The sequence below is a fragment of the Glycomyces tenuis DSM 44171 genome (assembly GCF_000427885.1).
Taxonomy (GTDB): Bacteria; Actinomycetota; Actinomycetes; order Mycobacteriales; family Micromonosporaceae; genus Glycomyces; species Glycomyces tenuis.
The window spans coordinates 114,384-170,614 of sequence record NZ_ATYW01000014.1; the positions used below are offsets into that span (position 1 = coordinate 114,384).

Here is a 56,231-nt window from a genome sequence, read left to right on the forward strand (position 1 = left end):
GGCACGGCGGCATCGCCGCCGCCCGGCACCTGCTCGAGCTCGGCCATCGGCGGATCGCGGTGGTCACCGGGCCGCTGGAGCGGCTGTGCGCGAGGCAGCGGCTGGAAGGCGCGCGGAGCGCGATGCGGGCCGAGGGGGCGCCGCTGGACGAGCGCCTGGTCCGCACCGGGAGCTTCTCCTTCGAGGACGGCTTCAGCCACGGCCTGAACCTCCTGCGGCTCCCCGCCCCTCCCACTGCCGTGCTGTGCGGCAACGACCTCCAGGCGCTCGGCGTCTACGAGGCGGCCAGGCAGGCGGGCGTCCGCATCCCCGAGGACCTGAGCGTGGTCGGCTTCGACGACATCTCGCACGCCCGGTGGTGCGGGCCGTCCTTGACGACGGTGCGGCAGCCCTTCGCCGACCTGGGGGCCACCGCCGCGGCCATGGTCCTGGCCCTGGCCGAGGGCGAGACGATCGCTCAGACGCACATCGAACTGGCGACCGCGCTGGTGGTCCGCGCCAGCACCGCGCCGCCCCCGGACTGATCTTCGAAACAATCCTTGTATTCGCCGATCGTTTCTGCGACACTGCTCATATCGATCTATGTCGATGTAAACGAATCGAGGCGACGCGGATCGGCGCCGTCGCGCAGAGGAGGAGAGCAATGACGCTACGGCGGAACGAGTCCAGGGTCACGAAGCCGGCATCGCTGAGCCGGAGGTCGTTCCTGGCGATGAGCGCACTGCCCGCGGTGGGCGCCCTGCCGGCGCTCGCGGTCGCGACGCCCGCGGCAGCACAGTCCGAAGTGGTCATCGACCCCTCCGCGGTACGGCAGACGATCCAGGGCTTCGGCGGCATGAACCACACCGCCTGGATCGACGACCTGACCGCCGCGCAGCGGGAGACGGCCTTCGGCAACGGCCAGGGGCAGCTGGGCTTCACGGTGCTGCGCGTCCCCGTCCACGAGAACCCGGCGAACTGGAGCGGCGAGGTGGCGACGGCGCAGCGCGCGAGCGAGCTCGGCGCCAAGGTCATCGCCTCGCCGTGGAATCCGCCCGCGAACATGGTCGAGAGCTTCTCCGGCGGCCAGCGCCTGCGCTACGACATGTACGGCGCCTATGCGCAGCACCTGAACGACTTCACCGACTTCATGAGCGACAACGGGGTCAACCTGTACGGCATCTCGGTGCAGAACGAACCGGACTACGCGCACGACTGGACGGCGTGGACCTCGGCCGAGATCGTGCGGTTCCTGCGCGAGAACGCCGGCTCGCTGGGCACCAGGGTCATCGCACCGGAGTCCTTCCAGTACCGCAAGAACCTCTCCGACCCGATCCTCAACGACCCCCAGGCGCTCGCCAACCTGGACATCCTCGGCACCCACCTCTACGGCACGCAGTTCGGCGACTTCCCCTACCCCCTGTTCGAGGAGAAGGGCTCGGGCAAGGAGCTGTGGATGACCGAGGTCTACCACCCCAACTCGAGCGACTCGGCCGACCTGTGGCCCCAGGCGCTCGATGTCGGCGAGCACATCCACCGCGCCCTGGTGGACGGCCAGTTCCAGGCGTACGTGTGGTGGTACATCCGCCGCTCCTACGGCCCCATGCGCGAAGACGGGCAGATCAGCAAGCGCGGCGCCAACATGGCGCACTTCGCGAGGTTCGTCCGCCCCGGATACTCGCGGGTCGAGGCGACCGCGAACCCCCGGTCGAACGTGTACACCTCGGCGTACCAGGGCGAGGGCTCCGAGATCGTCGTCGTCGCCGTCAACAAGGGGACCTCCGCGGTGAGCCAGCCGTTCACGATGCGGGGCTCCACCGCCTCCAGCGTCTCGTCCTGGGTGACCGACGCGAGCAGGAACCTCGCGCCCCAGAGCGCGATCACGGTGTCGAACGGCTCCTTCACCGCCGAACTGCCCGCCCAGAGCGTGACGACGTTCGTGACCGGCGAGGGAGACGGCGACGGCGGCGATGCGCAGTGCCAGGGCCGCGTCGAGGTGGCGGGCGACTGGGGCTCGGGCTGGCAGGGCACCGTCACGCTGACCGCGGGCGCCCAGGCCGTTGACGGCTGGAACGTGAGCTGGAGCTGGCCCGGCGGCCAGCAGATCAGCAGCCTCTGGAACGCCGACTGGTCGCAGTCCGGTTCGACCGTGTCCGCTTCGGACGCGGGCTGGAACGCCCGGATCGAGGCGGGCCAGAGCCGCGAGGTCTTCGGCTTCATCGCCTCGGGCCCGGCGGTGAGCTTCGACTTCGCCTGCTGAACGGCCGAGGAGGACCGCCGCGGGAACGTCCGAACCGGCGACCGGGGCGAAGGCGGCGTCGGCCCTGCCGGATAAGACGGCGGTCAGGGCGGCGCTCGTCTCCCAGAGGTCCGCGGCCTTCGCCTCGTCGTAGGACTCGACCGAGGATCGGCTCTCGCGCCCACCGGAGAAGTACTTGCCCGTGACACCGGCGAAGCCCGGCTCGCACACGAGCCGGGCCAGCACGGCCGCGGACCGCTTCGGCGTGTGGCGGTTGATCCCCGGCACGGCCGCCAGCGCGGGCATCACGCGCCGCCACATGAAGTTGAAGAACCCCGGGAAGTCCCGGGCCAGACCGGTGCCCGGCATCTGGCCGGGGTCGACGGCGTTGAACGTCGCCGCCTCGGGCGGAATCCGGCGGGCGAACTCGTAGGCGGCCAGCACAGCGCACAGCTTCGAGGCCGTGTAGCGGCGGCGGCCCGCCCGCATCGGCGACTCGCCCTCCTCGCCGTCCGGGTGGGCCAGTTCGCGCGCGGTCTCGAAGCGCGGCGGCGGGAAGCCGGTCCGCTGGGCCGGGTCGTGGGTGGCGCTGGAGACGAACACGACCCGCGCGCCGGGCGGCATGGCCGGCAGCACCTCGCGCACCAGCAGGAAGTGTGCCAGGTGGTTCACGCCGAAGGTCTCCTCGACGCCGTCTCCGGTGAACCGCGTGCCGGAGACGGTCATCAGCCCGGCGTTGCAGACGACCGCGTCCAGCGGAGGAAGGTCGCGGGCGAACGCGCGGACCTCACCGAGGGACCCCAGATCGAGGCGGCGCCCCGAGGCGGACTCGCCCAGGAGCTCGGCGGCTTCGGACACGCCGCTGCGGCCGGTGATGACGACCTCCCAGCCGCCGTGGGACAGGATCGACTGCGCCGTATGGAACCCCAGGCTGCCGGTTCCGCCGGTGATCAGTGCCGTACGCCGAGCGCCCATGAGCGACCATCCATGTCAATGCGAGCCGGCCGAGTCCGCTCTCAGTGTAGGCGCGGAGCGGGCGTGACGCGGGGCCGCCGCAAGTGAACTTCGGGTGCTCCCGACGGTCGGCGCGCCCTGCGCCCGGACGGCGGTGACGGGCGTGGACGCCGACCGGTTGTCCTCCTGGACCGCCCGGCGCCTCGAACCCGTGCCCGGGTGCCGCAGCGCGGCCGGCACGGCCCCGGTCGAGGCAGGTCGCCTTCGCCGAGCCGTCCGGGCGCCGACCGGCCGATGATCCGGTCGCGCCGCGGCTCGCTGGGCACTGCCGTCGCCTCCACTCCCTCCTGCCAATCCCGCTGACAAATATGTCCATAAGCGCTAGACCGCAACATGTAGGGTTTATGTCATTTTTCGTTCTCAAAGCAATTTAAAAATACTTCTTGACCTAATCCATACTTATCGCTATATATAGATATATGGATTGAGCAATCTGGACTACCGTCCGATGAACCGGTCCACTCGCACGCATCGCTCGGAGCGCCGCCCGGTACCCCCATTCCCCGCTCCCGCGTTGCACTCCCTCCGATCCCTATGCCGCCGTTCAACGGCCGGCATCGATTGTCCGCAACCTGAAAGGGATCAAAAATGAAAATCCTTCGGAAATCATCGCTGCTCGCCGGGGCGTTCGCCCTGGCGGCGGCGCTGGTGCTCAGCGTGGGCCAGCCCGCGCTCGCCGAACCCCACTTCTCCAACCCGCCCGACGACCAGATCGTCATCGACGTCGCCACGGTCAACGGCTCCGGCTGTCCCCAGGACACCACGGCCGTCGCGGTCAACGAGGGCAACACCTCGTTCACCGTGACCTACAGTGATTACCTGGCGCAGGCCGGCGGCAACGCCGACCCCACCGATTTCCGCAAGAACTGCCAGCTCAACCTGATCGTGAACGTCCCGTCGGGCTTCACCTACGCGATCGCGAAGACCGACTACCGCGGCTTCGGTCACCTCGAGGCCGGCGCCACCGGCGTGCAGAAGGCGAGCTACTACTTCTCGGGCGAGTCCCAGACCTCCAGCATCACCCACACGCTCGAGGGTCCGTACAGCGACAACTGGCAGTTCACCGACGAAGTCGATGCACCCCAGCTCGTGTACAAACCCTGCGGAGAGGAGCGCAACTTCAACATCAACACCGAGCTGCGAGTGAGGGCCGGAGACGACCCCGAGCTGAAGAGCTTCATGGCGATGGACTCCACGGACGGCGACATCGAGACCGTCTACCACTTCGCATGGAAGACCTGCCCCACTGATGGATAAGGACAGAGCCGCGGAGTGACACCGCGGTCCGGCGTCCGCGGCCCGGCGCACCATGCCGCCGAGCCGCGGACGCTCATCCCAGAGGTGGACGCGTCCGCCGCGCCGGCCCTCGTGCGTCATCCCGCACGCGGCCCCTCACACCGTGGTCGGACGCGCCCGCCCCCCTGCTCCGCAGGGCACCGCCTAGTCGCAATGCCGTTCGGTTAGGGCTGGGGTTCGGGTGTCGGGCTGGGTCCTGACCGTTGGAAACGAGGAAGGGGCTTCTTGATAGAACGGTTGTGCTGCAACCATGTTCGAAATCAAGGAGCCCCTTGTCGTCCGATCTTGTCATATCCCGTGTCGTCCGTGCCGCTGGTGGGGTGTTCGCCCCGGGCCATCTGGGCGAGTTGACCCGTATCGTGCCGTTCGAGATGGTCGACGCGGTCCTTGACCAGTGTCGCGCTCACCAGCGGCGTCTGCGATCGCTCCCTTCACGGGTCGTGGTCTATCTGCTGCTCGCGGCCGGACTGTTCGCGAGTATCGGCTGGCCCGGTGTCTGGCAGAAGCTGTGCGGGGGCATCGGTGTGGTGACCGCTCCGGCGGCCTCGGCGCTGTGGGAGGCGCGGACCAGGGTCGGCCCCGCGCCGCTCAAGGCGCTGTTCGGATTGCTGGCAGGTCCGACCGCGGGGACCGCGCGGTGGCGGGGCCTGGAGGTGTGCGCTATCGACGGGACGCTGCTGGATATCCCCGCCGCCGAGGACAACCGGTCCCTACACCGCTCCTCGGGTGCGACGAAGTGGGCCGGGGCCGGATACCCGCAGGTGAGGCTGGTCGCTCTGGTTGCGGCGGGGTCCCGCGCCATGCTGGCAGCCGCGTTCGGCCCCGTTGACCGGGGCGAGACGAAGTACGCCGCCCATCTGCTGGCCGCAATGCGCACCGGGCGTCTGATCCTGGCCGATCGCGGCTTCGACGCGGCCTGGCTCATCGCGGCCATCCACGACACCGGCGCCGAGATGCTGGTCAGGATGAACACCAAGACCAAACCGGCAGGAGATCTGGTCGCTCCTGGTCCTCTACCAAGTCATCCGCATCGCCATAGCCGATGCCGTGCTCGGCGAGAGCGTCACCGAGCTTCAGGCCAGTTTCACCATCGCCCTGGAGACCGCCCGCGACCAGCTCATCCGCGCCGAAGGCATCGTCGACGACGAACAGATCGATCTCAAAGGCGTGATCGGGCAGCAGGTCCTGGCACGCCCGCTGCCCGACCGCCGACTCAGAAAAGCGCCACGCGTGGTCAAACGCGCGATCTCGAAATACCACGCCCGCAAGAACCACATCGACCGCAGAACCTACAAGGCCACCCTCGACATCATCGTCTTCGCAGACCCTCAACCGAACGGCATTGCGCCTAGACCCGCGCGCGGGCCGCCCGGCGGAGCAGGTGGTCGCGTTCGGCGATGTTCGTGGCCCGGCGGGCCGCCTCGGCGTATGCCGAGGCGGCGGCCGAGCGGTCGCCGGCGAGTTCGTGCAGGTGGCCGCGGACCGCGTGCCACCGGTGCCGCTCGCCGAGCACCTCGCGCAGCCGGTCGGTCTCGCGCAGGCCCGCGGCGGCCCCGAGGACGTGGCCGACCGCGACCGCGCGGCCCAGCACGGCGGCCGGGTCCCGGCGTATCGGATCGCCGGTGAGGGCGACCAGGTCGTCGTACCAGGCGAGGATCTGCGACCAGTCGGTCTCCTCGGCGCTCGCCGCGTCGTCGTGCAGGGCGGCGATCGCCGCCTCGATCTGATAGCGGCCGGGACGCTCCAGAGCCAGCGCCGATTGCAGGACGCGCACCCCTTCGGCGATCTCGCGGGTGTCCCACAGGCCGCGGTCCTGCCGGTCGAGCGTGACGATGCGGCCCTCCGCGTCGAACCGCGCCGGGAGGCGGGCGTGGTTGAGGAGCATCAGTGCGAGCAGTCCGCGCGCCTCCGGTTCGGCGGTGGCGAGGGTGAGCTGGCGGGTGAGCCGGATCGCCTCTCCGGCCAGGTCCACCCGGCCCGCGTGGCCGGCCGTGTAGACGAGGTAGAGCACCCGCAGCACGACGGCGAGGTCGCCCGGCCGGTCCAGGCGCCGCCCCCGCAGCGTGCGCTTGGCCCGGCTGATCCGCTGCGCCATCGTCGCCTCCGGCACATAGAAGGCCTCGGCGATCTCCCTGGTGGTGAGGCCGCCGACGGCGCGCAGGGTCAACGCCACCTGAGAGGCCGGTGCCAGGTCCGGGTGGCAGCAGCAGAACAGCAGGAAGAGGGTGTCGTCGCCCTCCTCGGCGGCGGCGTCCGGCGGCTCGTCGGGGCGGTGCTCCTCCCGGCGCCGCCGGGCCGCCTCCGCGCGGCGGGCGTCGACGAGCCGCCTGGTGGCGACCGCCGCCAGCCACGCGCGCGCATCGCGCGGCGGGTGCTCGGGCCACACCCGCAGCGCGTCGATGAGCGCCTCCTGCAGGGCGTCCTCGGCGGCGTCGAAGTCCTCGCCCCGGCGGACCAGGGCCGCGAGCACCCGGGGGACGAGGGCGCGCAGCGCGCCCTCGTCCACCCCTCGCGTCGGCTCCTCGGTCACGCCGGCTCGGCCTCGGCGGGAGCCCCGGACATGACCTCCCGGACGTCGATCCACTCGTACAGCGGCTCCCCGCCGGGGCCCGGCTCGGAGGAGATGTAGGCCGCGAGTTCGACCGCGCGCTCGCGGGAGTCGACGTCGACCATGAACCAGCCCGCCACGAGATCGCTGGTCTCGGGCAGCGGGCCGTCGCTGGTGACCGGCGCGGCGTCCGGGCCGCCGTAGCGCACCCAGGTCTGCGAGGGCGTGAGCGCCCGCACGTCGACGTACTCGCCGTTCTCCTCGAGCAGCTCGGTGACGTGCCGCTGGAAGGCCATGTGCGCCTCCACGTCCTCGGGCGCCCACTGGTCCATCGGAGGGACGGGACGGTGCGGCTCCGGGCCGCCGCGGTAGTGCTTGAGAAGCAGGTACTTCGGCATGATGACCTCCTGGTGTCGCGGGCCGCGCCTGTCGCGGCCCTTCACCTGGTGAGCGGAGCCGGTCGGCGTTTCTCGACACGGTCGCGCCGAGAAATTCGATTCGGGTTCGGTCCCGCACGGGAAACCGCCGGGGGACGCTCCCGATCATGGTGCCATGTCCGCTCGGCGGCGCCGCTCAACCGGGATCGTCGGGGGCGATCGCCGCGGCGGGCTCGTCGACCGTCACGGTGCCCGCGGCGCCGTCGACGGTGATCATCTGTCCTGTCCGGATCCGCTCGGTGGCCCCCGGCACGCAGATCACGGCCGGGATGCCGTATTCGCGGGCCACGGTCGGCCCGTGCGCCATCACCGCACCGGTCTCGGTGACCAGCCCGCCCGCCGTGAGGAACAGCGGCGTCCAGCCCGGATCGGTCGTCGGCGCGACGAGGATCTCGCCCGGTTCGAGGCGGGCGTCCGCCGGGGTGCGGACCACGCGGGCGCGGCCGGCGGCCCGGCCGGCCGCCGCGCCCATGCCGATGAGCGTGCGGCCGTCGGAGCCGTGGGCCGGGAGCAGCGTCTCCGCGTCGGTCCCGTCCGAGAGCAGCGCGACGGGGACGGTGCGGCGCCGCATCTCCCTCGCGTACTCCGAGCGGCGCTCGGCGACCGTCGCACGCGGGTCGCGGCCGCGGTCCACCACGGCGCGAAGCTCGGGCAGCGTGAGGAAGGCGACGTCCTCGGCGCGTTCGAGCAGCCCCTCCGCCCGCAGTTCGGCGCCGAGGAGCAGGAGGCGCCGGCGGCGGTCGAGCAGGGCGTACAGGCCGGCGAACTTCCCGGCCTCGCGCAGCCCGGCCAGCTCGCGGGCGCGGCGCAGGAAGAAGCCCGCGAGCAGCCCGCGCACGGACCGCATGCGCCTCGCCCGCCGCGCGAGCTCCGCGAGCATCGCCTCCGCCCCGGCCGCGGCGCGCTCGAACCGCCGGTCCGGGGCCTGCTCGGGATCGGTGACCAGCAGGTAGCCCCCGAGCATCGCGAAGACCGGCGCCGGGTCCTCGGACCAGCGCGGCACCCCGATGTCGACCTCGGCGGCGCAGCGGTGGCCGTAGGCCTCAAGGAAGTCGGCCAGGCCGAAGTCGGGCAGCTCGCCGGCGAGGTGGGCCGCGGCGAGCTCGTCCGGCGATGTCCCCAGCAAGAGCTCGCGGTGCGGCTCCGCCCGCCGGGCCACCTCCCACAGGGCCAGGTCCATCTCGATCGTGACGTTGTGCGGCATGCCGCCGAGCACGGTCCTGATCTCGTCCTCGTCCGCGACGCCTTTGAGGAGCGGCGGCAGCGCCGCGGTCACCAGCAGCCCGGTGACGACCGGCCACGTGACGTCCCCGATCTCGTCGTCCCGCCGTTCGGTCGTCTCGATCGCGGCCAGCAGCTCCCGAGCCGTCGACGGGTCCTCGACCGGTCGCCTTCGGCGGCGTTCGATCGCGTCGAACACGCGGGCCCGCGCGGCCGCCGGTCGCGCCAGCGCGCGGAGGATCCCGGCCGCGGCCCTCGGCCCCATCGCCAGCGCGGCCGCGCCGCCCCGGCGGCGGCCCGCCACGGGGGCGAAGCGCGGGTCGTCCAAGAGGTGCTCGACCACGGCCTGCGCCCTCGGTCCGAAGTCGACCGCCAGGAACTTCACCAGCCGCCGCCTCGTCGAAGGGTCGCGCATCGCGTCGGTCAGGTCGCCGTACAGCCGCCCGCCGATGTCCACGATCTCGACCCCCAGGCCGAACGAGGCGAGCATCCCGGCCAGCAGCTCCTTGAGCGCCGACATGCCCGCCGGCGTCACCGGCTGGAGCATCCCCTGGACGTGGCCGAACTCGACGTACAGGCGCGTCCCGGGCCGCTCCGTCGCGGGAGGCGCGGGGAACAGCGTGGTGATCGGCCGCGACTGCAACAGCCACAGCGTTCCACTGCGGTCATAGGCCCACTCGACGTCCTGCGGCGCGCCGAGCTCCCGCTGGAGCCGCTCCCCGGTCTCGCGGAGCTCCTCCAGTTCGGCCGGAGCGAGGCAGCCCCGCTCCTCGGGGCCGGTGCCGTCCAGGACATAGTGGTCGGCCGCGGCCGTCCCGTCGACCACTCCGGTGCCCGGCCCGGGGGCGGCGTCGACCACGCAGGCGCTCCGTGAACCGGTGAGCGGGTCGGCGGTGAACAGCACGCCGGCGACCGCGGCGTCGACCATGCGCTGGACGACGACGGCCATCTGGACGGCGTCGTGGGCGATGCCCGCGGTCTCGCGGTAGGCCCTCGCGCGCTCGGCGTGCAGCGAGTCCCGGCAGCCGCGGATCGCCGCGAGCAGCTGCTCGGGGCCCTCGACCGCGAGGAAGGTGTCCTGCTGGCCGGCGAAGCTCGCGTCCGGCAGGTCCTCGGCGGTGGCGCTCGAACGGACGGCGACCGGACCGCCGCCGAGCCGCTCGTAGGCGGCGAGGACGTCGGCCTCGGGCACCTCGCCGCGGCCGTGCGACTCGGTCGTGACGCAGAACCCCTCGGGCACCAGCTCGCCCAGCCGGATCAGCGCGGCGAGCCCGGCGGCCTTGCCGCCCACCAGTTCCCGCTGCCCCGGCTCGATCGCGGCCAGTTCGATGACGTCCATGGCGACCCTCCTTTTTTCCAATACACTCGCAATGTATACGCCTATGCAATACGAGTGCAATGTAAAGTGGGTCACGTGCCTCGCAGAGTCGATCATCGAGAACGCCGCGAACTGCTCGCCGACGCCCTGATGCGCCTTGCCGCCACGCGCGGCCTGGAAGGGGTGAGCCTGCGGCACGTCGCCGCCGAGGCCGGGGTCTCGACCGGGATGGTGCAGCACTACTTCCGGACCAAGGACGAGATGATGACCTTCGCCTTCGGCATGGTCATGGACCGGGTCGGCGAGCGGTCGCGGGCCGCGGCCGAGCCCGCTTCGCCCCGAGCGCTCGTCCGCGGCCTGCTGCTGGAGATCCTGCCGCTCGACCAGACGCGCCGACTGGAGAACCACGTCGTGCTCGCCTTCCTCGCCTACGCCGCGGTGAAGCCGTCGATCGCCTCCGAGCTGCGCGAGGTCGCCGCGCGGACGCGGGACTTCCTCGCCGAGCAGATCCGGACCGGCGGCGCCGCGGATCCCGAACGGGCGGCGGCCGGGCTGCTCGCGCTGGTCGACGGCCTCGGCCTGCAACTGCTGTCGCGGCAGTGCGAAGAGGACGACGCCGTCGCGGCGCTCGACGCCCAGCTCGCCCTGCTCTTCGGTGCGGAGCCGCGCTGACTCGCGGACCTTCGGACGCCCCTGCCACCCGCGCCGCGCGAGCACCGGCCCGCCGCACCGCTCTACGGCTGTGCCAGCGTGGCGCGAGTCCCTAGCCGTTCCACCGCACCGGCGGAGCGAGAGGCGAGGGGAGCCGCCGCAGCGGCTCGAAGGCCGCCGGAGGGAAGTCCGTCCATGCCCCGCTGGGGAACCGCCCGGCGTGCAGATGCCGGTCGATGAACCGCTGCCAGCGCCGGAGCCCGCTCACGGCCTGTTCGAGCGAGATGAGGCCGTCCTCGATCGCGTCGGCGAACTCGTCGAGGTCCAGCATCCGGTAGTGGCGCCCGTCCGTCGGCACCCTGACGTCGATGAAGAGGTCGCGGAACACGTACTGCTCGCCGCGGCGGTCGACGGTGATGAGATCGACGTACCACGAGTGCGCTTCGCTCGCGGGGTTGTCGACGACCGTGCCGTCGGGGTTGTTCGCTCGCCGCCAGCACGGGTTCGACATGCTGACACCGAGATCGAGCAGCACGAAGACCCGTTCGAGGCGGGTGCGGCCCGGCCACGGCTCGATCCGCTCGGGCAGCTCGAACTCGTAGGCGACCACGTCTCCGATGCGGACGCCGGGCAAGGGGCCGAACAGGCCGGGGTCGTCGGCCTTGTGGCCGCCGCGCAGCACCTCGACCCGCTCGATCGAGTCCGCCCGCTCCGTCTCGGGTTCGTCCATCCGCCTCACCGCTCCAGATAGGACGCGAGATTCGCCAGCGAGGACGCCAGCCCGGCGGCGTGGTCCTCGGCGGAGACGCCCGTCGGCACGTCGGCGGCGCTGATCTCGACCCGCGACCCCGCGCCGCTGGGGGCGACGGTCCACGTCATGGTCATGGTCCCCGCGAAGGCCGGGTCCTCGGAGACGAAGTCGACCGCCTGCACGAGCCGTTCGCCGGGGACGAGTTCGATGAAGCGCGCGTCGGCGATGTCGGTGTCGGCGCTCGCCTTCCCCGGCGAACCGGTGCCGTCGGCATAGGTCAGCACGAGGCGGTACGAGCCTCCGGGCCGGGCGTCGAACCATTCGAAGCGGCCGCTCATGCCCTCCGGCGGCAGCCACTCGGCGAGCGCCTCCGGGTCGACCAGCGCCGCATAGGTTCGCTCGGTCGACGCCGCTATGTCCCTGGATGCCTTGTCGATTCGCCCCATCGGCGTACCGTAGCACCCGCCCCCGACGGGACCGGCCGCTCGCGACCGGCCCCGACCTCCGGGAGCGGGACCCGCTCAGCGTGCGGTGAAGGCGTCCCGCTCGGCCTCGGCCCACGCCCGGAAGGACCGGGCCGGGTGGCCGGTGAGGCGCTCGACGTTGTTGTTGATCGTCGCGGGCGTGTCGCCCGCGGCCTCGGCGACGTCGAGCAGGGAGGCGAACACGGGCTCGGGGAACCATTCGGGCAGCCGTGCGGTGGCCTCCTCGCGGCTGAGCTCGTCGACGGCGATCGGCCTGCCGATCGCCTCGGCGAGCCGCGCGACGACCTCGCGCTGCGGCATCGACTCGGGGCCGGTGAGGACCAGCGTCCGGCCGCGGTGCTCGTCGCGGGTCAGCAGGCGCGCGGCGACCTCGGCGATGTCGTCGATGTGGATCGGGTTGACCTGCCACCGGGGGTGGGCGATCCCGACCCTGCCGGTGGCGCGGATCGCCTCGGCCCAGTCGCGGATCGCGTTGGTGGCGAGCCAGCTGGGGTACAGGACCGTGTGGCTCAGGCCGGACTCGCGCAGGGACGCCTCGACGGCCTGGTGCGCCCGCCCGATGGGGCCGGCGTGCTCGACCGGCTCGTACGAGGCGGGGGAGGACAGCAGCACGAGGTGCTCGACCCCGGCCTCGTCCGCGGCCTTGAGGAAGTCGTCGACCGGGCCGAAGACGGGGTAGAGGAAGACGGTGCGGACCCCTCGCAGGACGGCGGGATCGGGCGCGGTGACGTCGAGTTCGACGGCCTCGACGCCGCCCGGCGCCTCGAGGGCCGCCGCGTCGCGGGCCGAGGCGCGCACGCGGTGCCCGCCCGCGGCCAGGCGGGCGACGAGGCGGCCGCCGATGTTGCCGCGGGCGCCGGTCACTAGGACGGTCATGGATCACTCCTTGCCGATGGCATGCGACGCCAGGGCGCCGCGGGCGCCCTTCGGTAGCATGGTGGTTGAGATCTGTTTGCTTTGCAAACAAAGAATATTTGCTACCAAAGATATATTGGAGGCGTCGGGATGTCAACCGCGGACGGCCCGGACATCGACGACGCGGTCCGGGAGATGATCCTGCTGACGCCGCGCATCGTCGGGCGCGCCAAGCGCCTGCCGGTCCCCGAGGCGCTCGCCTCGCTCGAACTGAGCCCCCGGCACCTCTCGCTGCTGGCCTATCTGCTGTTCGACGGGCCGATGACGGTCAACGAACTGGCCGCGCGCCTGGAGGTCGCGTCGACGACCGCGAGCCTGATGGTCGGCGACCTGAGCCGCAAGGGCGTGCTGGAGCGGCGCGAGGACGAGGCCGACCGGAGGCGCCGCATCATCAGCGTCCACCCGGAGGCGAGGCCCCGGATCGAGGCGTGGCTCGCGAGCGGCGCCTCGGCCTGGCGCCGGGCGCTCGCGCCGCTGACGCCCGAGCAGCGACGCCTGGTCATCGACACGCTCCTCGCCTACGAGCGCGCCGTCACCGCCGCCGCCGAACAGTGACCGGCGCCTATGCGGCGGAGCCGCGCTCCGCTCGCGCCGTCTCGGGCGCGGCCCGCTCGCGGGCCGCCGCGAGCGCCGAGGCGACGAGCAGCGCCGCCGCCAGCGGCAGCACCAGCGCCCCGGCCAGGCCCGCGTATCCGGCGAGGGCCAGTCCCGCGCCGCCGAGCGCCGCGCCGCCGAACACGCCCAGGCTCATGCCCGCGGCGTTGAGGCTCAAGGCCGGGGCCGTGACCTCGCCGCCTCGGCGGACGATGAGGGAGGTGATCGCGGCGGCGGCCAAGGCGTGCCCGAACGACTGGACCGCGGCGCCCGCCAAGGCCACCGGCAGCGTCGGCGCCCAGAACAGCCCGGCGAGTCCCGCCAGCGCCGCCGCGAGGCCGCCGAGCAGGACCGCGTGCGCCCGCCCCGAGTGCCGCGAGCTCCCGATCCATCGCCCCGCCCCGTAGTTGCCCAGGAAGAACGACAGGCCGCTGAGCGTCCACACCAGCGTGAACACGGTGGCCTCCAAGGAGAAGCGGTGCTCGAACCACGCCGCCAGGTAGGCCAGGCACCCCATGAGGGCCACGGTGCGCAGCGCGGCGGCGGCGATGAGCCCGAGCAGGGACGGCCGGGCGGCGATCCGCCGGAACGCGTGCAGATAGGACGGCGGCGGCCCGCCGTCCCGATCCGGCGCCGCGCCGCCCCCGCGGGCGAAGCCGACGGCGAGCGCGCCCGCCACGGCGGCGGTGACGATCAGGCAGCCGCGCCAGCCGCCCTGCCAGGCGATGAGCCCGATGACCGGCCCGGCGGCGACCGCCGCGAGCGACTGGGCGGCGGTGACCAGCGTGGCGGCCCGCCCCGAGACGGCCTCGTCGTCATACCGCCCGGCCGCGGCGGACAGCAGCGCGGGCGTCAGCACCGCGGTGGCGGTGCCGACTCCGGCGCAGAAGACCACCAGGGCGGCATAGCTCCCGTGGAGGGCGGCGAGCGAGCTGGCGGCGAGCAGCGCCAGCGCGAGGGCGCCGAGCCGCCGCTCGGCGAAGCGCCCCATCAGCGGCGCGACCGCGACGCCGACGCCGAGCGCGCACACACCGCCGAGGCCGCGCAGCGCCCCGACCGCGGCCACGTCGCCGCCCGCGGCGCCGGCGATCGGCACCAGGAAGGTCGAGTAGACGGTGAAGGGGAACAGGCCCACGGCCGAGGCGAGCAGCAGCGGCCACAGCTCGCCCCACAGCCGGGCCTCTCCTCTGCTCATCCTCATCGGATGGTCTGGAGGTACTCGGAGAAGGCCTCCATGCCGTCGATGATCCGCGGGCCGCTGATGGCCTCGTTGTAGTCGAGGACGAAGAACCGGTCGTTCACGACCGCCGGGAGGTCGCGGGTGTTCGGATTGGACTTGAGGAACGCGATCTTCTCCTCGGCCGGCTGGTCCTGGTAGTCGAGGATCGCGATGACGTCGGGCTGCGCGTCCACCACGGACTCCCAGCCGACCTGCGTCCACCGCTCGTCGAGGTCGGCGAAGACGTTCACCGCTCCGGCCTTCGCGAAGATGTCGTTGGGCGGCACCTGGTTCCCGGCGGTGTAGGGCTGGTCGGTGCCCGAGTCGTAGAGGAAGACCTTGAGCGGCTCCCCTTCGGGCGCCGCCGCCTCGACGGCCGCGACCCGCTCCTTGAAGCCCGCGACGACCTCGGCGGCCTCGTCTTCGACGCCGAAGATCGCCCCGAGGCGCTCGAGGTCGGTGTAGAGCCCTTCGAGCGGCGTGGTCTCCTCGGGGAACTCGGGGTAGTTGAAGCACGATTCGGTGTGCATGAAGCTCTGGATGCCGAGCTCGTCGAGGATCTCGGGGGTGATGCCGCGCTCCTCGCTGAAGCCGGAGTTCCAGCCGGCCACGACGAAGTCGGCGCCCGCGTCCACGACGAGTTCGCGGTTGAGCAGGTCGTCCGAGAGGAATTCGACGCCGGCGTAGTCGTCGGCGAACGGGGACTCCTCGACCGGCGGGTTGGCCGGCGGCATGACGTAGCCGTGGACGTGGTCGGCGAGGCCGAGCGCGAAGAGCTTGTCGGCGCTGCCGGCCTCGTACACCACGGCGCGTTGCGGCGTGGTGTACTCGACGGCCTCGCCGCACCGGTCGACGGTGACGGTCTGGGCGCCGTCGGCGGATTCGACCTCGGCTCCGCAGGCGGTCGTCGCGAGCAGGGCGGCGGCGAGTCCGGATCCGAGCGCCTGGGCGCGGCGGGTGGCGTTCATGGGCGGTTTCCTTCCATTTCGGACTGTTCGGGGATCGCGAACAGGATCTGCGGGCGGCCGGTGCGCGGATGGGGCATGACCTCGGCGTCCACGCCGAACACGGTCCGCAGCATCGCGGCGGTGAGCACCTCTTCGGGGCGGCCGACGGCGACGATCGCCCCTTCGGCGAGGACGGCGATCCGGTCGCACGCGGCCGCTGCGAGGTTGAGGTCGTGCAGGACCGTCAGGACGGTGAGGTCCGAGGCGGTGATGAGCGACAGCAGCCCGAGCTGGTGGCGCAGGTCGAGGTGGTTGGTGGGCTCGTCGAGCACGAGGATCCGCGGCTGCTGGACGAGCGCGCGGGCGACCAGGACCCGCTGGAGCTCGCCGCCGGAGAGGGTGAGCACTCCCTGGCCCGCGAGATGGGCGATGTCGACCCGCTCCATCGCCTCGCGGCACAGCCGGTGCTCGGCCTCGCTGAGCCGCCCGCCGTGCCGGTGGTGCGGGTGGCGTCCCATCGCGACGAGTTCGGCGACGGTGAAGTCGAGGTGGGCGCGGTGCTGCTGGGGGACCGCGGCGACGGTGCGAGCGGCCTCGCTCCTCGGCAGCCGCCACAGGTCCCGGTCGCCGGCCCAGACCACGCCGCCGTCCGGCTCCAGCGCACGGTAGACGCTGCGCAGCGCGGTGGTCTTGCCCGAGCCGTTGGGGCCGATGAGCCCCAGCACCGAACCCGAAGGGGCGCTGAGGGTCAGCTCGCGGACGATCGGCGTCCCGCCGATGGCCACGTCGAGCCGGTCGAGGCGCAGCTCCATGTCAGCTCCCTCCGAACAGGTAGCCGCGGCGGCGCAGCAGGTAGACGAAGACGGGGACGCCGATGAGCGCGGTGACCGCCCCGACCGGCAGCTCCCGCGGGGCGACCAGGGTCCGCGAGAGGAGGTCGATCCAGACCATGAGGACCGCCCCGGCGAGCGGCGCGACCGCCAGGACGCGGCCGTGGTCGGCGCCGACGACGATGCGCACCACGTGCGGCACGATGAGCCCGACGAAGCCGATGGCCCCGGCCGCGGCCACCATCACGCCGGTGACCAGCGAGGTCAGCACGAGCAGCCGGGCGAGCTGCCGTCCGGTGTCGACGCCGAGGCCGGCGGCGGTCTCCTCGCCGAGCGACAGGACGTCCAGGATCCGCGACCCGCGCGCCAGCAGGGCGATCCCGGCCAGCACCGCGACGGCGACGACCGGCAGCGTCGCCCAGCTCGCCGCGCCGAACCCGCCCATGGTCCAGAACAGGATCGTGCCGGCGGCCTCGGCGTTGGGCGCGAAGTAGACGATGACGCTCATCGCGGCCTGGAGCGCGAACGACATGGCGACGCCGACGAGGACCAGCCGCAGTGGACTGAGCCCGGTGGACTGGACGGCGGCGAGGTAGACGACGAGGGCGGCGGCCAGCGCGCCGAGGAAGGCGCCGCCGGAGACCGCGTAGACGCCGAGCGCGCCGAGACCGCCCCACACGCCGACGGCGACCGCGCCCGTCGAGGCGCCGGCCGAGATGCCGAGGAGGTAGGGCTCGGCGAGCGGGTTGCGCACCATCGCCTGGACCGCGATGCCCATCGCTCCGAGGCCGGCGCCGACGAGCGCGGCGAGCAGCACGCGGGGCGTGCGGATCTGCCACACGATCTGGTAGCGGCCGGCCTCCTCGATCGGGACGTGGCCGCCGGTGAGCGCCGCCCAGAGGTGGGCCGCGGTGTCCGCCGGCGGGATCGAGGCCGAGCCGGCCCCGATCGCCACCAGCGCGGAGACGGCGAGCAGCGCCGCGAGCGCCGCGGCGGTGAGCGGGACGTTTGCGCGGCGGCCCGAGGCGGCGGCGACGCGCGGCGGCGGTGAGGTGGTGTCGGCGGGGGCTGGCATGCGGGCTGGTCCTTCACGGTCACGGGTCAACAGAAATGATAATGACATTCAATTCTGATAACTGTGAGGAGGCGCGAGCCGTTGTGATCCTCGCCGTAGTCGCCGGTGCCGAAACCGGCCGGGGCCCGTCGTCCGCTCGGCCCCGGCCGGCCCCTCACCCCGCTCGCCGGAGGCGAGCGGGGCGGAGGACCGTCAGCTCGCCCGTCCGGCGGCGCGGCGGCGGCCGACCGCGGCGGCGAGATCGCCGAGGAGCTCCTCGGTCCGGTCCCAGCCGATGCAGGCGTCGGTGACGCTCTGCCCGTACTCGAGCGTCTCCAGCGGCCCGGGCTCCTGGCGGCCCTCGGCGAGGAAGCTCTCCACCATCAGGCCCGCGATGCCAGGCTCTCCGGCGGCGATCCTGTCGGCGAGCTCGCGGACGACGCCCGTCTGGCGGACGTGGTCCTTGCCGCTGTTGGCATGGCTGGCGTCGATGACCAGGCGCTGCTCCATCTCGGCCTTGTCCAGCAGCGCGAGCGCGTCGCGGACGGATTCGGGGTCGTAGTTGGGGCCGCCGCGCCCGCCGCGCAGGATGATGTGGCAGTCGGGGTTGCCGCTGGTCGACACGATGGAGCCGCGGCCCTCCTCGTCGATGCCGAAGAACACGTGGCTGCCCGCGGCGGCGCGGCAGCCGTCTATGGCCGCCGTCGCGTCCCCGTCCGAGGAGTTCTTGAACCCGACCGGCATCGACAGGCCCGAGACGAGCTGGCGGTGCACCTGGCTCTCGGGCGTGCGCGCGCCGATGGCGCCCCAGGAGACCGCGTCGGCGATGTACTGCGGGCTCGTCGGCTCCAGGAACTCGCAGGCGACCGGCAGGCCCGCGTCGAGCACGTCCAGCAGGACCCGGCGGGCCAGCCGCAGCCCCAGCTCCACGTCGTGGGTGCCGTCCAGGTGCGGGTCGTTGATCAGGCCCTTCCATCCGAGGGTCGTGCGGGGCTTCTCGAAGTACACCCGCATGACGACGCACAGCCGGTCGGCGAGCGGCGCGGCCGCCGCGGCCAGTCGGCGCGCGTAGTCCGCGGCGGCGGCCGGGTCGTGGACCGAGCAGGGGCCGACGATGAGGAGCAGCCGGTCGTCATCGCCGGCCATGATGTTCGTGACGGCCTCGCGGCCGCTGCGCACCAGGGCGGCCCGCTCGGGGCCCAGCGGAAGCTCGCCGCGGAGGACGGCCGGGGGGATCAGCGGCTGGAAGCCGAGGACGCGCAGGTCGTTGGTGTGCGGTGCGTTGGACGTTGCCATCGGGCGGGAATCCCATCTCCTTCAGGTGGCGGGCCCGCCTCCGCTCGTGGACGTCCACCCGGTGCCGGCCCGCCAAAACGACGAAAGGCAGAGACGGTCGTCTCTGCCTTGCTGGCTCCGGGTGTTCGGCTGGTCAGCGCATGCGACCACCGGCTCCACCCGGAGCCGGCGTAAAGCGCTGATACCAGCGAACTGCCGTAGACATGCGGGAAACCATAGCACGGACGGTTCCCGAGGGCCGCCCGTGCGAGGCCGAGGTCTCAGCGGGCGTCGAGTTCGACGGACTCGGAGGCCTTGGACAGCTTCGTGCCGAACCTGCTCAGGACGGACAGGAGCGGACCGGCCTTGAGCGTGAGGTTGCGCGCGGCGATGCCCAGGCCGCTCTGCGGCGCGATGAACGCCAGCCCCGGGTCGGCGATCGCCTGGTTGGCCGCGACGTAGGGGCGCATGCGCCCCTCGTAGGCGGCGAGCGCGGGGCCCGGTTCGGTGTGCCGGGCCAGCTCGTCGGCGAGCACGTAGGCGCCGACCATGGCCAGCGTGGTGCCCTGGCCGGACATCGGCGAGGGGCAGTACCCGGCGTCGCCGAGCAGGGCGATCCGGCCGCTCGACCAGCGGTCCATGGCGATCTGGGTGACCGAGTCGAAGTAGAAGTCCGGCGCCTGGTCCATGTCGGACAGGATGCGGTCGGTCTCCCAGCCCATGCCGCCGAACATCGCCCGCAGGTGCCGCCGCTGCTCCTCGGCGGGACGGCGGTCGATGTCGGTCTCCTCGGGGGAGCGGTGGAGCAGGAGCGCCTTGGCGTCCGCGGCCCGGGGCGTCTGGTAGAGCACGAGCACCTTGCCGGGCGTGTTGAACAGGCGCACTTCACGGTCCAGGCCCCGGTGGTTCGGCACGGTGAAGATGCTGACGTAGCTCTCCAGGAAGCGGCGGTACGGCTGCTCGGGGCCGAAGGCGAGGCCGCGGACGTTGGAGTGCAGGCCGTCGGCACCGACGACGAGGTCGAAGGTCGCCGGCTCGGCGCGGTCGAACGAGACGCGGACGCCGTCGTCGCGCCGCTCCAGGGCGGTGATCGTGTCGCCGTAGCGGTACTCGGCCCCGCCGGCGGCGCCGAGGAGCAGGCTGACGAGGTCGCCGCGCAGGATCTCCAGGGAGCGGTCGCCCGGGGCCAGGAGCGAGGAGTCGAGTTCGGCCTTGGTCCGGCCGCGGGCGTCGACCATCGCGATCCGCGTGATGTCGGTGATCGCGGCGCGGATCTCGTCGAGGACGCCCATCCGCTCGGCGACGTCGATCGCCGCGCCTCGGAGGTCGATGGAGTAGCCGCCGGTCCGCGGCGCCGGGGCCTTCTCGACCAGCGTGGCGCGGATGCCGTGCTGGCCCAGCCAGTAGGCGAGCGCCGGTCCGGCGATGCTCGCTCCTGAGATGAGGACGTTCTGTACCGCTGTCATGGTGTGCTCGCTTTCGTGTGCGGTGTCATCGCTCTGGGGGACTGAAGCCGTGTTCGAGCACGGTCAGCGCCCGGTCCACGAGCTCGGAAAGGGGTGTGGCGAATCCGGAGAGATACCAGTGGCGCATGGCGCCGATGAGGCCGCTGATGAGGGCGTGGACGAAGACCTGGGCCTCGAAGTCGTCGCCGCGGGCGCTCGCCACGGCCGCCGCGATGCTGTGCGACTTCTCGGAGGCGTTGAGGAGGAGCGCGGTCTCGAGCGAGGGGCTGGAGTAGATGAGCCGCACCCGCCGCCGCATCAGCCGGAGCTCGTCCTCGCCGAGGGCGGCGAAGCCACCGCGCATGGCCCGCCGGAGGGCGCCGATCGGGTCGTCGCCGATGAGCTGTTCCACGATCGGACTGACCGCGGGCTCGTCCTCCTCGTCCCAGATGACGAGCATCTCCTTGGTGCCGAAGTAGCGGTAGACCGTCCGGGGGGAGGCCTCCGCGGCCTCGGCCACCGCCTCGACGGTGACCGCGTCGAAGCCGTGCTCGTCGAACAGGTCCAGCGCGGCGTTCTGGATGCGGTGCATCGCCGCGAGCTTCTTGCGCGCTTGCAGCCCGGCGGGTTCAGCCATGGCCGCCGCCTCGGGCTGCGGGAGGCTCGATTGCGGAAAGGTCCATGCGAACAGTATAGGCAGTGACTGCCAATTGGCAGTCACTGCCTATACTGTGTGCTTCGCGACCGGTGAAGACGCGGGCGGTCCGGCGCCGGTGTCGATCCGGCGGACGCGGGCGGCCCGGTCACGGCGACACGGTCGCTTCGACGCCGTTGAGGATGATCTCGACGGCGTCGAGGAACTCGTCGTCGCCGGACGCGGGCGGTTCCCGCCGGTCGGCTTCGAGCGCGCGCAGCACGCGGGCGAAGTCCTCGCCCGCGCCGAGCCCGCGGAGCCGCTCGGCGAAGAAGCGGTCGGCCTCGGCCGGGGGGCGCCCTTCGGCGGCGCTCGCGAGCTCGGCGTCCTGCTCCACGTCGCCGCGGGTGTAGGTCCACAGCAGGGTGAGCACAGTGACCGCGCGTCCGCTCGGCAGGCCGAGCTCCTCGACGCACGCCAGCCCGGCCTCGAGCCGGCGCACGTACGAGGGCAGCAGCGGCTCGGTGCCCACCGGCACCGCCGTCAGCCACGGGTGCTCCTTGTAGGTGCGGCGCAGATCGAGCACCCACGCGCGCAGCCGCTCGCGCCACGTCCCGCCCTCGGGGACGGCGGGCGTGCCGAGCGCGCGGTCGGAGGCCAGGACGACGAGGTCCTCTCTCGACTCGACGTAGCGGTACAGCGACATCGTGCCGCTGCCGAGGGCCTTGGCCAGGCCGCTCATGGTGATCGCCTCGATCCCGCCGCGGTCGCCGAGGTCCACCGCCGCCTCCAGGAGCCGCTCGAGCGTCCACCTCGGCTTCGGGCCCTTCGTCGTCGCCGGAGCGCGGTTCCACGCCAGCAGGACGGCGTTCGGAACGCCGAGGACCTCGGCGCCCGCCGGTTCGCTGTCAGTGCCGCTTCGCATGCGGCCATGGTACTGCGTACCCCTTGCGCAGCTGTACTGCGTAAGTGTTACGCTGTATCCATGACGGTACGACTCACGAGAAACGAGCCACGACCCGGCTACGCCGACCGCCCCGCCGAAGCGGCGATATCGGTCTCCGGCGTCCGCAAGCGCTACGGCGACCGCGAGGTCCTGCGCGACGTCGGCTTCGACGTCCCCACCGGACAGGTCTTCGCCCTGCTGGGGCCCAACGGCGCGGGCAAGACCACGCTCATCCGCGTCCTCACCACGCTGATCCGGCCCGACGCGGGAACGGCCCGCGTCCTCGGGCACGACCTCCGCCGCGAAGCGCCGCGCGTCCGCGAGCTCATCAGCGTGACCGGCCAGTACGCCTCCGTCGACGAGGAGCTGACCGGCCTGGAGAACCTGGTGATGATCGGCCGCCTGCTGGGTCTGCGCAAGCGCGCGGCGACCGAGCGGGCCGGGGAACTGCTCGCCGAGTTCGACCTGGCCGACGCCGCCTCGAAGCGCGTGGCCCTCTACTCGGGAGGCATGCGCAGGCGGCTCGACCTGGCCGCCGGCCTCATCGGCTCGCCGCCGGTGATCTTCCTCGACGAGCCCACGACCGGGATGGACACCCGCAGCCGGGGAGCGCTCTGGAAGGTCGTGACCCGGCTCGCCGAGCAGGGGAGGACGATCTTCCTCACCACCCAGTACCTCGAAGAGGCCGACGCCCTGGCCGACCGCATCGCGGTCCTCGACGGCGGGCGGATCGTCGCCTCCGGCACCGCGGACGAGCTCAAGCGGACCGTGGGCGGCGAGGCGATCGAACTGGTCCTGGAGGACGGGACCGTCACCCGCGAGACCACCGACGGCGACCCCGAGCTCCTCCGGGAGATCCTCAACCGCCACCACCGCGACGGCCGGGCCGTCCGGTCCTGCACCGTCCGCAAGCCCACGCTCGACGACGCGTTCCTGGCCCTGACCGGCCACGGCGCCACGACCCGGGAGGATGCGCGATGACCGCCGCCCCAGCCGAACTCGTCTTCACCAAGCGCAGCGTCACCCACTCGCTGCGCAATATCGACAGCCTCGTCACCGCGATCGTCGCCCCCGTGGCGATCATGCTGCTGTTCGTCACCGTCTTCGGCGCCGCGCTCGACACCACCGTCGGCGGCGCGTACGCCGACTACGTCACGCCCGGCGTCATGCTGCTGTGCGCGGGCTTCGGCGCCGCGCTCACCGCGACCTCGATCCACACCGACGTCTCCAAGGGCTTCATCGAGCGCCTGCGCACCATGCCGGTCCGGGCGTCCGGAGTGATCTTCGGCCACGTCTTTGCCAGCGTCCTGCGCAATCTCGCCTCCACGGCGGTCGTCATGCTCGTCGCGGTCGCGCTCGGCTTCCGCCCCACGGCCTCACCGGCCCAGTGGGCGGGCATCGCCGCGCTCCTCGCCGCGTACATCCTGGTCTTCACCCTCATCGCGGCGGCGTGGGGACTGGCGGCCGCGTCCGTGGACTCGGCCGGGATGTTCAGCTTCATCGCGCTCTTCCTGCCGTATCTGTCCACCGCGTTCATCCCCGTCGAGAACCTCCCCGACTTCCTCGAGGGCTTCGCGGCGCACCAGCCCGTCACGCTCGTCATCGAGTCCCTGCGCGGGCTGGCCACCGGGGACCCCGACGCCGGGACGACGCTGCGGGCGGCCCTGTGGCTCGCGGCCCTCGGGGCCGCCGCCACCGTCCTCACCGTCGCGCTGTTCCGGCGCGCGGCGAGGAGATAACGGGCCGGCTCCCGTGCGGCGGCCACCACCGGCGGTGGCCGCCGCACGGGCATGGCCGCCCGGAACTCGAGGCGGTGGTCGGCCCGGCAGTCGGTGGCGCCCGCGCTGCCGCCGCAAGACCGACGAATACGAGGGATTGACATGATTCAATGCGAAATGGTAAAAAGGAAACACAGTTAAGAGAGAGCGCTCTCTCGAATGGCGGGCAGAGCCGGATCCGCCGCCGGGGAGCGCCCTCGACTCACCGCTACGTTAGGGACTCGACCGTGAGGCCACTTCGAAGACCACTCCGCCTTCTGGCCCTGGGCTGCGCGGCGATCGCCGTCGCGGCGACGGGCCTGACCTCGTTCACCGCGGCCAGCGCCGAATCGGAGGCCACCGTGCAGCAGCTCGTCTGGAGCGATGAATTCGACGCCCCGGCGGGCACGCCGCCCGACCCGTCCAAGTGGCGCTACGACATCGGCGGAGGCGGCTGGGGCAACGCCGAGCACCAGTACTACACCGACAGCACCGCCAACTCCGCCCACGACGGCAACGGCAACCTGGTCATCACCGCCCGCCAGGAGGGCGGTCACGACTGCTGGTACGGGGCGTGCCAGTACACCTCGGCCCGCCTGCTCACCGCAGAGACCTTCACCCAGCAGTACGGCCGCTTCGAGGCCCGCATGCAGATCCCGCGCGGGCAGGGCATCTGGCCCGCCTTCTGGATGCTGGGCGACGACCTCGGCCAGGTCGGCTGGCCGCAGAGCGGCGAGATCGACATCATGGAGAACATCGGCAGCGAGCCGGGCACCGTCCACGGCACCGTCCACGGCCCCGGCTACTCCGGCGGCGCGAGCATCGGCAACGCCTACACCCTCCCCGGTGGACGGCAGTTCGCCGACGGCTTCCACACCTTCGCGGTCGACTGGGCGCCCGGATCCATCACCTGGTCGGTCGACGGCCACGTCTACTCGCAGCTGACGCCAGCCGACGTCGGCGGCAACCAGTGGGTCTTCGACCACCCGTTCTTCATGATCATGAACGTCGCCGTCGGCGGCCACTGGCCCGGCTACCCCGACCAGACCACCCAGTTCCCGCAGCAGCTCAGGGTCGATTACATCCGCGTCTACGCGGGCTAGGCAGGACCGGCATCACTCCGCGCGGTCGGCCTTTCCGGTGCTGAGCACGTCCAGGTAGCCGCTGAGCCGAGCGGCCGCCTCGAGCATGGCCAGGCCCCGCTCGCTCAGCCTGCGCCGCCAGTCCTCCAGGGCACTGGACAGCGCCTCGGTGCCGCCCGCCGTCCGGATCTGCCGGACCACGGCGGCTATGTGGTCCAGCGGGTAACCGCCGCGCCGCAGGAGGTGGGCGAGCTCGGCGTCGCGGACGTCGTCGGCCGCGAAGCGCCGGTATCCGGTGGCCCGGTCCCGTTCGGGGGAGAGGATCCCGGCCTCCTCCCAGTTCCGCAGGGTCGCCGGGGTGAGGCGGAGCCGGTGCGCGAGTTCGCCGATGCCGTAGGGGACGGGGTCCGCCGGGCGGGCCGGGGCGGCCTCGGGCCCGCCCGTCAGGCGGTCGACCGCCGCCCGCACCGCCTCGAGCGTGCCCCGGTCGCGCAGCAGCTGCTCGTGGCCGCGGTCGACGATCATCAGTGCGCCGTCGAGATCGCCGTCGCCGAGCGCGTGCATGATCTCGCCGCCGGTCGCGTGCCCGTGGGCCCGGGCGAGCGCCAGGAAGGCGCGGAGCGCCGCGGCGTGCACCTCGGTGTAGACCCGGTAGCCGCTGCGGGTGCGCTCGGCGGGCGGGATGAAGCCGTCGCGCTCGTAGTTGCGCACCGCCTGGGTCGACAGGCCGTGCTCCCGCGCCAGATCCGAAGGCCGCAAGTTCACCATCGATTGAGACTTTACCGCGCAGGCTCAAGGCCAGATCCGATGCAAGTCTCAACTGAAGTTTCAACGATATGTTCAAGGCCATGACTCAGGACATTCGAGACTTCGTCGACGGCTCGCACGAGCTCGTCGGACTCGGCGAGCCCACGCACCGGGAACCGGCCTTCGGGCGGGTCCGCAACGAGCTGTTCGCCCAGTTGGTCGACCGCGGCTTCCGGTCCTTCGCGCTCGAGAGCGACCGAGTGGCCGCGTTCGCCGTGGACGACTTCGTCCGCGAAGGGGCCGGCACCCTCGACGCGGCGATGAGCGAAGGCTTCTCGCACGGCTTCGGCGCCTTCGACGCCAACCGGGAGCTGGTCGCCTGGATGCGCGAGTACAACGACGGCCGACCCGCCGAGGAGCGGCTGGCCTTCCACGGCATCGACGCTCCCCTGGAGTTCACCGCGGCCAGTCCCCGCCCCGACCTCGAACACGCTCGCGACCACCTGGGGCTCGATCTCGACTTCGCGCCGCTGATCGGCGACGACGAGCGGTGGAGCCGCACCGAGGCGGTCACGGACCCGGCCGCCTCGCCCGGCGACACGCCCGAGGCCCACCGGCTGCGGGCGATCGCCGACGACATGCTCACCCTGCTCCACGCCCGCGCTCCCGAACTGATCGCCTCGACCTCCCTCGCCGCCTGGCACCGGGCCAAGGCCCACCTCACCTCCGCGCTCGGCCTGCTGCGCTACCACCGGCAGGCGGCGCAGCCCATCGAGGACCGGGAGCGGTGGACCCGCCTGTGCGCCGTCCGAGACGCGCTCATGGCCCAGAACCTCCTCGACATCCGCGGCATCGAGGCCCGCCGAGGCCCGACCATGGTCTTCGCCAACAACGTCCACCTCCAGCGGAACCCGAGCCGCATGACCATCTGGCAGGGGGAGATCACCTGGCACGGCACGGGCGCCGTCATCGCGTCCCTGCTGGGGGAGCGGTACACCGTCGTCGCAGGCAGCCTGGGCCGCAGCGATGGCATGGAGCTCGCCGAGCCCGAACCCGGCACCCTCGAGCATTCGCTGCAACGCCGCTTCCCCTCCTGGGGCCTGGTGGCGGCCGACGCGGTCGACCCGGCCGCGGCGCGCGCCGACGCCGCTCCCGAGCAGGGGTACTTCCCCCTCGATCAGGAGACGCTGGGCGGAGTCGACGCGGTCCTGCACATCAGCGCGGGCGTCGCGCCGAGTCTCAGAGGCTGATGTTGATGTCGAGCAGACCCAGCTTCCACGCCGCGTCGCGGGCGAGCAGGAAGCCGACGATGCCGAGGACCCAGCCGGTGGTGCTCGCGGCGTGCTTGGTCATCCAGTTGTTCATCTTGACCAGCAGCGGCTCGACCGCCTTGCGGGCGAACAGCCTCGCGGCGAGCAGGGCGAGCGCGGGCAGCACCATCACGGCGCAGTAGGCGGCCATCGTCAGCGTGATGCCGGCGGCGCCGATCCCGGCGGTGGTGATCAGGCCGATCGCCGCCAGGTAGGGGAGCATCGTCGCGACCTCGACGGTGGCCGCCGCGAGGGCGAGCCCGGCCAGCGGCAGCGCCGAGCCCCGCCTGGTGCGCGTCGCGGTGCCGGCGGCGCCCTCGGCCTCTTCGACGCCGAGGGCGCGTTCGCGCCAGCGCATGAGCCTGCCGCCGCCCTCCTTCTTCCGCTTCGAGTCGAAGCGGAAGCTGAAGATGAACAGTCCGACGCCGAGGGCCAGCTGGATCCAGCGCGCGGTCCCCGTCTCCAGGAACGCGGAGATGTCGCTCATGAACGTGTTGGCGCCCAAGGCGATGGCCATGCCGACGGCGAAATAGAACGCGACGATGGTGCCCAGGTAGACCAGCATCCGGCCCACGCGGATCCGGCCGGGCGCGAGCAGCAGCCAGATCGGGATGAGCAGCGTGCCGAAGCTGGTCGAGTCGATCAGCGCGAGCACGACCAGCGAGGCGGCGAGTGCGAGGTCCATACCTGGAGCGTATGGAGCCGGAAGGGTGCGCCGCATCGGTCGCTGGATCGAAGTCGCGCTGCGCCACTGCACCTTTGGTGGCAAACCGAAGGGCGGACCTCCGCCCTCGCGCGGGCCCGCGCCCTGAGGCGCGCATGGTCTCCCGTGAACGGAGTGGCGCGGCACAAGCGATGGGGGCACCGGGACTCGCCCGCCTCGCGGGCGACTGACATAAGGCCGGCCTAGCCTTGCAATCGCATTGTCCGGAGCGGTCATGCCTCGAACGTCTCGGCCCTTGCGGGTCTTCCCCATCGTGCTTCGCAACGCGGGGGTGGCTCGCGTCGCCGACATCGCACCCGACCCGCGTCGCATCACCCTCACCGGCGAGGAACTGCGGGAAGGGCGGATGGGCGACGGCTTCGACACCCTCGACATGGTCGAACCGGCGCCCCAGGACATGCGCGGGGCCTGAGGTCCGACGGGTCCGGCCCGCCGCTCGGCGGGCCGGGCCCGGGCGTCGTTCACACCGCGGCCGGGTGGGGGTCCTCGGCGCGGAAGACCAGCCCGCCGCCCCTGCGGTCGACGGTGACGCGCTGACCGGGGCTGAGCCGGCCGTGCAGCAGCATGGCCGACAACTCGTTGTCGATCTCCCGCTGGATCGTGCGGCGCATCGGCCGCGCCCCGAACTCGGGTTCGTAGCCGTGCTCGGTGATCCAGTCCACCGCGGCCTGCGTGAACTCGACGTCGATGTCCTGGGCGTGGAGCCGCCGCTTGGTCTCCTCCAGCAGCAGCGCGGTGACCTGCCGGAGCTCCTCGGTCCCCAGCGGCCCGAAGATGACGATGTCGTCGATCCGGTTGAGGAACTCCGGGCGGAAGTGCTCGCGCAGCCTGGGCATCAGCCGGTCCCGCAGGCCGCCGCCCTGCTCGCCGGGGGCCGCGGTGAAGCCGACCGGCCCGGAGCGGAGCAGGTCCGAGCCCAGATTGCTGGTCATGATGAGCACGGTGTTCTTGAAGTTCACCGTGCGGCCCTGGGCGTCGGTGAGGCGGCCGTCGTCGAGGACCTGGAGCAGGGCGTTGAACACGTCCGGGTGCGCCTTCTCGATCTCGTCGAGCAGCACCACCGAGTACGGCTGGCGCCGCACCCGCTCGGTGAGCTGCCCGGCCTCCTCGTATCCGACGTAGCCGGGCGGGGCGCCGATGAGCCGGCTGACGGTGTGGCGCTCCTGGTACTCGCTCATGTCCACGCGGATCATCCGGTCGGCGTCGCCGAACAGCGCCTCGGCCAGCGCCTTGGCCAGCTCCGTCTTGCCCACGCCGGTGGGGCCGAGGAACAGGAAGCTGCCGACCGGGCGGTTCGGGTCGCCCAGGCCCGCCCGCGAGCGGCGCACCGCCTCGGCCACCGCCCGCACCGCCTGGTCCTGCCCGATGATGCGCTGGTGCAGGTGCTCCTCCAACCGCAGCAGCCGGTCCTTCTCCTCCTCGGTCAGCTGGCTGGCCGGGATGCCGGTCGAGCGGGCGACGATCTCGGCTATGCCCTCCTCGTCCACCACCGGGAAGCCGCCCCGCTGCGCGCCCTCGCCGAGCCCGTCGATCCGCTCGCGCAGGGCGGCGATGTCGTCGCGCAGCGAGGTGGCCCGCTCGTACTGCTCGTCGGCGACGGCCTGGTCCTTGTCCCTGGTCAGCTGCTCCAGCCGCTGCTCGAGCTCGCGGCGTTCGCCGTCGGGGCGGCGGCTGTGCAGGCGGACGCGGGCCCCGGCCTGGTCGATCAGGTCGATCGCCTTGTCCGGCAGGAAGCGGTCGGTGATGTAGCGGTCGGCCAGCTCGGCGGCGGCGACGAGCGCCTCGTCGGTGAAGCGCACCTGGTGGTGGGCCTCGTAGCGGTCGCGCAGGCCGCGCAGGATCGCGATCGTGTCCTCGACGGTCGGCTCGGGGGTCAGGATCGGCTGGAAGCGCCGCTCCAGCGCCGCGTCCTGCTCGATGTGCTTGCGGTACTCGTCGAGCGTGGTCGCCCCGATGGCGTGCAGCTCGCCCCGGGCCAGCGCGGGCTTGAGGATGTTGCCCGCGCCCGCCGCGCCCTCGGAGGCCCCCGCGGTGACGATGGTGTGCAGCTCGTCGATGAAGATGATGAGCTCGTCGCCGTGCTCGCGGATCTCGTCCATGATCTTCTGGATCCGCTCCTCGAAGTCGCCGCGGTAGCGGGTGCCCGCGACCACGCCGGTGAGGTCGAGCTGCACCACGCGCCGCTCGGCCAGGACGTCGGGCACCTCGCCGTCGACGATGCGCTGCGCGATGCCCTCGACGATCGCGGTCTTGCCCACCCCAGCCTCGCCGATGAGCACCGGGTTGTTCTTGGTGCGGCGGGAGAGCACCTCGAGGGTCTGCTCGATCTCGTTCTCGCGGCCGATGACGGGGTCGATCTTGCCGGTCCGGGCCAGGTCGGTCAGGTCGACGCCGTACTGGTCCAGCGTCGGCGTGGCGCTGGGCGGCGTCTGCTCGGGGGGCGGGGTCCGGCCGGCCGCCGTCGAGCGCAGGGACTGCGGGGAGATGCGGTGGGCGCCGAGCATCCGGCCCGCCTCCGACTCCTGGTTCGCCGCCAGCGCCAGCAGCAGGTGCTCGGGGCCGATGTAGGACGAGCCGAGCGCGCGGGAGATCTGGTGGGCCTCCAGCAGCGCGCGTTTGGCGGCCGGGGTCAGCGCGGGCGGCTCGTCCCGCCGGTCTCCCCGGGGCACCCGCCGGGCGAGCTCCTCGGCCAGCGCCTCGGGGTCCGCCCCCGCTCGGGACAGCAGCTGCCGGGTCGGCTCGACCTGCGTGGCCGCCCACAGCAGGTGCTCGGTGTCGAGATCGGCGCCGCCCCACTCCATGGCCTGCCTGACGGCGGCCCCGAGGAGCTCTCTGGCCTGGTCGCTCATCAAGGTGGTGATGTCCACCCGGCGCGCCGGGCGCTGCTGGCCGGGGCCGCCGAAGAAGCGCGCGAGGAACTCGTCGAGCGGGCTGTACTCGAATCCGCCGCGGCCGAAGAAGTCGGTCATCGGTGCCTCCACAGTCGTCGAGAATGCACTGCCGTCGGGCATGGTTCGGCCGGCTCGCCGGCGCCGCCCCACGGCATTCCCGATCGGCGGGAGACGAAACCCCGTCCTCCTTCGGATCTTCGGGCTTGACCTGTCGCGGTCATGCTTTGTAGGGTCTCCGTATAGATCGATATATTGAAACGATTCATAGGGGGAGGCTTGGGCGCGACCGAACAGACCGGCCCCGAGGCGGCGCGGCCGATCGTGGCGCTGACCGGAGTCGCCAAGCGCTTCGGGGCCGTCCGGGCCCTGAGCGACGCCCGGCTCGAACTCCACGCCGGTGAGGCCCACGCCCTGGTGGGGGAGAACGGCGCCGGCAAGTCCACGCTCATCAAGATCCTCGCCGGGCTCTACCGCCCCGACGCCGGGAGCGTCGAGATCGACGGGCGGCCCGTCGCCTTCGCGGGCACCGCCGAGGCCAAGGCCGCGGGCATCGCCGTCATCTACCAGGAGCCGGCCCTCTTCGGCGACCTCACCGTCGCCGAGAACCTCTTCGTCGGACGCCAGCCCAAGGGCCGCTTCGGACTGATCGACCGCGCCGAGATGAACCGCCGCGCCGCCGCCCTGCTCGAGCGGCTCGGCGTGCGCCTCGACCCCGACCGGCCCGCGGGGGGCCTGTCCATCGCCGACCAGCAGATCGTCGAGATCGCCGGGGCCATCGCCCTCGACGCCCGCGTCCTGGTCATGGACGAGCCGACCGCCGCGCTCTCCGGCGTCGAGGTCGAACGCCTCTTCGGCGTCGTCCGCTCGCTGCGCGACGACGGCGCGGCCGTCCTGTTCATCTCCCACCGCTTCGACGAGGTCGAGGCCCTGTGCCAGCGCGTCACCGTCATGCGCGACGGCGCCCACGTCTCCACCGACCGCATGGACGAGGTGACGGTCGAGCAGCTGGTGCGGCGCATGGTCGGCCGCGAGCTCGGTGCCATGTTCCCCAAGCGGGAGGTCGAACCCGGCGAGACCGTCCTCGAAGTCGAGGGCCTGAGTCGGGCCGGGATCTGCCGGGACGTCGGCTTCACCGTCCGCGCCGGAGAGATCGTCGCCCTCGCCGGACTGGTCGGCGCGGGCCGGTCCGAAGTGGTCCAGGCCGTCTTCGGGATCGAGCCGCGCGACACCGGAACGGTCCGCGTCGACGGCCGGACGCTGCCCTCGGGGAGCCCCCGCGCCGCCATGCGGGCCGGCGTCGCCCTCGTCCCCGAGGACCGCCGCCTGCAGGGCCTCCTGCTCGACCTGTCCGTCATGCGCAACGCCACCCTCGTCCGCCGCGGCCGCCTGTCCCGCTTCGGCTTCCTCACCGGCGGCGCCGAACGGCGCGAGGCCGCCGAATGGACCGCCAGGCTCAGCACCAAGTACGGCCGCCTCACCGACCCCGCCGCCACCCTCTCGGGCGGGAACCAGCAGAAGGTCGTCCTCGCCAAGTGGCTCGCCGCGAACCCCCGGCTCCTCATCGTCGACGAGCCGACCCGCGGCATCGACGTCGCGACCAAGGCCGAGGTCCACCGTCTGCTCTCCGAGCTCGCCGCCGACGGCGTCGCGATCCTCATGGTCTCCTCCGAGCTGCTCGAAGTGCTCGGCATGGCCGACCGCGTCCTGGTCATGCGCGAGGGCCGCATCGCCGGAGAGCTGAGCCGCGCCGAGGCCACCGAGGAGTCGGTCATGCTCCTGGCCACCGGGCAGGAGGCCGCCGCGTGACCGCACTCCTCAAGCGCCCCTCGCGCGGCACGGCCGCCGGCACCGGCTCGACCGCGCTCGACCTCGCCCTGCGCTTCCGCGCCCTCGGCCTGCTCATCGCCCTCGCCGTCCTCGTCGCCGCCACCGCCGCGGTGAACCCGCGCTTCCTCGGCCTCCAGTCCGTCCAGGACATGCTCTTCGCCGCCGCCATCACCGTCCTGCTCGCCTCGGGCATGACCGTGGTCGTCCTGACCCGCGGCATCGACCTGTCCGTCGGCTCGGTGCTCGGCCTGTCGGCCTACCTCACCGCGAGCCTGCTCAGCGAGACCGGCGCCCCCGTCGTCCTCGCCCTGCTCGCAGGCCTCGCCATCGGCGCGGCCTGCGGGGCGGCCAACGGCGCGATCATCCACTTCGGGAAGGTCCCACCGCTGGTGGCGACCCTCGGTACCCTCTACATCGTCCGCGGCCTCGTCTACTTCGCCGCCGGAGGCTCGCGCGTCAACGCCTCCGACCTGCCGCGGGGCTTCCTCGACTTCGGCAACGGCTCCGTCCTCGGCGTGCCGTACCTGTTCCTGATCTCCCTGGCGGTGCTCGTCGCCGTGGCGGTCTTCCTCGCCGGAACCCGGGCCGGACGCGACCTGTACGCCCTCGGCTCGAACCCCGAGGGCGCGCGCCTCGTCGGCGTCAGGGCCGGGCGCCGCCTCATGACCGCCTACGTCCTGTGCGGGGCGCTGGCGGGCCTCGGCGGCGTCCTCCACGCCGCCCGCTTCGGCACCGTCGACGCCTCCGCCGGCCACGGCCTCGAACTCACCGTCGTCGCGGCCGTCGTCGTCGGCGGCGTGGCGATCTTCGGCGGCTCCGGCACCGTCCTCGGCGCCGGGCTCGGCGCGCTGCTGCTGGCGGTCATCAACAATGCCCTGCCGGTACTGCGCATCGACCAGTTCTGGCAGCAGGCCATCGTCGGCGCGCTCATCCTCGCCGCGATCGCCCTCGACCGGCTCGTGGGCCTGCGCGCCGCCCGCGCACTGCGACGAAAGGGGTCCCATGTCGACTGAGACGCTGACGGCCAGGCTCCGCGACTCGGCCGCCGTGCGGCACCTGGCCACCTGGGACGCGGCCATCATCGCCGCGACGATCGCCTTCCTGGTCGTCGCCGCGCAGACCGTCGAGCACTTCGGCACGGCCCGCAATGCCGGGTACATCATCCTCGACCTCGCGCCGATCCTCCTGCTCGCCTTGGCGATGACGCTCATCGTCACCACCGGCGAGATCGACCTGTCCGTCGCCAGCACCGTCGGCCTCACCAGCGCCGCCATGGGCGTGATGTGGAACAGCGGAATCCCACTGGAGACGATTATGCCGCTCGCGGTCGTCCTCGGCGCGCTCCTCGGCGCGGTCAACGGCCTGTTCATCACCGGCTTCGGCCTGCCCTCGCTGGCCGTCACCATCGGCACCCTCGCCCTCTACCGAGGACTGTCCTACGTGCTCCTCGGCGACACGGCGGTGGCCGACTGGCCGCGGGCCTTCACCGGCTGGGTCCTCGGCACCATCGGCGAGACCCAGGTCCCCAACGTCCTCATCCCGCTGGCCGCGCTCGCCGCCGTCGTCGCGGTCGTCCTGCACGCCACCACCGTCGGCCGCGCCGTCTACGCCGCCGGCGCGAACCCGATCGCCGCCGCCTACGCCGGGGTGCCGGTCCGCCGCCTCAAGTTCTGGCTCTACGTCGCCTCCGGCGCCATGGCCGGGCTCTGCGGCGTGTTCTGGACCCTGCGCTACTCCTCGGCCCGCGCCGACAACGCCTTCGGCCTCGAGCTCACCGTCGTCGCGGTCGTCCTGCTCGGCGGCGTCTCGATCTTCGGCGGCAAGGGGGCGCTCCCCGGCGTCCTCGCCGCGGTCGTGCTGCTGACCGCGCTCCAGAACGCGCTGCGCCTCGCCCACGTGTCCACTGAGGCCCTCACCGTCGTCACCGGCTCGCTCCTGATCGCGGCGGTCCTCGCCCCGAACACCGCGAGCGCCATCCGCGGCGCGCTCCGCCACCGCCAGCGCCGCACCGTATGAGGAAGGAACGTCCATGTCCCGCAAACGCATCCTCCGGCTCACCACCCCGCTGCTCGCGGCGGCCCTGCTCGCCGCCTGCGGCGGCACCACCCAAGGCGACGAGGACGAGGGCGGCGGCGCAGGCACCGGCGCCACCGCCGACCCCGACGCCGACTTCCAGACCGGCCTGTCGGTCGCCATGCTCCCCAAGTCGGTCAACAACCCCTACTTCGAATCCTCCAGCGCCGGAGCCGAATCCGTGGTCACCGGGCTGGAAGGGACCTTCGAGTACACCGGCCCCTCCGACGCCTCGGCCTCGTCCCAGGTCAGCTACATCGACACCCTCAGCCAGCAGGCCACCGACGTCATCCTGCTGTCCGCCAACGACCCCAACGCCCTGTGCTCCTCGCTCGAGCAGGCCCGCGGCGCCGGGACGGTCGTGGTCACCTTCGACTCCGACGTCGACCCCGGGTGCCGCGACCTGTTCGTCAGCCAGGTCGACGGCGCCGAGGTCGGCCGGGCGCTGCTGGAGATGACCGCCGAGCAGATCGGCGGCTCGGGGCAGATCGCCGTCCTCTCGGCGACGGCCAACGCCACCAACCAGAACGCCTGGATCGCCGTCATGGAGGAGGAGCTGGAGTCCAATCCCGACTACGCCGACATCGAGCTGGTCGACGTCGTCTACGGCGACGACGAGGACGAGAAGTCCTTCTCCGAGACCCAGGGCCTCCTCCAGGCCCACCCGGACCTGAGCGCCATCGTCTCGCCCACCACGGTCGGCATCGCCGCCGCCGCGCGCTACCTCTCCGGCTCCCAGTACCAGGGCGAGGTGGCGCTGACCGGCCTCGGCACCCCGAACCAGATGCGCGAGTACATCGAGGACGGCACCGTCACCGAGTTCGCCCTCTGGGACCCGACCGCGCTCGGCGAGCTCGCCGCCTGGACCGGGGCGGCCGCCGCCTCGGGCATCATCACCGGCGCCGAAGGCGAGACCTTCACCGCCGGTGAACTCGGCGAGTACACCGTCGGCGCCGACGGCGTGGTCACCCTGGGCCCGCCCACCCGCTTCAACGCCGACAACATCGACGACTACGACTTCTAGAGGATCGGCCGCCGCGGCCCGGCCGGGCCGCGGCGGCATCGCAAGGCGGCGACCGCAACCGGAGACCCTGACGTCCCGTCCGTATGATGCCTACAGATCCGGCAACTCCACCATCGCGAGAGGACCGACATCTCATGGGCCGCACCACCCCCGCCCTGGCCATCGCCAACGCCGCCGCCTGGCCGCTGGCCCGATCCAAACGCAGGCCCCAGGCCGCCTGGGACCGGGCGGTCGACAAGGCCGCTGCCGCCGCCGGAGTCGAGCCCGACGAGGCCGACCGGCAGTGGATCGACGACTTCGGCTTCCTGCTCGGCTGCGTCGCCGAGGTCCCCGGCCTGACGCCGGTCGGCTGGGTCAGCTCCCTGTCCGACGCCCGGGACCGCCTGGCGAAGCGGCTGCACGTCCGCGATCTGCACCGCAAGCACCCCGAGATCGGCTCCGAGCCGATCGAGCGGCCGGTCTTCGTCGTCGGCCTGCCGCGCACGGCCACCACGCTCGCCCACCGGGTCCTGGCGATGTCGCCGGCCCACCGCGGTCCGCTGCGCTGGGAGATGTACCACCCCGACCTCCAGCGCGCCCCCGAGATCGAGGAGCGGCGCATCAACGAGGTCCGCAAGCAGGGCGCGGTTACCCGCTTCGCGCCGGACTTCGAGGTCATCCACCCGATCGAGGCCACCAAGCCCGAGGAGAGCATCCTCCTGCTGCCGCACGGGCTCTACCACGTCCTCTACCACGCGCCGATGCCCGACTACCGGGCCTGGCTGGCCGAACGCGACACCACGGTCGACTACCGGTACCTCAAGGAGGTCCTCCAGGTCCTCCAGCACGGCCGCGAACGGCGCCGCTGGGTGCTGAAGAACCCCCTCGACCTCGGGCAGATGTCCGCGATCCGGAAGGTGTTCCCCGACGCGACCTTCGTGTGGACCCACCGCGACCCGGCCACCGTCATGGGCTCGCTGTGCTCCCTGATGGACCTGTCCTACGCGCTGTTCCTGCGCCGCGTCGACCGGGCCGCCGTCGGCTCGCTGGCGCTGGAGGTGATGGCCGAGACCGTCGAGCGCGGCCGGAACTGGCGCCAGAAGCACCCCGAGGCGGTCGTCGACGTGCCCTACCACCGCCTCGCCTCGGACCCCGGCCGGTATGTGCCCGAGCTGTACAAGGAGCTCGGAGCGAAGTGGAGCCTGAGCGACGGCGAGAACCTGAGCCAGGCCCTGGCCCGGAACATCCGCGACCGCAAGCACGAGTACTCCCTCGGGCACTACGGCCTCGACGAGTACCGGATCCAGCAGACCTTCGGCGACTACCTCAACTGGGTCGTCGCCCTCAACAGCTGAGAGCGCCCGGCGGGGGCCGCCGGCGCGTGCGTCACCGCCGTGGAGCAGGGCTTCGGCGGCCACTACCGGTCGCCACCCCGCCGTCCGCGCGGTCCCGCGGCGTCGGGCGGACGGTGATGCTCGGCTCCCTCGCCCACCTCGGCGACCTGCCGGTCGCGCTCACCTCCTCCAAGCCGGGACGGCCGCTGCACGAGTCCCTCGGCTTCACCGTCGCCTCGCCTTCGACCTGATGGTCCTCGGAGTCAGGGCTTTTCCGGGTATCGCCCGGTGAAATCCCTGGTGAACCCCAGGTTTCGAGCCGCTCTCGCAACAGTGATGTGTGATATGTTACTGTCGCCGACAGCGGAAGAATGGGCGGGCGCACTGCGGCCGCCGAACTCCCGGACATCGGAGGCCCCACTACCCCGGGGCGTCCGGCTCGCGGCCGCATTCGCGGACGAGGGCAGGCGCGCGCCGCGCGCCGAGTCGCCACGGCGGTCCGGGAGCGGGCTTCATGCGAACCGCAGTGATATATCACGTGTCACATAGGAGAGCGATGCAGAGGCGAACGGACTTCGGCCGGGAGGCGCGCGGCGCCGCGCCCCTGGCGCTCGGCCCGTCCTCGCCGCGGCACCGCCGCGCGAAGGCCCGCCGAACCGCCACAGTCAGCGGCCCCGGCGTCCCGCTCGGATCCCCGACGCGGCCGACCGGCGCGAAGAATCGATAGGAAGTCCCTCATGATCAAGAGATTGACCCGCGCCTCGGCCGCCATCGCGGCCGCGACGCTGCTGCTCACGGCCTGTGCCGGCGGAGGGGATGACGGCTCCGGCGGCGGCGGGGGCGACCCCGTCGAAGGCGGGACCGTCCACATGCTCCAGAACGCCGACTTCTCCTACCTCGACCCGGCGCGCGGCTTCGACGGCGGCGTGAACGCGTTCTACCGGCTGATCTACCGCGGCCTCACCATGCAGGCCGCCGGCGACGCCGAAGACCCGAACGCCATCGTCCCCGACATGGCCGAGAGCCTCGGGACGCCCTCGGAAGACGGGCTCACCTGGACCTACACCCTCAAAGACGGCCTGAAGTTCGACAACGGCGACCCCATCACCTCAGCCGAGGTCGCCTTCGGCATCTCCCGCGCCTGGGACCCGGAGATCGGCATCGGCTCGCCGTGGCTGAAGCAGACCATCGCCGCCCCCGAGGACTACCAGGGGCCCTACCTCTCGGGCGAGCACCCCGGCATCGAGACCCCCGACGAGAGCACCATCGTGTTCCACCTCATCGAGCCCTTCCCGGAGTTCGACAACGTGCTCGCGCAGCCGAACGCGGTGCCCTTCCCCGTCGGCAGCGGAGCCGGTGACGAGTTCATCAACGACGTCATCGCCTCCGGCCCGTACACGCTCGAGACCTACACCCCCGGCAGCCTCATCGAGCTCGTCCGCAACGAGCACTGGGACCCCGAGACCGACGAGGTCCGCAAGGCGCACCCCGACGCCTGGGAGTTCGAGATCGGCCTCGAAGGGGCCACGATCGACGAACGGCTCATGGCCGGGCAGGGGTCCGACGTCAACGCCATCTCCGGCGTCATCCAGCCGGCCACCCTGGCGCGCGTGCAGACCCCCGAGCTCCAGGACCGGCTGCTGACCTCGCCCGCCTACTGCACCACCTACATGTCGATGAACATGACGAAGGCGCCGTTCGACCAGCTCGAGGTCCGCCAGGCGATCAACTGGGCCATCGACCGGACGTCCATCCAGACGGCCTCCGGCGGCAACCAGCTCGCCGACCCCGCCACCACGATCATCCCCGAGGCGGTGAACGGCCACAAGGACTTCGACCTGTACCCCAGCGAGGACCACGGCGGCGACCCCGCCAAGGCGCTGGAGCTCCTCTCCCAGGTGGGCCTCGAAGACGGCTTCTCCTTCGTCCTCGACATCCGCTCCCAGCCGAAGATGCAGGCGCAGGCCGAGGCCATCCAGCAGGCGCTCAAGGAGATCAACGTCGAGGTCGAGCTGAACGTCATCGACACCTCGACGTACTACGAGACGATCGGCACGCCCTCGCAGCAGAGCGACGCCGCCATCACCGGCTGGTGCCCCGACTGGGCCTCCAGCGCCAGCACGATGGTCCCGCCGCTGGTCGACGGGCGCCTCATCACCGACAAGGGCAACACCAACCTCGCCCAGATCGACGACGAGACGATCAACGCCCGCATCGACGAGATCAGCGCCATGACCGACCTCGAGGCGGCGAACGCCGAATGGGGCGAGCTCGACGAGGAGGTCATGGCCCTGGCGCCGATGGCCCCCCTCGTCTGGGAGAAGGGCATCTTCCTTCCCGGTGAGAACATCGCCGGCTACCACCCCAGCACCAGTCTCACCGACCTGACGATCATCGGGCTGGAAGACCCGTCGCTGGGCTGACACCGATGACCTTCACTCCGACTGACCTCGAAGTCGAAGGCGCCGCGGGCGGCGGGACGGGGGGCGATCCCTCCCCGGCCCCGCCGCCCGCGCAGCGGCGACGCCTCGTCCGCGCCTTCCTCCGCGACCGCGTGGCCGTCGCCTGCGGCGTCTACATCCTGCTCGTCATCGTCATGGCCCTCGCCGCGCCGCTGCTGGTCAAGCTCAGCGGCTACGGGCCCCTGGAGTTCGACCAGAGCGCCGTCGACCCGAACCTGGGCGGGCTCCCGATCGGCTGGGGCGGCGGGATCGGCGCCGAGCACTGGTTCGGCGTCGAGCCCGGGAACGGGCGCGACATCTTCGCCCGCATCGTCTACGGCGCCAGGGTGTCGATGACGATCGCCCTCTCGGCGACCGTGCTGACGAGCGTCCTCGGCGTCGTCTTCGGACTGGTCGCCGGCTACTTCGGCGGGCGCGTCGACATGCTGATCTCCCGCGTCATGGAGTTCCTCATGGCCTTCCCGGCGCTCATCTTCATGATCGCCGTCCTCTCCGCGCTCCCCGCGGAGAACCGCCAGCTCCTGCTCGTCGTCGTGATCTCCTTCTTCGGGTGGCCGTACCTGGCCCGCATCGTCCGAGGCCAGACCATGTCGCTCAAGGAACGCGAGTTCGTGGAGTCCGCCAGGGCCTCGGGGGCCTCCAGCGCCCAGATCATCTTCAAGGAGATCCTCCCGAACCTCGCCTCGACCATCATCGTGATGACCACCCTCGCCGTGCCCGGCTACGTCGGCACCGAGGCGGGGCTGTCGTTCCTCGGCGTGGGCGTCGTCCCGCCGACACCGTCATGGGGGCAGATGATCGCCAGCTCCGTGCCCTGGTACGCCGTCGACCCGGCCTACTTCCTCATCCCGGGCTCCTTCCTGTTCCTGCTCGTGCTGTCGTTCACCGTGCTCGGCGACCGCGTCAAGAAGATCGCCGAATCAGGGGAGGGCAGGGCATGAGCCGCTTCCTCCTCAACCGGCTGCTCGGCATGGTCGTCGTGCTGTTCCTGGTGTGCCTGTTCACCTTCGTCGTCTTCTTCGTCCTCTCACCGGACCCCGCGGTGCAGATCTGCGGGAAGAACTGCACGCCGGAGGCGATCGACCAGATCCGGGAGAACCTCGGTCTCGACCAGCCGTTCCTGACGCAGTTCTGGACCTTCATCAGCGGGCTCTTCGTCGGCCGCACCTACGGGACCGGCCCGAACGCCATCGACTGCGCCGCGCCGTGCCTGGGCTACTCGTTCCAGACGAGCCAGCCGGTCGCCGACATGATCATGCAGCGCCTGCCGGTCTCCGCGACCATCGCGATCGGCGCCGCGGTGCTCTGGCTGCTCGCCGGCATCGCCGGAGGGCTCATCAGCGCCGTGCGCGAAGGAAGGTTCGCCGACCGCTTCATCACCGGCCTCACCCTCACCGGCATGTCCATCCCCAACTACGTGCTGGCGCTCGCCTTGCAGTTCCTGCTCGTGGTCACGCTCGGATGGCTCCCGTTCCCGCAGGCGGTGCCCTTCGGGGACGACCCGGTGCAGTGGTTCATGAACTTCCTCATGCCCTGGATCGTGCTCGCCATCGGGGCGGCGGCCGTCTACACCCGGCTCACCCGGGCGAACGTCATCGAGTCGCTCCAGGAGAACTACGTGCGCACCGCGCGGGCGAAGGGGCTCAGCCCCGGCCTGGTCTGGCGGCGGCACGCGCTGCGCCCGGCCCTGACCCCGATCGTCACGATCTTCGGCATGGACTTCGCCAACCTGCTCGGCGGGGCCCTCATCACCGAGACCGTCTTCGGGCTCAACGGCATCGGCAAGCTCGCCGCCGACTCGATCACGAAGAACGACCAGCCGGTCATCATGGGCGTCACGCTGCTCGCGGCGTTCCTGGTCGTCGTCGGCGCCATGGTGGTCGACCTGCTGTACACCGCCATCGACCCGCGCGTGCGAGTGGGGAGCGCGAAATGAGCACGACGAGCGACACCGGCGGGCCGCTGCTGCGCGTCCGCGGCCTCACGGTCGGCTTCCCGACCGCCGCCGGGAGCGTCGAGGTGGTCAAGTCCCTCGACTTCGAGCTGGCCAGGGGCGGCGCGCTCGGCATCGTCGGCGAGTCCGGCTCGGGCAAGTCGATGACGAGCCTGGCGATCATGGGGCTCCTCCCCAAGGGCGCCAGGCGCACCGGCTCCATCGAGTTCGACGGGACCGAGCTGACCGCCCTGCGCGAGCGGGCGATGCGGGCGGTCCGCGGGGACCGCATCGCGATGATCTTCCAGGACCCGCTCTCCTCGCTCAACCCCTACTACACGGTGGGGACGCAGATCGCCGAGGCGTACCGCTCGCACCGCAAGGGCGTGACCAGGCGGCAGGCGCGGGCCGTGGCGATCGAGGCGATGGAGCGCGTGCACATCCACGACGCCGCCCGCCGCGTCGACCACTACCCGCACCAGTTCTCCGGCGGCATGCGGCAGCGCGTGATGATCGCGATGATGCTCAGCATGGAGCCCGAGCTGCTCATCGCGGACGAGCCGACGACCGCGCTCGACGTCACGGTGCAGGCGCAGATCCTCGACCTGCTCGCCGAGATCCGGGCCGACACCGGCGCGGGGCTCATCCTCATCACGCACGACCTCGCCGTCGTCAGCGAGGTCACCGACCACATCGTCGTCATGCGCGAGGGCGAACTGGTCGAACAGGGCCCGGTGGAGCGGATCTTCACCGACCCGCGGGAGGCGTACACGCGCATGCTCCTCGACGCCGTGCCGCGCATCGACGACGAGATCGGACTGCTGAAGACCACCGCGAGCGCCGAGGAGGACCGATGAGCGACGGATCCGAGCCCCTGCTGCGGGCCACGCACCTCGTCAAGGAGTTCGCCGTCGGCGGCGGACTGCTCGGCCGCGGCCGCCGCTTCACAGCGGTGGACGACGTCTCGCTCGAGGTCCGCACCGGCGAGACGCTCGCGCTCGTCGGCGAGTCCGGTTCGGGCAAGTCGACCACCGCGCGGCTCATCGCCCGGCTCCTCGACGTCACCGCCGGCGACATCGAGTTCGCCGGCCGCCCGGTCCACGCCCTCACCGGCAAGGCGCTGCACGCGTACCGCGGCGAAGTGCAGGTCGTCTTCCAGGACCCGTACTCCTCGCTGAACCCCAAGCACACCGTCGAGCGGATCGTCACCGCGCCGCTGGTCTACCAGAAGCGGCCGATCCCCGGCGGCGCCCGCGCCTTCACCGGGGCGCTCATGGAGCGCGTCGGACTCAACCCCGACCACTCGGCCCGCTTCCCCGCCCAGTTCTCCGGCGGGCAGGCGCAGCGCATCGGCATCGCCCGCGCGCTGGCCGTCTCCCCGAAGCTGATCATCGCCGACGAAGCGGTGTCCGCATTGGACGTGTCGGTGCAGGCGCAGGTCATCAACCTGCTGCGCCGCCTCCAGGAGGAGGAGGGCTTCAGCTACCTGTTCATCGCGCACGACCTGGCGGTCGTGCGGCAGATCGCGACGCGCGTCGCGGTCATGAACGGCGGGCGCATCGTCGAGACCGGCGACCGCGACCAGGTCTTCGACTCGCCCCGCGACGAGTACACCAGGAAGCTCCTCGCCGCCGTCCCCAGGATCAGACCCGAATGGGACGCTGAGCGGCGCCGGAACGAGCAGGCCCGCAAGGACCGCGAACGAGAGGAGGCCGGACGGTGATCGAGTACTCGATGCCCGGCATGTGGGTGAGCGAGCGCCATGTCGACGTCCCACTGGACTGGTGGGACCCGGCCCGCGGCGAGATCGAGGTCTTCGTCCGCGAGATCGTCGACCCCGACAAGCGCGGCGACGGTTCGCTGCCGCTGCTCACCTACCTCCAGGGCGGCCCCGGCGGGGACAACCCGCGCCCGACCGAGGTCTCCGGCTGGCTGGAGGAGGCCCTGAAGCACTACCGGGTCGTGCTGGTCGACCAGCGCGGCACCGGCCGCAGCACCCCGCTCGACGCCCGGATCGTCGCCGAACTCGGCGACGCGCAGGCGGGAGCCGACCACCTCGCCCGCTTCCGCGCCGACTCCATCGTGCGCGACCTCGAGCACGTCCGCTCCACCGTCTATGAAGGACGGAAGTGGGCGACGCTCGCGCAGAGCTACGGCGGCTGGCTCACCCTCGCCTACCTCTCGCACGCCCCCGAGGCGCTCAGCGCGAGCTACGTGTGCGGCGGCATCCCCGGCAACCCCATGAGCGCCGAGGAGGTCTACCGGCGCACCTTCGACCGCGTCGCGGGCAAGACCGCCGAGTACTACCGGCGCTACCCGCAGGACGCCGAGCTCGTCGCGCGGATCGCCGACCGGCTCGCCGCCGAGCCCGTGCACCTGCCCGACGGCGACGTGCTGACCGTGCGCCGCTTCCAGTCGCTCGGCATCGACTTCGGCATGAAACCGGGCTTCGAGCGGATGCACTGGCTCGTCGAGGACGCCTTCATCACCGAAGGCCGCCTCTCCGAAGGCTTCCTCGCCGCCGTCCTCGCCCGCACCTCCTCGGCCGCCAACCCGCTCTTCTGGACCCTCCAGGAGTCGATCTACGGCGACGGCGCGAACGGGCCGACCGCTTGGGCGGCGCAGCGCGAACGCGACCGCCGCCCCGAGTTCGGCGAGGACGTCCGCCCGCTCCCGTTCACCGGCGAGATGGCCTTCCCGTGGATGTTCGACGAGGTCCGGCTGCTGCGTGGCTTCGCCCCCGCCGTCCACGCCCTCGCCGAGCGCCGCGAGTGGAGCCCGATCCTCGACCCCGAGCGGCTGGCGGCCAACGAGGTCCCGGTGGCCGCGGCCGTCTACTTCGACGACATGTACGTCGACTCCGGCCTCCAACTGGACACCCTGAAGGGCCTCGGCAACGCCCAGGCCTGGGTGACGAACGAGTTCGAGCACGACGGGATCGGATCGGGGCGGGTGCTCACCCGCCTGCGCGAGATGGTCCGCGACCGAGGAGGAGAGCGGCGATGAGCGAGACGGCACGACCCCCGTACGCGGGCACCCGCTACCCGAAGCTGGCGGAGATCCCCGCGTTCGCCGAGCACATCGCGAAGGGCTGGAGCGACGAGCCGGTCCCCGCGGCGCCCGTCGACGGCGCCGCCGCCGCGGCGGCCGCGCACCGGGAGCGGCTGAGCGAACGCCTGCCCGAGGCGACGATCGTCGTCGCATCGGGCACCGCGCCGGTCCGCAACGACGACTGCGACTACCTCTTCCGCGCCGACAGCGACTTCGTGTGGCTCACCGGATGCCAGGCCGAAGGGGCGACCCTGGTGATGACGCCCCGGCCCGGCGGCCACGACGCCAGGCTCTACCTGCCGCCGCCGTTCCGTCCCGGCGAGACCGGCTTCTTCGCCGACGCCGCCCACGGCGAACTGTGGGTCGGCGCCTCACCGGGACTGCGCGAATGGTCCGAGGCCCTCCAGATCCCCGTCGAACCGGTCGCGGCCCTCGACGACCTCACCGGGCTCCAGGGCGCGCTCGCGAGCCGCTCGGTGGGCGCCGAGTTCGCCGCCCGCCACGGACTCGAGCCCTCCGCGGCGCTCGGGCGGCAGCTGTCCCGGCTGCGGATGGTCAAGGACGCCTGGGAGGTCGAGCAGATGCGCCTCGCGGTCGACGCGACCGTCGCCGGTTTCGGCGAGGTCGCCCGCGAAGTGCCGCGCGCCGTCCGGGACGGCCTCGGCGAGCGCTGGCTCCAGGGCACCTTCGACCGGCACGCCCGCACCTTCGGCAACGGCCCCGGCTACGCCACGATCGTCGGCTCCGGCCCGCACGCGCCCACCCTCCACTGGGTCCGCTGCGACGGCCCGGTCCTGCCCGAGGCCGTGCTGCTCCTCGACATGGGCGTGGAGGCGAAGAGCCTCTACACCGCCGACGTCACCAGGACGCTTCCCGCGGGCGGCGCCTTCAGCCCCGCCCAGCGCCAGGTCCACGACCTCGTCGAGCGGGCGCACCGCGCCGGACTGGCGCGGATCCGCCCCGGCACGGAGTACCTCGACTTCCACTTCGCCGCGATGGAGGTCGTCGCGCAGGGCCTGCACGACTGGGGGCTGCTGCCCGTGTCCGTCGACGAGGCGCTCTCCCCGGCGGGGCAGCACCACCGGCGCTACCTCGCCTGCGGCATCGGCCACCACCTCGGGCTCGACGTGCACGATTGCAGCCAGTCCGAATACGAGGACTACATGGGCGCCGAGCTCGAACCGGGCGTCGTCATGACGGTCGAGCCGGGACTCTACTTCCACGCGGGCGACCTCACCGTCCCGCCGGAGCTGCGCGGCATCGGGGTCCGCCTCGAGGACGACGTGCTCGTCACCGAGGGCGGCTCCGAGGTGCTCTCCGCCGCGCTCCCGATCGACGCCGACGGCGTCGAGGCGTGGACGCGCGCGCACGTCGCGCACGGGAAGGACGGCCTATGACGGCCCTTCAGGCGCCTCCGCTCCTGCGCCCCTTCGGACTCGACGCGGTGCGCGTGGACGACGGGTCCGTGTTCGCCCGCGCCCGAGACGAGATGCTGCACCTCGCCCGCGTCTACCCGGTCGACCGCCTCCTCGCGGTCTTCCGGCGCAACGCGGGGCTCGACACGCGCGGCGCCGTCCCGCCCGGCAACTGGGAGGACTTCGGGCACCCGGCCGAGCTCGCCTGGAGCGCGGACGACTACCCCGGGCGCGAGCGCGCCCAGACGGCCAACCTCCTGCGCGGCCACTACGCGGGCCACTTCCTGTCGATGCTCGCGACGGCCGCCGCCGCGGGGGACGAGCCGTCCCTGCGCGCGAAGGTCGACGAGTTCGTCGCGGGCCTCGGCGAGGTCCAGGCCGCGCTCGCGGCGACCGGCCGCTACTCGCACCCCGGCTTCCTCGCCGCCTACGGCGAATGGCAGTTCTCGCGCCTGGAGGACTTCGCCCCCTACGGCGAGATCTGGGCCCCCTACTACACCTGCCACAAGATCATGGCCGGGCTGCTCGACGCCTTCGAACTGACCGGCAGCGCACCGGCGCTCGCGATCGCCACCGCGATGGGCCACTGGGTCCACCACCGGCTCTCGCGCCTCGAACCGGAACGCCGCCAAAGGATGTGGTCGCTCTACATCGCCGGCGAGTTCGGCGGGATGAACGAGACCCTCGCCCGGCTCGCCACGGCCGCCGACGAGCCGGCGTTCCTGGAGACGGCCTCGTTCTTCGACCAGGAGCACCTGCTCGCAGCGGGGGCCTCGCGCACCGACGTCCTCACCGACATGCACGCCAACCAGCACCTGCCGCAGCTCATCGGCTACGTCGAGCAGTACGAGCGCACCGGCGAGCGCCGCTACCTCGACGCCTCGGTCGGCATCTGGGAGCAGATCGTGCCCGGCCGCACCTACGCCCACGGCGGCACCGGCGAGAGCGAACTGTGGGGGCCGCCCGAGACCGTCGCGGGCGACGTCGGGCACCGCAACGCCGAGACCTGCGCGAGCCACAACCTGCTCAAGCTCGCCCGGAAGCTCTTCGCGCACACGCTGGACGCGCGCTACATGGACTACTACGAGCGCACCGTCCTCAACCACGTCCTCGGCTCCCGCAAAGCGGTCCGCTCCGACACGAGCCCCGAGGTCACCTACATGTTCCCGGTCCACCCGGGTGCGGTGCGCGAGTACGACAACGTCGGGACCTGCTGCGGCGGCACCGGCCTGGAGAACCACGTCAAATACCAGGACACCGTCTACTTCGGATCGGATGACGGGCTCTGGGCGAACCTGCACACCGACGCCGAACTCGACTGGGCCGACGCCGGCCTGCGGGTCGCGCAGCGCTCGGGCTTCCCGCTCGGCGAGGCGACGACGCTCCGCTTCGACGCGCTCGACGACGCCGAAGCCGACGACACCGAACGCACGGTCCGCCTCCGCGTCCCCTCCTGGGCCGCGGGGAATCTCGAACTGCGGCTGAACGGCGAGGCGACCGGGGTCGAGCCGGTGCCCGGCGAGTACGCCTCGGTCACCCGCGCCTGGCGCGCGGGCGACGAGCTGACCCTCAGCGCCCCGGTGGCGCTGCGCGCCGAGGCGGCGATCGACGACCCCCGCCAGTGCGCGCTCTTCCTCGGACCGACCCTGCTGCTGGCGCGCTCGGAGGCCACGACCGGGCTCGCCTTCGGACTGGGCGGCAGGCGGGCCTTCGACGGCGGCCTCATCACCGGGCGGACCGGCGCCGAGCTGCTGGCCGAGCTCGCCGAGCAGGGCGCGGTCGAGATCGACGGCGTCGCCTTCGAGCCCTGCTGGTCGGGCGGCGACGACAGATACCACATGTACGTGCGCTCGCACGACGCCGAGATCGCCTTCGGCGGCGTCGGCACCGGCGTGCCGAACCGGGTGCGGTCCGACGGCGGCACCTTCCTCGACGAGCTGTGGTCGGTCGGCGCCTTCCCCGACCGCGCGGCCTTCCTCGACCGCGTGGCGGCCGTCGCCGCGCGCGTGCGCGCCGAAGGACTCCTCGGCCGAGACGAACTCGCGACCGTGCTCGCCGCGGCCGCCGCGTTCGACGGCGCGACGGGACGGCCGATGGCGGTCGAGCCCGGCTCCGTGCCGGTCCCGGCCGAGACGGGCAGCGTGCCTCCCGCCGTCGCCATCGAGATCCTGGAGGAGCCCGCCCCCTCGGGCTGGTTCACCACCGCGCCGCGCGTCCGCCTGCGCGGCTTCGACGTGGACGAGTCCGGCTCCGCCGAGCGGCTCCGCCTGGAGCTGCGCCTCTCCGGCGGCGACTGGACCCCCTACACCGAGCCGGTGCGCATCGAACGCGAAGGCGTGCACCGCATCGAGGCGCGCGTCTTCGACGCGGCCGGCCGCACCGGCGCCACCAGCCGGGAGATCAGCGTGGACACGACCCCGCCCGTCTCGCGCGCGACGGTCAAGGACCTCGGCGCCAGCGTCGAGATCACCCTGAGCGCCGAGGACGAGGTCTCGGGAGTCGAACGCGTCCAATGGGAAGGGCCCGGCACGTTCTGGGGGACCTTCCAAGAGGCCTTCGTCAGGGCGATCGACGACGAGCCGCAGGTGATCGAGTTCGCCGCCACCGACCGGGCGGGCAACGAGGAACCGCGCCGCAGGCTCGTGATCCCCGGGAAGGACGGCTCACGATGAGGACACGAATCGGAGGCCGGGAAGACGGCGCGGTGTACGCTGCCATGCGACGGCGTCAGTCCAGTACGCACGTTATCGAAGGGCGGGCGGGAGAGTGACGTTGCCATCCATCCAACGACTAGAGCCGGGCGAGAGCCTGCGGGCGCGCGTGGAGCGGACGCTCGCGACCGCGATCATCTCCGGTGAGCTCGCCCCCGGGACGCTCTTGACCGTCCCCACGCTGGCCGAGCGCTTCGCGGTCTCGGCGACGCCCGTCCGCGAGGCGATGCTCGACCTCGACAAGCGCGGCTTCGTCGAACCGGTGCGCAACAAGGGCTTCCGCGTGACGGCGGTGAGCGACGACCTGCTCCACGACATCGTCGAGATCCGCCTGCTGCTCGAGCCCCCCGCCATGGCGCGCCTCGCCGGGGCCTTCCCGGCCGACCGCCTGGAGGAGTTCCGATCCCAGGCCGACGCGATCGTCACCGGCGCCCGCGCCGGCGACCTCACCGCCTACCTGCTCGCCGACCGGCGCTTCCATCTCGAACTGACCGCGCTGCTCGGCAACGCCGTCCTGGTCGACACGATCGCCGAGCTGCGCGCCCGCACCAGGATGGTCGGGCTCGTCTCGCTGCTGGAGACGAGCATGCTCGACGTCTCGGCCGAAGAGCACCACCGGCTCCTCGACCACCTCGCCGCGGGCGACGCGGACGCGGCGGCCGAGGTCATGCGCCAGCACATCCGCCACGCCATCGGATGGTGGGCGGGCAAACCCGAAGCGAACGCGGGCGGGTAGACCGCCCGGGGCGCGAGAGCGGAGCCGTTGCGCCTCTTCTAAATATGTGACATACCACTGAGCGAGACACTGATTGAAGGAGGTGACCATGCGAGCCGATGCGGTGATCGTCGGCGCCGGCATCGTCGGCGCCGCGTGCGCGCGCGCCCTGGCGCGCACCGGGATGAGCGTCGTCGTCGTCGACCGCGGCGCCCCCGCCAGCGCGACGAGCGCGCGCGGCGAAGGCAACCTCCTGGTCTCCGACAAGGCGCCCGGGCCGGAGCTCGACCTCGCGCTCCTCGCCTCGGAGCACTGGCCCCGCCTCGCCGCCGAACTCGCCGACGAGCTCGGCGCCGCGTTCCCCGCCGTCGAGTACGAGCGCAAGGGCGGCATCGTCGTCGCCACGACCGAGGCCGGGGCGGGGCCGCTGCGCGATTTCGCGCGCGGTCAGGCCGAGGCCGGAGTCGAGGTCCGCGACCTCGCCGCCGCCGAGGCGCTCGAACTCGAACCCCACCTCAACCCCGAGATCACCGCCGCCGTCCACTACGGGCAGGACGCTCAGATCCAGCCGGTCGTCGCCACCGAGGCCCTGCTCGCCTCGGCGAGGCGGGCGGGCGCGCGCGTCCTGCCGCACCAGGAGGTCACCGGTGCGCTGCGGGACGCGACCGGGAGGGTCACCGGCGTCCGCACGGCCTCGGAGACGCTCCACGCCGACACCGTCGTCGTCGCGGCCGGGCCCTGGTCCGGCGCGGCGGCCGGCGCCCTCGGCGCCGATCTCCCCGTCCGCCCCCGCCGCGGCACGGTCCTGGTCACCGCCCGCATGCGCCAGAAGGTGTTCCACAAGGTCTACGACGGCGACTACTTCGGCGCGACCCAGTCCACCGACGCCGCCCTGCAGACCTCGAGCGTCGTCGAGTCCACCCCCGGCGGCACCGTCCTGATCGGATCGAGCCGCCAGCAGATCGGCTTCGACGAGCGGCTGAGCGTCGAGGTGCTCGCCGCGATCGCGCGGAAGGCCCTGCGGCTCTTCCCCTTCCTCGAGACCACCCCGGTGATCCGCGCCTACGGCGGCTTCCGTCCCTACACGCCCGACCACCTCCCGGTCATCGGCGAAGACCACCGGCACCCCGGCCTCTGGTACGCCACCGGGCACGAGGGCGCCGGGATCGGCCTGGCGGGCGTCACCGGCGAACTGATCGGCGCGCTCGTCACCGGCGCCGAACCGCCGCTCGACCCCGAGCCGTTCCGGCCCTCGCGGCCGAGCCTCGCGGCCCACCTGGCACCGGAAGGAGCGGCATGAGCGCCATCGTCCCCTGGGAATCCGACCCGATCCGCCCCGCCGAGCCCCGGCCGCTGCGCATCAGCGTCGACGGCGCCCCGGTCGAAGGGCTGCGCGGGCAGTCGATCGCCGGCGTCCTCCTCGCCCGGGGCGAGACCGCCTGGCGCACCACCGTCGCGGGCCGCAGGCGCGGCGTGTTCTGCGGGATCGGCGTCTGCTTCGAGTGCGTCGCCACCGTCAACGGCGAGAGCGACGTCCGCCTGTGCCTGCGCCGCGTGCAGGACGGCGACGTCGTCGAGACACGGGACGACACCGCGCAAGACGACACAGTGGAGGATCGGTCATGAGGCACGTCCTCGTCATCGGCGCCGGACCCGCCGGGCTCGCCGCCGCCCTGGCCGCGAGCGACGCCGGAGCGAGCGTCACCCTCCTCGACGCCGGCGACGGCCTCGGCGGACAGTACTGGCGGCACCTGCCGCCCCAGCGCCCCAGCCGCCGCGAATCCCGGCTCCACCACGGATGGGCCGCCTTCGAACGGCTCCAAGGCCGCATCGGCCGTGCCGACGCGATCGAGGTCCTCACCGAAGCCCAGGTCTGGGCGATCGAGACCGCCGACGCCGTGACGGCCCAGGTCCTCCTCGGACCCACCGACGCCGCGGGCCGCGAGGCGCGTGCCCTGACCGCCGACGCGATCGTGCTCGCCCCCGGCGCCCACGACCGCACGCTGCCGTTCCCCGGATGGCACCTCCCCGGCGTCTTCTCCGCGGGCGCCGCCCAGGCCCTCGCCAAGGGCGAGCGGATCGCCGTGGGGCGCCGCGCCGTCGTCGCCGGCGCCGGGCCCTTCCTGCTGCCGGTCGCCCAGTCGCTCACCGCCGCGGGCGCCACCGTCCTCGGCGTCTTCGAGGCCGCCCGCCCGCGAGCCCTCGCCAGGGGCTGGCTCCCGAAGCCGTGGAAACTGCTCGGCACGGCCCACAAGGGACGTGAGCTCGCCGGGTACCTGGCCCACCACCTCGCCCACCGGGTGCCCTACCGCCCCGGCCGCGCCGTGGTCGAAGCGCGCGGCGACGGCCGCGTCGAGGAAGTCGTCATCGCGCGCCTCGACGCCGACTGGGCCCCCGTGCCCGGCACCGAGCGGACCCTCGCCGCCGACGCGGTCTGCGTCAGCCACGGCTTCACCCCGCGCCTCGAACTCCCCATCGCCGCCGGATGCGAGATCGGCCCGGACCGCTTCGTCCGTGTCGACCCCGACCAGCGCACGAGCGTCGAAGGCGTCTACGCGGCCGGCGAGATCACCGGCATCGGCGGCGTCGACGCGGCGCTCGTCGAGGGCCGCATCGCCGGGCACCGCGCCGCCGGAGGCGACCGCTCCGCGATGGGCTCGGCGCCGCGGCGCGCCCGGGCCGCCGCCGAGCTCACCCGGCGCATCGAGGCCGCCCACGGCATCCGCCCCGGCTGGACGTCCTGGCTGCGCGACGACACCGTCGTCTGCCGCTGCGAGGAGGTCCCCTACGGGCGGCTCCGGGCCGTCGCGGCCGCCACCGAGCAGCGCTCGCTGCGGTCGGTGAAACTCACGACGCGAGCGGGCCTGGGCATCTGCCAGGCGCGCATGTGCGGGCGCACCGTGGAATCGCTCATCGGAGCGGATCCGTCGAGCGGCGCCGACACCTCAGACCGGCGGCCCCTGGCCGCGCCCGTCCGACTCGGCGACCTCGCCGGACTCCCCACCGCGCCCGACGGCGCCTAGAAAGGTACGACACCCATGACTGACAAGAACTTCGACCTCGGCGGCGTCATCGTCGCCACGACGCTGGCGTTCAAGGAGGACCCGAAGGCCCCCGCCGGGCTCGCGGTCGACTACGACAAGTTCGCCGAGCACTGCGACTTCCTCATCCGCAGCGGCTGCCGCGGCGTCGGCCCCAACGGCTCGCTCGGCGAGTACTCCTCCCTGACCGACGAGGAGCGCCGCAAGGTCGTGCAGGTCGCCGTCGACACGGTCGCGGGCCGCGGCCTCGTCGTCGCCGGCGTCCACGGCGTCGGCTGGCACCAGGCGGTCCAGTGGGCCGAGCACGCCGCGGAGGACGGCGCCGACGGCGTCCTGCTGCTCCCGCCGACGATCTACCGCGCCAACCGCGGCGAGGTGCTCGAGCACTACGCCAAGGTCGACGAGGTCGGCCTGCCGATCATGGCCTACAACAACCCGATCGACACGAAGGTCGACCTGACGCCCGAGCTCATCGCCGAACTCCACGAGCTCGAGAACGTCGTGGCCGTCAAGGAGTTCTCGACCGACGTCCGCCGCGTCCTGGAGATCAAGGAGCGCTGCGGCATCGACGTCATCGCCGGGGCCGACGACCTCCTCTTCGAGTCGCTCGTCGTCGGCGCGACCGGCTGGTTCGCCGGATACCCGAACGCCTTCCCCCGCGAGGCCGTCGAGATCTACGAGCTCGTCCGGGCCGGGAAGATCGAGCAGGCGCGCGAGCTGTACACCGGCCTGGTGCCGGTGTTCCGCTGGGACTCCAAGACGGAGTTCGTCCAGGCGATCAAGCTGTCCATGGACGTCGCGGGCAACACCTACGGCGGTCCGACCCGCCCGCCGCGCGGGCCGCTCTCGGAGTCCCAGCGCGAGCAGGTCGTCCGCGACACCCGCCGCGCCCTGGACCACGCCGAACGGGTCCACGCCGCCGCCGGTGCCAACTAGCGGGCCGGGGTACCGTGCACCGCACGGGCCTCTCCCGATCGGAGGATCATGAGAACGACACGGCTGATCAGCGCCGTCGACTCGCACACGGAGGGCATGCCGACCCGCGTGGTCACCGGCGGCGTCGGCCCCGTCCCCGGCGCGACGATGAACGAGCGGCGCCTGTACTTCATCGAGCACATGGACGAGCTGCGGCGCTTCCTGATGGACGAGCCGCGGGGCCATGCGGCGATGAGCGGCGCGATCCTCCAGCCGCCGAGCCGCCCCGACTGCGACTGGGGCGTGGTCTACATCGAGGTGTCCGGCTGCCTGCCGATGTGCGGGCACGGCACGATCGGCGTCGCGACCGTGCTCGTCGAGACCGGCATGGTCCCCGTCGTCGAGCCCGTCACCGAGATCCGGCTCGACACGCCCGCCGGGCCGGTCACCGCCAGGGTCGCGGTCGCGGACGGGCACGCCGAGTCGGTCACCATCGAGAACGTGCCGAGCTACGTCGACGCGCTCGACACGAGCGTCGAGGTGCCCGGGCTGGGCACCGTCCCGTACTCGATGGCCTTCGGCGGCAACTTCTACGCCATGGTCCACCTCGACGACGTGGGCCTGCCGTTCGACCGCTCGCGCCAGCGGGAGATCCTCGCGGCGGGCCTGGCGATCATGGACGCGATCAACGAGACCGCCCCGCCGGTGCATCCGGAGATCGCCGGCCTGGACCACTGCCACCACGTCGAGTTCATCGCGCCGGGCTCGACCGCTGCGCACTCGCGGCACGCGATGGCCATCCACCCCGGCTGGTTCGACCGCTCGCCCTGCGGCACCGGCACCTCCGCCCGGATGGCCGAACTGTGGGCGCGCGGCGAGCTCGCGCTCGAGACCGACTTCGTCAACGAGTCGTTCATCGGCACCCGCTTCATCGGGCGGCTGGTCGGGGCGACCTCCGTGGGCGAGACGCCGGCCGTGATCCCCACGATCACCGGCCGCGCGTGGGTGACCGGCACCGCCCAGTACATGCTCGACCCCGACGACCCCTTCCCTTCGGGATTCCAGTTCTAAGAGGAGTGTTGATGACGAAGCAGACGCCTGCAGACCGCCTCGAGGCGATCGCGAGCGCCGCCGACGAGGCGGCGCGCGCCCTCGCGCGGATCGACCCCGCGACCCGCGCCGCCGCGCTCGTCGCCGCGTCGGACGCGATCACGGCCGAGGCCGACGACCTGGTGGCGCTCGCGATGAGCGAGACCGGCCTGGCCGAGGCCCGGCTGCGCGGCGAGCTGAAGCGGACCGCCGTCCAGCTGCGGCTCTTCGCCGACACGGTCGTCGACGGCGCCTACCTCGACGCCCGGATCGACCGCGCCGACCCCGACTTCGCGCTCGGGCCCCGGCCCGACGTGCGCCGCGTCAACGAGCCGGTCGGGCCCGTGCTGAACTTCGCCGCGAGCAACTTCCCGTTCGCGTTCTCCGTCGCCGGAGGCGACACCGCCGCGGCCCTCGCCGCGGGCAACCCCGTCATCGTCAAGGCCCATCCCGGCCATCCGCTCCTGTCCGAGCGCACCGCCGAGGTCGTCGCCGCCGCGCTCGAAGGCGCGGGTCTCCCTTCGGGGACGCTGCAGCTCATCGCCGGGCAGGACGCCGGGACGGCGATGCTCCGGCACCCGCTGGTCAAGGCCGCCTCGTTCACCGGTTCGGTCCGCGGCGGCCGGGTGCTCGCCGACATCGCCGCCGCCCGCCCGGACCCGATCCCGTTCTACGGCGAGCTCGGCAGCGTGAACCCCGTCTTCGTGACCGCCGGCGCCCTCGCCGCACGCGCGGGCGAGATCGCCGCCGGGCTCGTCGCGAGCGTCGGCGGCTCCGCCGGGCAGCTGTGCACCAAGCCCGGTTTCGTCTTCCTTCCCGCCGGCCACGGCCTCGACGACGCGATCGCCGCGGCCTCGGCCGAGGTCGAGGAGCACCGGATGCTCAACCCGCGCATCGCCGAAGGCTACGTGCGGCGGCGCGAGGAGATCCTCGGCACCGCGGGCGTCCGCGTCGTCCACGCCGGATCGGTGCGCACCGACGAGGGCGGCCAGGGCTGGGTGACGCCCACGATCGTCGCCGTCGCCGTCGCCGACCTCCGCGTCGGCCTCGGCACGCTCCTCGACGAGTGCTTCGGCCCGCTCACGGTCCTCGTCGAGGTCCCCGACGGGACCGACTTCGCGGAGCTGCTGGGGGAGTTCTTCGAGGGCAACCTGACCGTCACCGTGCACCGCGCCGACGGCGACGACGTCGCGGGCCTGGTGCGCGCGGCGGCGCGCCACGCGGGCCGCGTGCTGTTCGACGGATGGCCCACGGGCGTCGCGGTGACCCCCGCGATGCAGCACGGCGGGCCGTGGCCCGCGACGACCTCGGGCGGCACGAGCGTCGGGACGGCGGCCATCGCGCGGTTCGTGCAGGGCGTGGCCTACCAGAACGCGCCGGCCGAGCTCCTTCCGCCGCCGCTGCGCGACGACAACCCGTGGGGCGTGCCGCAGCGGATCGCCCCGGCCGGGGAGTCGTCGGAGTGGGGCGGCCGAGCGGCGGCGTGACACCGCCGGCCCGGTCAGCCGCGGGCCCGCATCCTCGTCGGCCGGTGCACGGTGACGGCGGAGCCGTCGGCGAGGAACGCCGAAGCCGGCGCCGCGGCGAGCGGCGGTGCGAACTCGCGGCCGTAGACCGCCTCGACGTCGCATTCGAGGGCGGCGTCGTCGGCCCGCCGGACGTTCCAGCGGGGGTGGGTGACGTGGTACTCGACCGCGGCCCCGTGCCGCCGGGCCGTGTAACCCCAGTAGTGCTCGGTGATGAACTCCTCGTGGGAGCCTTCGGCGGGCGTTTCGGCGGCGCCCGAGACGGTCGCCCTGACGCGCTGCGGGCCTGAACGCTCGTGCCACGAGTACTCGACGAGGCCCTCCGGCGCGTCCGCGCCGGATCGGGCCTCGCCGGGGAGGTTGATCCGGTGGCGCATCGGCCGCGCGACGTAGCGTTCGCCGTAGGCGATGCGGGCCACCGCGGCCAGGGTCCGGCGGGGCACGATCTCCTTGACGAAGACGACCCCGCGCCTCCAGCCCTCGTCGGCGCGGCGCCGCACGTAGAACCGCAGGTTGATCTCGTCGAAGTCGCGGTGGAAGGGGACCGGCACGCCGAGCAGCCGGGTGTCGAGGAACTGGAAGGCGACCGCGCTGAGGAAGTGGCGGCCGTCGTGCGCGTCGAGCTCGACGCCGCGGGGGACGCGCGGCCGGAGCACCGCCGGGTCCACTTCGTAGTTGAGCATCACCAGTCGGCGCCACTGCGCGGTGAGGAGGGCCCCGGGACGCGTCACGGCTGCTGCCATGCCGGAAACGTACCAGGCGAGGCGGCGTCGAATCAGGGGCGGGCTCCTCCGGAGCGCCCGTCCACAGCGGACGGGGCGGCCGAT

Annotated in this window: 49 protein-coding genes and 3 pseudogenes (1 of these 52 only partly in view); 33 read left to right on the top strand and 19 right to left on the bottom strand. The window is 72.5% G+C overall.

The genetic code is table 11. From position 1 onward, the window contains the following. The 4 genes and pseudogenes from YWW_RS30840 to YWW_RS36915 all read left to right on the top strand — a co-directional run. A protein-coding gene (locus YWW_RS30840; protein WP_211228580.1) for a LacI family DNA-binding transcriptional regulator crosses the window boundary here: on the top strand, nucleotides 1-524 show its final stretch. 757 nt of this gene lie to the left of the window's left edge; 524 of the gene's 1,281 nt are visible here — the last part of the coding sequence; its start codon lies beyond the left edge, outside the window; its stop codon occupies nucleotides 522-524. 119 nt (nucleotides 525-643) lie between these two features. Next, nucleotides 644-1,924: pseudogene (xynC, locus tag YWW_RS30845) on the top strand (glucuronoarabinoxylan endo-1,4-beta-xylanase XynC); the annotation flags it as partial. A 51-nt stretch (nucleotides 1,925-1,975) separates the two neighbouring features. Beyond that, nucleotides 1,976-2,239 carry a cellulose binding domain-containing protein gene (locus tag YWW_RS38005; protein WP_245595441.1) on the top strand — a complete coding sequence of 88 codons (264 nt, stop codon included), beginning with the start codon at nucleotides 1,976-1,978 and terminating at the stop codon, nucleotides 2,237-2,239. 181 nt (nucleotides 2,240-2,420) lie between these two features. Continuing rightward, nucleotides 2,421-2,651: a hypothetical protein gene (locus YWW_RS36915; RefSeq protein WP_026930836.1), complete on the top strand. Its 231-nt coding sequence runs from the start codon at nucleotides 2,421-2,423 to the stop codon at nucleotides 2,649-2,651. Between the two features lie 146 nt (nucleotides 2,652-2,797). Here YWW_RS36915 and YWW_RS38010 read toward each other — a convergent pair. Continuing rightward, a pseudogene (locus tag YWW_RS38010) lies at nucleotides 2,798-3,193 on the bottom strand (SDR family NAD(P)-dependent oxidoreductase); the annotation flags it as partial. A gap of 627 nt (nucleotides 3,194-3,820) precedes the next feature. Between YWW_RS38010 and YWW_RS0115605 the strand changes: the two are divergent. Beyond that, nucleotides 3,821-4,489, top strand: a complete 669-nt coding sequence (locus tag YWW_RS0115605) for a DUF4360 domain-containing protein (RefSeq protein ID WP_026930837.1) — start codon at nucleotides 3,821-3,823, stop codon at nucleotides 4,487-4,489. A 410-nt stretch (nucleotides 4,490-4,899) separates the two neighbouring features. Next, on the top strand, nucleotides 4,900-5,880 hold the full coding sequence (locus tag YWW_RS38260; RefSeq protein WP_425402699.1) for a transposase domain-containing protein: 981 nt from the start codon (nucleotides 4,900-4,902) through the stop codon (nucleotides 5,878-5,880). On the opposite strand, the gene YWW_RS0115620 is transcribed toward YWW_RS38260, so the two are convergent. From YWW_RS0115620 to YWW_RS0115630, 3 genes are all read right to left on the bottom strand, one after another. Next, nucleotides 5,877-7,058 (bottom strand): RNA polymerase sigma factor, encoded by a 1,182-nt coding sequence (locus YWW_RS0115620; protein ID WP_026930840.1) that lies wholly within the window; start codon nucleotides 7,056-7,058, stop codon nucleotides 5,877-5,879. The two genes, YWW_RS38260 and YWW_RS0115620, sit on opposite strands and share 4 nt — an antisense overlap. Further along, entirely contained in the window at nucleotides 7,055-7,474 is a 420-nt protein-coding gene (locus YWW_RS0115625; RefSeq protein ID WP_026930841.1) for a YciI family protein, read from the bottom strand. Before YWW_RS0115625 ends, YWW_RS0115620 begins: the two co-directional genes overlap by 4 nt. Before the next feature lie 175 nt (nucleotides 7,475-7,649). Then, the gene (locus YWW_RS0115630) at nucleotides 7,650-10,073 is read right to left on the bottom strand and encodes a PEP/pyruvate-binding domain-containing protein (protein WP_026930842.1); all 2,424 of its coding nucleotides are present in this window, start codon (nucleotides 10,071-10,073) and stop codon (nucleotides 7,650-7,652) included. Between the two features lie 75 nt (nucleotides 10,074-10,148). Here YWW_RS0115630 and YWW_RS0115635 point away from each other — a divergent pair, with 75 nt between their 5' ends. Next, the gene (locus YWW_RS0115635; protein WP_026930843.1) at nucleotides 10,149-10,724 is read left to right on the top strand and encodes a TetR/AcrR family transcriptional regulator; all 576 of its coding nucleotides are present in this window, start codon (nucleotides 10,149-10,151) and stop codon (nucleotides 10,722-10,724) included. Between the two features lie 91 nt (nucleotides 10,725-10,815). On the opposite strand, the gene YWW_RS0115640 is transcribed toward YWW_RS0115635, so the two are convergent. The 3 genes from YWW_RS0115640 to YWW_RS0115650 all read right to left on the bottom strand — a co-directional run bounded on the left by YWW_RS0115640 (nucleotide 10,816) and on the right by YWW_RS0115650 (nucleotide 12,815). Beyond that, nucleotides 10,816-11,433 carry a DUF402 domain-containing protein gene (locus YWW_RS0115640; RefSeq protein WP_026930844.1) on the bottom strand — a complete coding sequence of 206 codons (618 nt, stop codon included), beginning with the start codon at nucleotides 11,431-11,433 and terminating at the stop codon, nucleotides 10,816-10,818. A 5-nt stretch (nucleotides 11,434-11,438) separates the two neighbouring features. After that, on the bottom strand, nucleotides 11,439-11,900 hold the full coding sequence (locus tag YWW_RS0115645) for an SRPBCC domain-containing protein (protein ID WP_026930845.1): 462 nt from the start codon (nucleotides 11,898-11,900) through the stop codon (nucleotides 11,439-11,441). A gap of 75 nt (nucleotides 11,901-11,975) precedes the next feature. Continuing rightward, complete coding sequence (locus YWW_RS0115650) at nucleotides 11,976-12,815, bottom strand: SDR family oxidoreductase (protein ID WP_026930846.1); 840 nt, start codon at nucleotides 12,813-12,815, stop codon at nucleotides 11,976-11,978. A gap of 129 nt (nucleotides 12,816-12,944) precedes the next feature. Here YWW_RS0115650 and YWW_RS0115655 point away from each other — a divergent pair, with 129 nt between their 5' ends. Next, nucleotides 12,945-13,409 carry a MarR family winged helix-turn-helix transcriptional regulator gene (locus YWW_RS0115655; RefSeq protein ID WP_026930847.1) on the top strand — a complete coding sequence of 155 codons (465 nt, stop codon included), beginning with the start codon at nucleotides 12,945-12,947 and terminating at the stop codon, nucleotides 13,407-13,409. A 7-nt stretch (nucleotides 13,410-13,416) separates the two neighbouring features. On the opposite strand, the gene YWW_RS30850 is transcribed toward YWW_RS0115655, so the two are convergent. The 8 genes from YWW_RS30850 to YWW_RS30860 form a co-directional block, all read right to left on the bottom strand. Then, nucleotides 13,417-14,643 (bottom strand): MFS transporter, encoded by a 1,227-nt coding sequence (locus YWW_RS30850; protein WP_155830200.1) that lies wholly within the window; start codon nucleotides 14,641-14,643, stop codon nucleotides 13,417-13,419. A 2-nt stretch (nucleotides 14,644-14,645) separates the two neighbouring features. Further along, complete coding sequence (locus YWW_RS0115665; RefSeq protein WP_026930848.1) at nucleotides 14,646-15,635, bottom strand: ABC transporter substrate-binding protein; 990 nt, start codon at nucleotides 15,633-15,635, stop codon at nucleotides 14,646-14,648. Further along, complete coding sequence (locus tag YWW_RS0115670) at nucleotides 15,632-16,426, bottom strand: ABC transporter ATP-binding protein (protein ID WP_026930849.1); 795 nt, start codon at nucleotides 16,424-16,426, stop codon at nucleotides 15,632-15,634. The genes YWW_RS0115665 and YWW_RS0115670 overlap by 4 nt, the downstream gene beginning before the upstream one ends. A 1-nt stretch (nucleotide 16,427) precedes the next feature. Then, nucleotides 16,428-17,519, bottom strand: coding sequence for a FecCD family ABC transporter permease (locus YWW_RS0115675; protein WP_081687499.1), 1,092 nt, complete (start codon nucleotides 17,517-17,519; stop codon nucleotides 16,428-16,430). Nucleotides 17,520-17,711: 192 nt separating this feature from the next. Beyond that, nucleotides 17,712-18,794, bottom strand: a complete 1,083-nt coding sequence (locus tag YWW_RS0115680; RefSeq protein ID WP_026930851.1) for a 3-deoxy-7-phosphoheptulonate synthase — start codon at nucleotides 18,792-18,794, stop codon at nucleotides 17,712-17,714. A gap of 260 nt (nucleotides 18,795-19,054) precedes the next feature. Further along, nucleotides 19,055-20,239, bottom strand: coding sequence for an FAD-dependent monooxygenase (locus tag YWW_RS0115685; RefSeq protein WP_026930852.1), 1,185 nt, complete (start codon nucleotides 20,237-20,239; stop codon nucleotides 19,055-19,057). Nucleotides 20,240-20,264: 25 nt separating this feature from the next. Beyond that, a complete protein-coding gene (locus tag YWW_RS30855) occupies nucleotides 20,265-20,855 on the bottom strand; it encodes an acyl-CoA-like ligand-binding transcription factor (RefSeq protein ID WP_051325886.1) in 591 nt (196 codons plus the stop codon). A 166-nt stretch (nucleotides 20,856-21,021) separates the two neighbouring features. Next, nucleotides 21,022-21,777: a TetR/AcrR family transcriptional regulator gene (locus tag YWW_RS30860; RefSeq protein ID WP_051325887.1), complete on the bottom strand. Its 756-nt coding sequence runs from the start codon at nucleotides 21,775-21,777 to the stop codon at nucleotides 21,022-21,024. 60 nt (nucleotides 21,778-21,837) lie between these two features. Between YWW_RS30860 and YWW_RS0115700 the strand changes: the two genes are divergently transcribed. The 3 genes and pseudogenes from YWW_RS0115700 to YWW_RS30870 form a co-directional block, all read left to right on the top strand. Further along, nucleotides 21,838-22,779, top strand: coding sequence for an ATP-binding cassette domain-containing protein (locus tag YWW_RS0115700; RefSeq protein ID WP_081687500.1), 942 nt, complete (start codon nucleotides 21,838-21,840; stop codon nucleotides 22,777-22,779). After that, nucleotides 22,776-23,537 (top strand): ABC transporter permease, encoded by a 762-nt coding sequence (locus tag YWW_RS30865; protein ID WP_035698524.1) that lies wholly within the window; start codon nucleotides 22,776-22,778, stop codon nucleotides 23,535-23,537. Before YWW_RS0115700 ends, YWW_RS30865 begins: the two co-directional genes overlap by 4 nt. 296 nt (nucleotides 23,538-23,833) lie before the next feature. Beyond that, a pseudogene (locus tag YWW_RS30870) lies at nucleotides 23,834-24,649 on the top strand (glycoside hydrolase family 16 protein); the annotation flags it as partial. 21 nt (nucleotides 24,650-24,670) lie between these two features. Here the strand turns inward: YWW_RS30870 and YWW_RS0115715 are convergent. Beyond that, on the bottom strand, nucleotides 24,671-25,405 hold the full coding sequence (locus YWW_RS0115715; protein ID WP_026930854.1) for a TioE family transcriptional regulator: 735 nt from the start codon (nucleotides 25,403-25,405) through the stop codon (nucleotides 24,671-24,673). An 80-nt stretch (nucleotides 25,406-25,485) separates the two neighbouring features. Between YWW_RS0115715 and YWW_RS0115720 the strand changes: the two genes are divergently transcribed. Further along, the gene (locus YWW_RS0115720; protein WP_026930855.1) at nucleotides 25,486-26,634 is read left to right on the top strand and encodes an erythromycin esterase family protein; all 1,149 of its coding nucleotides are present in this window, start codon (nucleotides 25,486-25,488) and stop codon (nucleotides 26,632-26,634) included. Here YWW_RS0115720 and YWW_RS0115725 read toward each other — a convergent pair. Then, complete coding sequence (locus tag YWW_RS0115725; protein ID WP_026930856.1) at nucleotides 26,624-27,379, bottom strand: GAP family protein; 756 nt, start codon at nucleotides 27,377-27,379, stop codon at nucleotides 26,624-26,626. The two genes, YWW_RS0115720 and YWW_RS0115725, sit on opposite strands and share 11 nt — an antisense overlap. 253 nt (nucleotides 27,380-27,632) lie before the next feature. Here YWW_RS0115725 and YWW_RS36020 point away from each other — a divergent pair, with 253 nt between their 5' ends. Then, entirely contained in the window at nucleotides 27,633-27,830 is a 198-nt protein-coding gene (locus YWW_RS36020; protein ID WP_155830201.1) for a hypothetical protein, read from the top strand. 49 nt (nucleotides 27,831-27,879) lie between these two features. Here the strand turns inward: YWW_RS36020 and YWW_RS30875 are convergent, their stop codons facing one another. Continuing rightward, on the bottom strand, nucleotides 27,880-30,387 hold the full coding sequence (locus YWW_RS30875; protein ID WP_035698522.1) for an ATP-dependent Clp protease ATP-binding subunit: 2,508 nt from the start codon (nucleotides 30,385-30,387) through the stop codon (nucleotides 27,880-27,882). Between the two features lie 198 nt (nucleotides 30,388-30,585). Here YWW_RS30875 and YWW_RS0115740 point away from each other — a divergent pair, with 198 nt between their 5' ends. From YWW_RS0115740 to YWW_RS0115840, 20 genes are all read left to right on the top strand, one after another. Continuing rightward, nucleotides 30,586-32,115, top strand: a complete 1,530-nt coding sequence (locus YWW_RS0115740) for a sugar ABC transporter ATP-binding protein (RefSeq protein WP_051325889.1) — start codon at nucleotides 30,586-30,588, stop codon at nucleotides 32,113-32,115. Further along, complete coding sequence (locus tag YWW_RS0115745; protein WP_026930858.1) at nucleotides 32,112-33,149, top strand: ABC transporter permease; 1,038 nt, start codon at nucleotides 32,112-32,114, stop codon at nucleotides 33,147-33,149. The genes YWW_RS0115740 and YWW_RS0115745 overlap by 4 nt, the downstream gene beginning before the upstream one ends. Continuing rightward, nucleotides 33,139-34,152: an ABC transporter permease gene (locus tag YWW_RS0115750; protein ID WP_051325890.1), complete on the top strand. Its 1,014-nt coding sequence runs from the start codon at nucleotides 33,139-33,141 to the stop codon at nucleotides 34,150-34,152. Before YWW_RS0115745 ends, YWW_RS0115750 begins: the two co-directional genes overlap by 11 nt. A gap of 13 nt (nucleotides 34,153-34,165) precedes the next feature. Continuing rightward, nucleotides 34,166-35,233: a rhamnose ABC transporter substrate-binding protein gene (rhaS, locus tag YWW_RS0115755; RefSeq protein ID WP_026930860.1), complete on the top strand. Its 1,068-nt coding sequence runs from the start codon at nucleotides 34,166-34,168 to the stop codon at nucleotides 35,231-35,233. A gap of 134 nt (nucleotides 35,234-35,367) precedes the next feature. Next, entirely contained in the window at nucleotides 35,368-36,567 is a 1,200-nt protein-coding gene (locus tag YWW_RS0115760; RefSeq protein ID WP_026930861.1) for a sulfotransferase family protein, read from the top strand. 716 nt (nucleotides 36,568-37,283) lie between these two features. Continuing rightward, nucleotides 37,284-38,969 (top strand): ABC transporter substrate-binding protein, encoded by a 1,686-nt coding sequence (locus YWW_RS0115770; RefSeq protein WP_026930862.1) that lies wholly within the window; start codon nucleotides 37,284-37,286, stop codon nucleotides 38,967-38,969. 5 nt (nucleotides 38,970-38,974) lie between these two features. Continuing rightward, nucleotides 38,975-39,949, top strand: coding sequence for an ABC transporter permease (locus YWW_RS0115775; RefSeq protein WP_026930863.1), 975 nt, complete (start codon nucleotides 38,975-38,977; stop codon nucleotides 39,947-39,949). Then, nucleotides 39,946-40,944 (top strand): ABC transporter permease, encoded by a 999-nt coding sequence (locus YWW_RS0115780; protein ID WP_026930864.1) that lies wholly within the window; start codon nucleotides 39,946-39,948, stop codon nucleotides 40,942-40,944. Before YWW_RS0115775 ends, YWW_RS0115780 begins: the two co-directional genes overlap by 4 nt. After that, entirely contained in the window at nucleotides 40,941-41,798 is an 858-nt protein-coding gene (locus YWW_RS30880) for an ABC transporter ATP-binding protein (RefSeq protein ID WP_051325891.1), read from the top strand. Before YWW_RS0115780 ends, YWW_RS30880 begins: the two co-directional genes overlap by 4 nt. Further along, nucleotides 41,795-42,664: an ATP-binding cassette domain-containing protein gene (locus YWW_RS37810; RefSeq protein ID WP_026930865.1), complete on the top strand. Its 870-nt coding sequence runs from the start codon at nucleotides 41,795-41,797 to the stop codon at nucleotides 42,662-42,664. The genes YWW_RS30880 and YWW_RS37810 overlap by 4 nt, the downstream gene beginning before the upstream one ends. A gap of 11 nt (nucleotides 42,665-42,675) precedes the next feature. Further along, the gene (locus YWW_RS0115795; RefSeq protein ID WP_026930866.1) at nucleotides 42,676-43,947 is read left to right on the top strand and encodes an alpha/beta fold hydrolase; all 1,272 of its coding nucleotides are present in this window, start codon (nucleotides 42,676-42,678) and stop codon (nucleotides 43,945-43,947) included. After that, nucleotides 43,944-45,389, top strand: a complete 1,446-nt coding sequence (locus tag YWW_RS30885; protein WP_035698520.1) for an aminopeptidase P family protein — start codon at nucleotides 43,944-43,946, stop codon at nucleotides 45,387-45,389. The genes YWW_RS0115795 and YWW_RS30885 overlap by 4 nt, the downstream gene beginning before the upstream one ends. Further along, nucleotides 45,386-48,079: a beta-L-arabinofuranosidase domain-containing protein gene (locus YWW_RS30890; protein WP_051325892.1), complete on the top strand. Its 2,694-nt coding sequence runs from the start codon at nucleotides 45,386-45,388 to the stop codon at nucleotides 48,077-48,079. Before YWW_RS30885 ends, YWW_RS30890 begins: the two co-directional genes overlap by 4 nt. 94 nt (nucleotides 48,080-48,173) lie before the next feature. After that, a complete protein-coding gene (locus YWW_RS0115810; protein ID WP_051325893.1) occupies nucleotides 48,174-48,854 on the top strand; it encodes an FCD domain-containing protein in 681 nt (226 codons plus the stop codon). Nucleotides 48,855-48,942: 88 nt separating this feature from the next. Further along, the gene (locus tag YWW_RS0115815; protein ID WP_026930868.1) at nucleotides 48,943-50,133 is read left to right on the top strand and encodes an NAD(P)/FAD-dependent oxidoreductase; all 1,191 of its coding nucleotides are present in this window, start codon (nucleotides 48,943-48,945) and stop codon (nucleotides 50,131-50,133) included. Continuing rightward, the gene (locus YWW_RS0115820; protein ID WP_026930869.1) at nucleotides 50,130-50,459 is read left to right on the top strand and encodes a (2Fe-2S)-binding protein; all 330 of its coding nucleotides are present in this window, start codon (nucleotides 50,130-50,132) and stop codon (nucleotides 50,457-50,459) included. Before YWW_RS0115815 ends, YWW_RS0115820 begins: the two co-directional genes overlap by 4 nt. Next, nucleotides 50,456-51,856, top strand: a complete 1,401-nt coding sequence (locus YWW_RS30895) for an FAD-dependent oxidoreductase (RefSeq protein ID WP_035698515.1) — start codon at nucleotides 50,456-50,458, stop codon at nucleotides 51,854-51,856. The genes YWW_RS0115820 and YWW_RS30895 overlap by 4 nt, the downstream gene beginning before the upstream one ends. 15 nt (nucleotides 51,857-51,871) lie before the next feature. Further along, the gene (locus YWW_RS0115830; RefSeq protein WP_026930870.1) at nucleotides 51,872-52,810 is read left to right on the top strand and encodes a dihydrodipicolinate synthase family protein; all 939 of its coding nucleotides are present in this window, start codon (nucleotides 51,872-51,874) and stop codon (nucleotides 52,808-52,810) included. A 48-nt stretch (nucleotides 52,811-52,858) separates the two neighbouring features. Further along, nucleotides 52,859-53,860 carry a proline racemase family protein gene (locus YWW_RS0115835; RefSeq protein ID WP_026930871.1) on the top strand — a complete coding sequence of 334 codons (1,002 nt, stop codon included), beginning with the start codon at nucleotides 52,859-52,861 and terminating at the stop codon, nucleotides 53,858-53,860. 11 nt (nucleotides 53,861-53,871) lie between these two features. Continuing rightward, nucleotides 53,872-55,365 carry an aldehyde dehydrogenase (NADP(+)) gene (locus tag YWW_RS0115840; RefSeq protein ID WP_026930872.1) on the top strand — a complete coding sequence of 498 codons (1,494 nt, stop codon included), beginning with the start codon at nucleotides 53,872-53,874 and terminating at the stop codon, nucleotides 55,363-55,365. 14 nt (nucleotides 55,366-55,379) lie between these two features. Here YWW_RS0115840 and YWW_RS0115845 read toward each other — a convergent pair whose 3' ends face one another. Further along, nucleotides 55,380-56,147, bottom strand: coding sequence for a YqjF family protein (locus YWW_RS0115845; protein WP_026930873.1), 768 nt, complete (start codon nucleotides 56,145-56,147; stop codon nucleotides 55,380-55,382). Nucleotides 56,148-56,231: the final 84 nt, after the last annotated feature.

Bases quoted from the DNA above. Each gene is read 5' to 3' on its own strand.
- YWW_RS0115605 (WP_026930837.1), top strand. From the start codon at position 3,821: ATGAAAATCCTTCGGAAATCATCGCTGCTCGCCGGGGCGTTCGCCCTG.
- YWW_RS38260 (WP_425402699.1), top strand. From the start codon at position 4,900: ATGGTCGACGCGGTCCTTGACCAGTGTCGCGCTCACCAGCGGCGTCTG.
- YWW_RS0115625 (WP_026930841.1), bottom strand. From the start codon at position 7,474: ATGCCGAAGTACCTGCTTCTCAAGCACTACCGCGGCGGCCCGGAGCCG.
- YWW_RS0115630 (WP_026930842.1), bottom strand. From the start codon at position 10,073: ATGGACGTCATCGAACTGGCCGCGATCGAGCCGGGGCAGCGGGAACTG.
- YWW_RS0115640 (WP_026930844.1), bottom strand. From the start codon at position 11,433: ATGGACGAACCCGAGACGGAGCGGGCGGACTCGATCGAGCGGGTCGAG.
- YWW_RS0115645 (WP_026930845.1), bottom strand. From the start codon at position 11,900: ATGGGGCGAATCGACAAGGCATCCAGGGACATAGCGGCGTCGACCGAG.
- YWW_RS0115650 (WP_026930846.1), bottom strand. From the start codon at position 12,815: ATGACCGTCCTAGTGACCGGCGCCCGCGGCAACATCGGCGGCCGCCTC.
- YWW_RS0115655 (WP_026930847.1), top strand. From the start codon at position 12,945: ATGTCAACCGCGGACGGCCCGGACATCGACGACGCGGTCCGGGAGATG.
- YWW_RS30850 (WP_155830200.1), bottom strand. From the start codon at position 14,643: ATGAGCAGAGGAGAGGCCCGGCTGTGGGGCGAGCTGTGGCCGCTGCTG.
- YWW_RS0115665 (WP_026930848.1), bottom strand. From the start codon at position 15,635: ATGAACGCCACCCGCCGCGCCCAGGCGCTCGGATCCGGACTCGCCGCC.
- YWW_RS0115670 (WP_026930849.1), bottom strand. From the start codon at position 16,426: ATGGAGCTGCGCCTCGACCGGCTCGACGTGGCCATCGGCGGGACGCCG.
- YWW_RS0115675 (WP_081687499.1), bottom strand. From the start codon at position 17,519: ATGCCAGCCCCCGCCGACACCACCTCACCGCCGCCGCGCGTCGCCGCC.
- YWW_RS0115680 (WP_026930851.1), bottom strand. From the start codon at position 18,794: ATGGCAACGTCCAACGCACCGCACACCAACGACCTGCGCGTCCTCGGC.
- YWW_RS0115685 (WP_026930852.1), bottom strand. From the start codon at position 20,239: ATGACAGCGGTACAGAACGTCCTCATCTCAGGAGCGAGCATCGCCGGA.
- YWW_RS30855 (WP_051325886.1), bottom strand. From the start codon at position 20,855: ATGGCTGAACCCGCCGGGCTGCAAGCGCGCAAGAAGCTCGCGGCGATG.
- YWW_RS30860 (WP_051325887.1), bottom strand. From the start codon at position 21,777: ATGCGAAGCGGCACTGACAGCGAACCGGCGGGCGCCGAGGTCCTCGGC.
- YWW_RS0115700 (WP_081687500.1), top strand. From the start codon at position 21,838: ATGACGGTACGACTCACGAGAAACGAGCCACGACCCGGCTACGCCGAC.
- YWW_RS30865 (WP_035698524.1), top strand. From the start codon at position 22,776: ATGACCGCCGCCCCAGCCGAACTCGTCTTCACCAAGCGCAGCGTCACC.
- YWW_RS0115715 (WP_026930854.1), bottom strand. From the start codon at position 25,405: ATGGTGAACTTGCGGCCTTCGGATCTGGCGCGGGAGCACGGCCTGTCG.
- YWW_RS0115720 (WP_026930855.1), top strand. From the start codon at position 25,486: ATGACTCAGGACATTCGAGACTTCGTCGACGGCTCGCACGAGCTCGTC.
- YWW_RS0115725 (WP_026930856.1), bottom strand. From the start codon at position 27,379: ATGGACCTCGCACTCGCCGCCTCGCTGGTCGTGCTCGCGCTGATCGAC.
- YWW_RS36020 (WP_155830201.1), top strand. From the start codon at position 27,633: ATGCCTCGAACGTCTCGGCCCTTGCGGGTCTTCCCCATCGTGCTTCGC.
- YWW_RS30875 (WP_035698522.1), bottom strand. From the start codon at position 30,387: ATGACCGACTTCTTCGGCCGCGGCGGATTCGAGTACAGCCCGCTCGAC.
- YWW_RS0115750 (WP_051325890.1), top strand. From the start codon at position 33,139: ATGTCGACTGAGACGCTGACGGCCAGGCTCCGCGACTCGGCCGCCGTG.
- rhaS (WP_026930860.1), top strand. From the start codon at position 34,166: ATGTCCCGCAAACGCATCCTCCGGCTCACCACCCCGCTGCTCGCGGCG.
- YWW_RS0115760 (WP_026930861.1), top strand. From the start codon at position 35,368: ATGGGCCGCACCACCCCCGCCCTGGCCATCGCCAACGCCGCCGCCTGG.
- YWW_RS0115770 (WP_026930862.1), top strand. From the start codon at position 37,284: ATGATCAAGAGATTGACCCGCGCCTCGGCCGCCATCGCGGCCGCGACG.
- YWW_RS0115775 (WP_026930863.1), top strand. From the start codon at position 38,975: ATGACCTTCACTCCGACTGACCTCGAAGTCGAAGGCGCCGCGGGCGGC.
- YWW_RS0115780 (WP_026930864.1), top strand. From the start codon at position 39,946: ATGAGCCGCTTCCTCCTCAACCGGCTGCTCGGCATGGTCGTCGTGCTG.
- YWW_RS30880 (WP_051325891.1), top strand. From the start codon at position 40,941: ATGAGCACGACGAGCGACACCGGCGGGCCGCTGCTGCGCGTCCGCGGC.
- YWW_RS37810 (WP_026930865.1), top strand. From the start codon at position 41,795: ATGAGCGACGGATCCGAGCCCCTGCTGCGGGCCACGCACCTCGTCAAG.
- YWW_RS0115795 (WP_026930866.1), top strand. From the start codon at position 42,676: ATGCCCGGCATGTGGGTGAGCGAGCGCCATGTCGACGTCCCACTGGAC.
- YWW_RS30885 (WP_035698520.1), top strand. From the start codon at position 43,944: ATGAGCGAGACGGCACGACCCCCGTACGCGGGCACCCGCTACCCGAAG.
- YWW_RS30890 (WP_051325892.1), top strand. From the start codon at position 45,386: ATGACGGCCCTTCAGGCGCCTCCGCTCCTGCGCCCCTTCGGACTCGAC.
- YWW_RS0115815 (WP_026930868.1), top strand. From the start codon at position 48,943: ATGCGAGCCGATGCGGTGATCGTCGGCGCCGGCATCGTCGGCGCCGCG.
- YWW_RS0115820 (WP_026930869.1), top strand. From the start codon at position 50,130: ATGAGCGCCATCGTCCCCTGGGAATCCGACCCGATCCGCCCCGCCGAG.
- YWW_RS30895 (WP_035698515.1), top strand. From the start codon at position 50,456: ATGAGGCACGTCCTCGTCATCGGCGCCGGACCCGCCGGGCTCGCCGCC.
- YWW_RS0115830 (WP_026930870.1), top strand. From the start codon at position 51,872: ATGACTGACAAGAACTTCGACCTCGGCGGCGTCATCGTCGCCACGACG.
- YWW_RS0115835 (WP_026930871.1), top strand. From the start codon at position 52,859: ATGAGAACGACACGGCTGATCAGCGCCGTCGACTCGCACACGGAGGGC.
- YWW_RS0115840 (WP_026930872.1), top strand. From the start codon at position 53,872: ATGACGAAGCAGACGCCTGCAGACCGCCTCGAGGCGATCGCGAGCGCC.
- YWW_RS0115845 (WP_026930873.1), bottom strand. From the start codon at position 56,147: ATGGCAGCAGCCGTGACGCGTCCCGGGGCCCTCCTCACCGCGCAGTGG.